Here is a 55,749-nt window from a genome sequence, read left to right as displayed (position 1 = left end):
CACCTCACCGGCCGGTCGGTCGAGCGCGTGGTGCCCGTGGCGGTGAGCGTGCTCAAGACGTACGATCCGCCGCTCGGCGCCCTGGAGGGGCGCACCGTCGCGGGGGTGCGGCGGTACGGCAAGTTCCTCGGTATCGCCACCGACGGCGGCCCCCACCTCGTGCTGCACCTCGCCCGCGCCGGGTGGCTGCGCTGGCACGAGCAGGTGCCGGCCGCGCCGCCGCGTCCGGGCCGGGGGCCGCTGGCCCTGAGGCTGTACCTCGCCGGGGGCGCCGGCCTGGACGCCACCGAGGCCGGCACCCAGAAGCGGCTGGCCGCCTACTGCGTGCACGATCCCCACGACGTGCCCGGCATCGCCCGCCTCGGCCCGGACCCGCTCACCGAGGACTTCACCGAGCAGACCTTCGCCGGGCTGCTGCGCGGCGAGCGCCGGCAGATCAAGGGCGTCCTGCGCGACCAGGAGGTGGTCGCCGGCATCGGCAACGCCTACTCCGACGAGATCCTGCACGCGGCCCGCATGTCCCCCTTCAAACCGGCCGCGAACCTGACCGAGGAGGAGATCCGGCAGCTGTACGAGGCGCTGCGGGCCACGCTCGGCGAGGCCGTCGAGCGCTCGCGGGGGCAGGCGGCCGGCGAGCTGAAGGCGGAGAAGAAGAGCGGCCTGCGGGTGCACGGCCGCACCGGCGAGCCCTGCCCGGTGTGCGGGGACACCGTCCGCGAGGTCTCCTTCAGCGACTCCTCGCTGCAGTACTGCCCCACCTGCCAGACCGGCGGCAGGCCGCTGGCCGACCGACGGCTCTCCCGCCTGCTGAAGTGACCGCCGGCCGCGAGGACCTGCCTCAGTCGCGCGGGATGCCGCGTTCGTCGGCCTTCGCCAGCTCCGAGTGGCGGTAGGAGTAGCAGAAGTACACCACCAGCCCGATCGCGAACCACACCGCGAACCGCACCCACGTCTGCCACGCCAGGTAGGTGATCAGCCAGATCGACGCGGCCACTCCGATGCCGGGGACGACGGGCACGCCGGGGCAGCGGAAGGAGCGCGGCAGGTCCGGCCGGCGGTGGCGCAGCACGATCACCGCGGAGCACACCACGGCGAAGGCCAGCAGGATGCCGATGTTGGTCAGTTCGGCCGCCTCGCCGATGGGCACCAGCCCGGCGATCGCCGCGGAGGCCACGCCCACGATCCACGTCACCCGCGTGGGCACGTGGCGCCGGGGATGGGTGTGGGCGAACCACTTCGGCAGCAGCCCGTCGCGCGACATGGCGAACCACACCCGGGTCACGCCCAGCATGAAGGTGAACATCACCGTCAGGATGCCGATGATGGCCCCGACCGCGATGACGTCCGCGATGCCGTGCAGGCCCACCGACTTGAAGGCCGTGGAGAAGCCGCTCGCCTTGTCGATGTCCTTGTAGTTCTGCATGCCTGTCAGCACCAGGCAGGCCAGGACGTACAGCACCATCGAGATCGCCAGCGAGAGCATGATCGCCTTGGGCATGTGCCGCTGTGCGTCCTTCGACTCCTCGGCGGCCGTGGACATCGCGTCGTAGCCGAAGACCGCGAAGAAGACCGTGGCCGCGCCCGTGAACGCGCCGCTGACGCCGAAGGGGAAGAAGGGGGAGTAGTTGGCGGTATTGATGTGGAAGAAGCCCACGCCGATCACCAGCAGCACCACCAGGACCTTCAAGCCCACCACGATCGTCTCGAAGCGGGCCGCGTTCTTCATGCCCATGGTCAGCAGATAGGCGATCAGCAGACACAGCACCGCGGCGAACAGATCCACCCGGTGCCCCGGCCCGGTGCCCGGCGCGCCCAGCATCCAGCGCGGCAGCTCCGCGCCCACCTCCCCGAGCAGGAAGTTGATGTAGCCGGAGATGCCGATGGCCACCACCGCCACGATCGCGGTGTACTCCAGCAGCAGGTCCCAGCCGATGAACCAGCCGCCCAGCTCGCCCAGCACCGCGTAGCCGTAGGTGTAGGCCGACCCCGCTCTCGGGATCAGCCCGGCGAACTCCGCGTACGAGAACGCCGCCGCGGCACTGGCGACGCCGGCGATCAGGAAGGACACCAGCACCGCCGGGCCCGCCACGCCGTTGGCGATGGTCCCCGCCAGGCTGAAGATGCCCGCGCCGATGATGCCGCCGACGCCGATCGCGGTGAGCTGCCACAGCCCCAGGGTGCGGGTCAGCCGCTCACCGTGCGCCTCGGTCTCCTCCGCCTCCTCGATCGTCTCGATCGGCTTGCGGCGCCAGACGCCCTGCCCCGTCCCGAGCCCGGCCATGGCGTGTCCTCTCGTGGGCCTGCGGGCAGCTCGCCCTTGGGTGGTTTACGGGTGGTTTGCCGGTGGATGACCCCATGATGGCGGAGCGGGCGCGGCGACGGAAGTCGCCGCGCCCCGCATGCGTGCCGGGCGTCAGCGGACAGCGGGCGGCCCGTCCTGCCCGCCCGTGCCCCAGGCCGAGGGCCGCGGGCCGACGGTGAAGTCCAGCCGGGCGCCGCGGCGCAGGTCCGCCGTGGTGAGGTAGGTACGGCCGTAGGGCCTGCCGTCCAGGCGCACCGAGCGCACGTACCGGTCGGTGCGCGAGGTGCCCGGCGCGCTCACCGCGATGCGGCCCCCGGGGTACCAGCGCTTGTCCAGGCGCAGGTCCACGCGGTCGAAGACGGGCGTGCTCAGCCCCCACACGTCCGCCCCCGGCTGCACCGGGTACACCCCGATGGACGACAGCACCATCCACGCCGACATCGTGCCCAGGTCGTCGTTGCCGGTCATGCCGTCGGGGGTGTCGGTGAACAGCGTCAGCGCCGCGTGCACCACGTCCGTGGTCTTCCACGGCCGGCCGGTGGACAGGTAGGTGTAGGGGGCGATGAGGTCCGGCTCGTTCTGCGGGTTGTACTTGTCGGCGTTGTAGTAGTCGTACGGGCCGTGGACCCATACCTCGCGCGCGGTGCGCGCCGGGTCGGCCAGCAGCCGGTCGTAGGCGAAGAAGGAGTCCAGCCGCCGGTCGGTGGCGTCCCGGCCGCCGATCAGGCGCACCAGCCCGGGCGGGTCCTGCGGCACCAGCCACTGGTACTGCCAGGCCGTGCCCTCGTGGAAGCCCGGGCTGCGGGCCGGGTCGGCGGGCCCCGTGAAGGCGCCGCGGTCGTCGCGCGGCCGGAAGAAGCCGGTCTGCGCGTCGTGGAGCCGGCGGTAGGCGCGCGAGCGGGCGGCGTAGCGGTCGGCGTCCGCCCGGTGCCCGAGCGCGCGGGCCATCGTCGCCAGGGCGCCGTCGGCCAGGGCGTACTCCAGCGTGGCCGAGGCGCCCTGGTGGAAGTCGGAGTCGCCCGGCTTGGCCCGGGGCCGCTCCGGCAGGTACGGCACGTAACCGTCGCGGAGGTACCTGCTGTTGCCCTCCCGGCCGACGGCCGGGGAGGCGTCCGGGGGCACCCCGTCGGCGTTCTTCTTCAGCACCCGGTACGCCTCCTCCTCGTGGCCGGTGAGCAGCCCGTGATGGAAGGCGTTGGTGAGGTAGGGGGTGACCGGGTCACCGGTCATGATGTTCGTCTCGACCGTGCCGTACCCCCACTTGGGCAGCCAGCCGCCCTCGGCGTCGACGCGCAGCACCGACAGCGCCATGTCCCGTGCCTCGCGGGGGGCGAGGAGGGCCAGCAGCTGGGCCTGGGTGCGGTAGGTGTCCCACAGGGACCAGTTCTGGTAGTAGGTGAAGCCCCGGGCGCGGTGGATGCGCTGGTCCCAGCCCCGGTACCGGCCGTCGGCGTCGCTGCCGACGTTGGGGGAGAGGAAGGAGCGGTACAACGAGGAGTAGAAGGTGCGGCGCAGTGCGGTGCTCCCGCCGGAGACCCGTACGTCGCCCAGCCGCCGTTCCCACGCGGCCCGGGCCGCGGCGGCCGTCCGGTCGAAGCCGTCCTGCTCGGCGCGCAGGTTGCGCTCGGCGCCGGCCGCGTCCACGTAGCTGACGGCGGTGGTCGCCTCCACGTCGCGGTCGCGGGTGGCATCGAAGCGCACCCAGGCGCCGTTGCGCGCCGCCGAGGACGAGGAGCGGGTGCCGGCGTCGATGCGATCGCCGTGCCACGTGCCGTACGCGGCGAAGGGCCGGTCGAAGCGGGTGAGGGTGTACAGGGTGTACGGGCGGGTGTCCTGGCAGAAGCCGCGTCCGGTGATGGTGGTGCGCACCGTGCGCTCGTCGACGACCTCGACCGTGCTGGAGACCGTGCGGTGCAGCGCCTGACCGGCGTTGAAGAGCACGTTGGCCTTGTCGGTCGCGGGGAAGGTGTAGCGCTGTCGCCCGGTGCGCGCGGTCGCGGTCAGCTCGGCGGTGATGCCGCCGTAGGAGCCCAGGCGGACCCGGTAGTAGCCGGGGCGGGCGCTCTCGTCGCGGTGGCTGAAGGAGGCGGCGTAGCGCGCGTTGTCGGTGCTGGTGACCTCGCCCGTGGTGGGCAGCACCGGCAGGTCCCCGCCGATGCGGCAGCCCACCCCGGACAGGTGCACGGTGCTGAAGCCGCGGATGCGCTCGTGCCGGTAGTCGTACCCGGTGCCGTGCCCGGTGTCCGGGGACAGCTGCACCATGCCGAAGGGCACGGCGGCGCCGGGGAAGGTGTTCCCCTCGTTCTGCGTGCCGATGAAGGGGTTGACGAGGCCGGTGAGCGACGCGGCCGGCCGGGCCGGGGGCGGCGCGAGGCCGGCGGTGCCGAGGACCGCGACGAGGGCGAGCACGGCCGCGCCGGTGCGGCGCGGCAGTGGACGAACGGCCGGTCTCATGCGACCACGACCCTCCAGCCGACTTCGGTGACAGCGCAGAGGCTGGCCGGGGCCGCAAGGGGAGTCAAGGATGCGCCGGTTGGTGGGCGTGGTGTTCCGGTCAGGGATCGGGACGCGCGGGGGCGCCGCGGGATGACCATATGCGGCGCCCGCCGTGTCCTCGTCAGGCCGCCGAGCCCCCGTCAGGCCGCCGCGGACCCGCCGAGGCCGGCGTGCGCGCCGGGCACCGGGGCGAGCGGCCGCGGACTGCCGCCGACCGTGTGCAGCCGGGCCTTGGCCTCGGCGGCGTAGACGTCCACGTACTCCTGCTCCGACAGCTTCCAGATGGCGTACATGATCTCGTCGGTGACAGCCCGCAGGACCGCCCGTTCGTCCTGCAGCCCGGCGTAGCGGGAGAAGTCCAGCGGCCGGCCGAAGCGGATGGTGATGGGCACCCGGCGCGGCAGCAGACGCCCCGCCGGCTGCGCCTCGAACGTGCCGATCATCGCGCAGGGGACGACCGGGACACCGGCCTGCAGCGCCATGGCGGCGACCCCCACCTTGCCCTTGTACAGGCGCCCGTCGTGCGAGCGCGTGCCCTCCGGGTAGATGCCCAGCAGGCCGCCGCCCTGAAGCACCCCGAGCGCGGTGTCGACCGCGGCCTGGGCCGCCTCCTTGCCCGAGCGGTCCACGGGAATGCCGCCGACCCCGCGGAAGAACGCCGCGATCAGCCGGCCCTTGAGGCCGCTGCCGGTGAAGTACTCCTGCTTCGCCAGGAAGGTGATCCGGCGCCTGACCATCACCGGCATCATGAAGTGGTCCGAGAAGGACAGGTGGTTGCCGGCGATGATGGCCGCGCCCTCCTCCGGCAGGTGCTCCAGCCCCTCGACCCTGGGCCGGAACACCCACCGCAGCAGCGGTATCAGAACGAGCGTCTTGAACAGGTGGTAGAACACGTCATGGCCCCTTTCCCCGGGCTTCCCGAGCGACCTAGCCCCCGCGCCGAGGCACGGTAGTGGGCAGGCGGGATCATGGGGAGAGTGACTATTCGGCCACGCTCAGTGAAGGCCCGGTAAAGGACGGCAAGGGACGGCAAAAACGCCCCCGTTCACCGGGCCGCAACCTCGGCCGTACGAGCTCGGCCGCGCCACCTCAGCCGCGCGGCGTCACCGACGCGAGCACCTGCGGCAGCGGGTACCAGTCGGCCGTGGCGAAGCTCGCGTGCGCGCGGGCCAGCAGCGCCACGCGCTCGCGGGCCCGGGCCTCCGTGGGACGGGTGCCGTCGATGGCGGGGGCGACCTTGTGGGCGTCGGTCATGACCAGCAGGTAGTGGTTGCGGTCGTACCAGGCGGTGTCGATGCCGCCCCCCGTGTACGCGCCGGCGTCGCCGTCGAACAGCACGAACCACGGGCGCAGCGAGGCGTCGGCGTACCGCGTGCGCGGGTCGCCCGCGGCGGCGCCGTGGACGGCCGGGAACGCGGCGGCCTGCCCCAGGCGGCCAGTGGCCGCCAGGTCGCGCAGGTGCGTGGCGTACTCGCGGTCGGTCCACAGCCGGTCGGCCGGGTTCTTCTCCTCGACCGTGCCGGGGATCAGCTCGACGACGAACTTGCCCTGCAGCGCCGCCCGCGAGGGCCAGCCGGCGGCGCGCACGGCCGTATCGAGGTCCGCGTGCCCGCCGGCGAGGTCCGCGGGCCGGTACAGGGCGTCCCCCAGGGCCGACGTCAGCAGGGCGTCGAGTTCGGCGGGCCCGCGGCCGCTGTCGGCATTGAACCCGTCCTTCATCTCGACCTTCAGCAGCACGGGCCGGTGCCCGGAGTGGGCGTCGTGCCAGGCGCGAATGTCGGCGAGGCAGCCGGCGAGCGGCTGGTTGCGGCTCTTGGTGCGCAGCTCGGCGGGAGAGTGGGCGTTCTCGCAGTTGTTGTCGTTGCCCACGGGGTTGGCGTGCGAGACGCGGAAGGCGCGGCCCCCGAAGCCGTTGCTCCACACGTCGAGTTCGAGCAGCCCCGCCCCGGAGTCCAGGGCGTCGGCGAAGTAGGGGTACTTGGCCCGGTCGTAGGCGTTGTGCACGCCGACCGCGGTCGTCGTGTCGTACGCCGCCTCCGCCGCCCTGGACGCCGCCGCCCTGCCCGCCGCCCCCGCCGGCGCCGCGGCCGTACCGGCCAGCACGGCCGCCGCCGCGGCCGCCGTGATCGCCGTGCGTATGCGCATGGTGGTTCGCATGTCCCCCGCCGTTGTCGAAGATTTCCGCTGTGTTGAATGCGTCAGCAGCGTACGGGAGAGGGTGATGTGACGGTGCGCCAGGTTCGTGCGCCCAGGCTCAGCGCCCGCGCCCCTGCAGCACGCAGTCGCCGCACAGGCCGCCGCCCGGTACGCGGTAGTACAGGCAGCAGGTGGTGCGGGCGAAGGCCGGGGTGGCGCCGGGCAGGTGCAGGGTGCCGGTGTCGTGCAGGAGGGGGTCGGCCAGGAGGGTGCGGGTCAGGGCGATGGCGCGTTCGGCGTCGGCCGGGCGGCCCTGCCGCAGGCACCAGGGGTGCAGGACGCGCAGGGCGCCGGCGAGGGCGGATGCGGCGTTGCCCCACAGCAGCCGTGCGGAGACCCCGGTCAGGGAGCGGGTGGCGGCGTGCAGGGGCAGGAGGACCTCGTGCAGGACGGCCGCGGCGTCGTGCGCCGGGGGTGGCGCGGACGGTGCGGCCCACCACAGGTCGTCGGGGGCGCCGAGGGCGGGGTGCCAGCGCAGGGGGCCGGCGGCGAGGTCCGGGGCCTGCCCGGTCAGGACGGCCGAGCCGAGGGTGAGGGACAGCAGGCGCCCGGCGATGCCCTGGAAGGCCAGGGAGGCCGCGACCCGCTCCTCGCGGGTGCCCAACCGGTCGGTGACGACGGCGATGCGGCGCCGCAGCGCCTTGGGCCCGGGCGGAAGGTAGGCCGCCGCGTCGTCCGCGGGCGGTGCCGGGCCGGTGGGCAGTGCGAAGAAGGGGCCCACGTCCGCGAGTTCGCTCAGGGACATGGGGCGTGTCTTCCTTCGCTCGCGGGCCGGCCGCCCCACTGTACCCGCGTGCCCCGCCCGCGGGGCGGGCGGGGCACGCGGGCGGGGTCAGGCCTTGCGGGCGAGCAGGGCGCCGTTGGCCAGCGGGGCGTCGATGACGAAGCCCGCCCGCCGGATGTCGGTGAAGCCCGCCGCGGTGAGCATCGCGGTGTACTCGGCGCGGCTGCGGTTGGCGCCGTCGGCCGTCTCCACCAGCATGTTCAGGCCGGCCACGGCGCCGGCCACCGGGCCGGTGCCCTCGTCGTCGAGGAACGCCTCGCCCACGATGACGGTGCCGCCGCTGTCGAGCGCCGCGTGGCACTTGGCCAGCAGTGTCGCGCAGCGGTCGGCGTCCCAGTCGTGCAGGACGTTGGTCAGCAGGATGGCGTCGTAGCCGCGGGGGAGGTCCTCGGCGAAGAAGTCGCCGCCGATCGTGTCGATCCGGTCGGCCACCGGTGTCTGCGCCAGGTGCTTCTCGGCCATGCCGACGACGAACGGCAGGTCGTAGACCGTGGCGCTCAGGTGCGGGTAGTGGCGGCACAGCTCGCCGCAGAACGAGCCCAGGCCGCCGCCGACGTCCAGCAGCTTGCGGTAGGAGTGGAAGTCCAGGGACAGGGCCATGGCGCGGGCGGTGAAGACCGCCCCGGCGTGCAGGGCCTTGGGGAACAGGTCGGCCATCTGCTCGTCCGCCGGGTCGAACAGCGTCTCGGCGGTGCTGGGGTCCCAGGTGACGGGCCGGTTGCCGCGCACGGCGTCGGCCAACTTGCCCCAGGCGTCGTACTCGCGCCGGTCGGTGAAGGTCACCAGGTCGCCGAAGAAGTAGCGCTTGCCGCGGACCAGGAACTCCTCCGCCAGCTCGGAGTTCACATACCGTCCCTCGCGCTTGTCCAGCAGCCCGAGCGAGGCGCAGGCGGTCAGCAGCAGCCGTGCGGGGCGCTCGTCCAGGCCCTCGCGGCCGGCCAGCTCGGCGGGGGTGATGCCGTCGGTGCCGCTCACGTGCGTGAACAGGTCGAATTCCAGGGCCACCGCGAGGACTTTCGCGACACGGAAGCCGTCGGCGATCGCCATCAGCGGCGCGGGGGTCAGCGGGCGGACGCCGGTGTAGGAGGTGCTGTTCATACGACTCCTCGGGCGGCCGGCACCCGCGGGTGCCGGCCGCCTGCAGTAGGACGACGGATGGGTGCGGAGCGGTCAGTTCGCCGGGGGCGTCCACGCGCCCGCGGCGGCGGCCGCGCGCACGTACGCGTCGAAGCTGCGCGGCTCACGGCCCAGCGCGTCGCGCACCCCGGTGCTCAGGTGCGCGTCGTAGCCGTTGCGGATCGCGGTCTGCAGGCCGAGCAGGATGCCGGCGTGCTCCGCCGGCACCCCGGCCTCGGTGGCGCTCTTGAGGAACGCCTCGTCGTCCAGGTCGACGAACCGGATCTCGCGGCCGATGGCCGACCCGATGCGCGCCGCGGCCTCGCCGAAGGTCAGCGCCTCGGGCCCGGACAGCTCGTAGGTGCGCCCGTGGTGGCCCTCGCCGGTGAGCGCGGCCACGGCCACGTCGGCGATGTCGTCGGCATCCACGAAGGGCTCCTTGCCCTCCCCGGTCGGCGCGGCGAGGACGCCTTCGAGGATCTGCGGCAGGAAGGCCGCCTCGCTGAAGTTCTGGGCGAACCAGGTGGGCCGCACGATCGTCCACGTCAGCCCCGACTCGCGCACCGAGCGCTCGGGGATCAGCAGCTTCTCGTCGCCCGCCGCGTCGATGCCGCGCGCGGAGAGCAGCACCAGGCGCCGCACGCCGGCCGCGCCGGCCCGCTCGACGAAGCGCGGGACGAGCTGCTGCGCCTGGCTCGGCAGCGTCGGCTGCACCAGGTAGACGGCGTGCACGCCCTGAAGGGCCGGCGCCCACGTCGACTCGTCCTGCCAGTCGAAGCGGACCTCGGCGCTGCGGGAGGCGGTCCGCACCTGCCGGCCCCCCTCGCGCAGGGCGGCGGCCACCCGGCGGCCCGTCTTGCCGGTGGCGCCCACTACCAGAAACGTCTCACTCATCGGTGTCCTTTCCTTGGAAAGTCCCACAGGAGTTCCTACGGGGTGTGTCCGGTCAACGCGGCCGGGGCGAGCGCCCCGGCCGTGCTCAGGACGAGGTCGTCGGCCTCGCGCGAACCGACGGTCAGCCGCATCCCCTCGCCGGGGTAGAAGCGCACCAGGACGTTGGCCGCGGCGAGCGCCGCGGCCAGCGCCTCGGTGCGCGGGCCCGCGTCCAGCCACAGGAAGTTGCCGTGGCTCGCCGGGCCGGTGAAGCCCAGGCGGGCGAGGCCGGCCCGCAGCCGCTCGCGTTCGGCCACGACGGCGTCGACCCGCTCGGCCAGCTGCTTGCCGGCCCGCAGCGAGGCGGCGACCGCCACCTGGGCGAGGGGGCTGATGCCGAACGGCAGCGACGCCGCCCGCAGCCGCCCGGCCTGCCCGGGGGCGGCCACGCAGTAGCCCACCCGCAGCGCGGCCAGGCCGTACGCCTTGGAGAACGTGCGCAGCACCACCACGTTGGGGTGGTCCGCGAGCAGGCGCAGCCCGTCGGGCGTGCGCGGGTCGCGGGCGAACTCGTGGTACGCCTCGTCCAGTACGAGGGTGATGCGCCGGGGGAGGGCGGCCAGGAAGTCCTCCAGCTGCGCCCGGCCGACCAGGGTGCCGGTCGGGTTGTGCGGGTTGCACAGCACGACGACCCTGGTGCGCTCGGTGACGGCGGCGAGCATGCCGGGCAGGTCCTGCTCGCCCGCGGCCGTCAGCGGCACCTCGACGGGCACGGCGCCGGCCATCCTGGTGATCAGCGGGTAGGCGTCGAAGGACCGCCAGCCGTAGACCACCTCGTCGCCCGGCCCGGTGCACAGGTCGATCAGCTGGCGGGCGATGCCCACCGAGCCGCTGCCGACCGCCACGTGCGCGCGGTCGGTGCCCAGCCAGTCGGCGATCAGGCCGGTGAGGGTGTCCGGGGTGAACTCCGGATAGCGGTTGACCGCCGTCAGCTCCGCCGCCAGGGCGCCGGCCACCTCGGGCAGCGGCGGGAAGGGGTTCTCGTTGAGGTGCAGCCTCAGCCAGTGTTCCTCGCGAGGACGTAAGTCACCGGTCATGCGGCGTGCCTCACTTCACCGGAAGCGACTGGGCGTGGTGGAAGACGTTGTGCGGGTCGAAGGTGCCCTTGGCCTCGACCAGGGCCTCGTAGTTGTCCCCGTAGTACAGCCGGTGGGCGAGGGTCCCGGAGGTGTTGTACGCCGGGTCGTCCAGGTCGGTGTCCGGGTAGTTGACGTAGCAGCCGTCGGTGATGCCGTTGGACAGCGGCACCCCGCCGGTCTCCTTGTAGACGTCCGCGTAGAAGTCGCGCAGCCACTTCAGGTGGACGGCCTCGCCGGCCTCGTCGACCCAGGTGGTCACGTAGTGCATCTCCATCACCGAGTTACGGTGCGCGAAGGCGGTGGCGTCGCGCCGCACGGTGTTGGTCCGGCCGCCGAAGGAGATCATCAGCAGCCGGGCGGCGGGGTTGGCGTAGTCGACCTCCGCGAAGTGCCGGTACATCGCCTCGATCTGGTCCTCGGGCAGGCAGCCGTGCTGGTAGGCCGACTTGGCCTTGAAGCGGAAGGTGGGCGTGTTGGGGCCGGTCAGGCCCGGCCAGGCGGTGGCGTGCAGCCAGGGCAGGCGCAGCCGGTCCACCTTGGGCGCGACGGACACGTGCGCGCCCACGGCGGCGAAGAAGTCCGTCAGCAGCCGCTCGGAGTCCGGCCGCGTCGCGTCGAACTGCGCGATCATCGAGATCGCGCCGCCGGCCGCCCGCGGGGTGGGCATGAACTGGCTGTAGAGGCCGGCGTACGGCGAGCCGGCCGCGGCGTGCCGCTCGAAGAAGGAGCTGTAGTTGCGCACCAGGTGGCAGAAGTCCTCGCGGGTGACCTTCTCCCACGGCCAGGACAGGGTGCTGACGAAGACCTCGGCCGGCGGCCGGGGCAGCAGCCGGGTGGGGTCGACGCCCTTGGCGGCCGGGTCACGGAACCAGTACCGGGTCACCACGCCGAAGTTGCCGCCGCCCCCGCCGGTGTGCGCCCACCACAGGGCACCGTGGGAGCGGCCCCGCTCGAAGTCCTCGCGCGTGGCGGTGATCGTCCGCACCTCGCCCGCCTCGTCGACGGTGACGACCTCCACGGCGTGCAGGTAGTCGACGGTCACCCCGTACAGACGGGAGAGCGGACCGTGCCCGCCGCCGGCGACGTGCCCGCCGATGCCCACCGAGGGGCAGGCGCCACCGGGCAGGGTGACGCCCCACGTCTTGTACAGCGCCTTGTAGACCTCGCCCAGCGTCGCGCCGGGCTCGATGGCGAAGGCGCGGTGCGCCGCGTCGTAGTACACGGCGTTCATGGCCGACAGGTCGATGAGGATCCTCGTGTCGGTGTTGAAGCCCTCGTAGCAGTGGCCGCCGCTGCGGGCCGCCACCTTCTTGCCGGCCGCGAACGCCTCGCGCACCACGTCCTCCACCTGGCGCCGGGTGTGCACCACGCGCACCGACTCCGGGCTGAAGACCCAGCGCTGGTTGTAGCCGCGGATCAGGTCGGCGTACCGCGCGTCGCCGGGCGTGACGGTGACCGCCCCGGCCCGCACGGCGTCCTCCAGGGCCGCGGAGGGCGGCGCCCCCGCGACGGCCGGGGCGCCGGCGGCGTCCTCCTCGACGAGGGCACGGCGGGTGTCCTGTTCCATGTGCGTGTTCTCCCCCTGTGTGATGGTGCAGGTCAGCCGGTCAGAACCCGGCTGTCCGCCCGGCGGCCGGCGACGTACGTCGGCTCGTCCGCGGGCAGGAACGCGGCGAACGGCGGCACTTCCTCGACGGGCAGCCGCAGTTCGAGAACGCCCGGCAGGTGCGCGTGGTGGTCGTGGTAGTCGGCGAGCAGCCCCCGCAGCTCGTCGGCCGTACCGGCCGAGCCGACCCACAACCGGTCCGGACCCCCCAGTCCGTACGCCACCGTGGCCACGTCCAGCGCCGGGTACTCCACGCACTCCAGGCGGGAGTCGAAGAACGTCTGCTGGCGGGTGACGCACATGCCGTGCATGTTGTTGTTGAAGACGACGTAGAGCACCGGCAGCCGCTCGGCCACCGCCGTGTGCACCTCGAAGCCGTTCATCAGGAAGGCCCCGTCGCCGCACAGCACGACCGTGCGCGTCCCGTCGGCCGAGCCGAGCTGGGCGCCGATCGCGGCCGCGATGCTGTAGCCCATGCCGCCCATGCCGAGCGCGATGGTCGACGAGGCGGCCTCGGGCACGTGCGAGAGGTGGATGGCGGCGGAGGCGCAGTTGCCGGCGTCGAGCACGATGTGACCGCCGCGCGGCAGATACTCCTCCAACTGCCCGATCGCCTCGCTCTGGAGCAGCGTGTCCCCCGCGGTGCGCACCTCCTGCTCGCGGTGCTCCCGGTCGGTGGGCGGCGCCGGTCGCGGCCGGTAGCGGCGCAGCTCGTAGCCGGCGGGCGCGGGCGCGGTGAACGGCTCGGCGTCCAGCAGGGACAGCAGGGCCACGAAGGCCGCCCGGGCGTCCGCCTCGACGACGATGGCCGGGTCCGTGGCCCGTACCGCCTCGCCGGGGTCGATGTTGACCACGGCGAGGCGGGCGGAGGCGAGCTCCAGCGGGCCGCGCGTCATCACGCCCAGACCGGTGCCGACCGCCACGACGAGGTCGCACTCCTTGAGATAGGCGTGCGCCGAGGGGTGCCCGGTGACGCCGGCGACGCCCAAAAACAGCGGGTCGTCGTTGGGGAACTCCCCGCGGGCCCCCATGGTCGCGACCACCGGGATGCCGGCGCGCCGGGCGAAGGCGGTCACCTCGCCGGCGGCGCCGCTGCGGCGCACACCGTGCCCGACGAGCAGGGCCGGGCGCCGGGCCGTGCGCAGCGCCCGGAACAGCGGGCGCACGGCCTCGCGGGCGACGGGTGCGGGCGCCGCGAGCCGCTCCAGGTCCACCGGCCAGTCCGCCGGCCGGGGGCCGACGGGCAGGTCGTAGAGGTCGCGGGGCAGCAGCAGCGCGACCGGGCCGGGACGGCCGGTGAGGGCCGTGACCACGGCCGCGTGCAGCTCGGGCCAGAAGTCGGCCGGATCCTCGATCTTGGCCACCCGCTTGGTGGCCGCCCGCAGCAGGCCGAGCGCGTCGACCGTGCGGCCGATGCCGGAGGAGTCCTGGAAGGCCCCGCGGCCCTCCAGCTCGCGGGGCGGCTGCCCGATCAGGGCGAGGACCGGCACCGACTCCGCGTACGACTCGGCGAGCCCGGTCAGCAGGTTGACCATGCCGCCGCCGGAGGTGGCGCAGCACACGCCGAGCGTGCGGTGGACGCGGGCCCGGCCGTCGGCCATGAACGCGGCGCCGTCCTCGCGCCGCGCCATGACCGACCGCAGGCGATCGCCGCCGAGGCGGTGGATCGCGTCGTGCAGGTGCTCGATGTTGGCCCCGCTGACCCCGAAGACGTATCCGAGGTCCCAGTCGCGCAGGGTGGTGACGAGAGCGTCAGCCAGTCGCATCGGACGGTCCTGTCACTCGGGAGGTGGCGGCAGGGAACGGCCCGACGGCGCCGGTGGCGAAGCGGTGCTCCAGGATGCGCTTGAGGTTGGCCATCTCCACCTTGTGGATGGCGTCGAACTGGGGCCAGATGTCCCCGACCCAGTAGCGGTCGGTGCGGGCCCGGCCGGCGGCGATGTACTCGGGCACGTCGGTGACCTCGCGGTCGTAGTACGGGTGCCGGCAGTTGGTCCACAGCACCACGGTGCCCGGGCGGCGCAGGGTGCGGGTGGCGTCGATGACGGTGAAGTAGTAGCGCATCCACAGCTCGTGGCCCTGGTCCCAGGCACAGGGCCACAGGACCGTGCCGTGCTCGGGGCCCTTCATGGTGTCCACCCGGATGAAGATCTCGGTGTCCGGCTGGATGGCCTCCTGGCCCCGGTACAGCCCGCCGCCCACGTGCTGCAGGTCGCGCATGCTGTACGACCACTCCTCCAGGGAATGGATGTCGGCAAGGTAGTCGAACACCACGTCGTAGGGGACGTCGATGTGCTCGCCGAGCGAGGAGAACGAGCCGAATATCTCCTCGTGCGAATACGTCTCCTTGGTCATGCCGACCATGAGCTTGTAGATCTCGTCCGCGTCGGTGTTCTCGCAGCGAATGAGGTCGAGCCCGGCGAGGTCGGAACGGTCCGGCCCGCCGGCGAAATTCTGTCCAGGCGCCATGACGCCTCCTCCAGTGCAGTCAGGAATGGTTGCTCGAATTCAAGCAGAGGGATTGCCCGGGAATTCCCCGGAAAATGGGTGGCAGGCCGCCTCACACGCGGGCGGCGGACCAGCGCAGCGTCATCGCGCTGACCATGTCCCCACCGTTGGAGAAGGTGCCGAGGGCCAGGACGTCGCCGGGTTTGACCAGGGAGTTGTCCAGGGCGTCGGCCAGGGTCACCGGGATCGAACCGGCGAACAGGTTGCCGTACTTGGCGAGCGTGTCGTGGACGCGGGGCGCTTCGATGCCGCAGCGCCGGCGCCATTCGGCGAGGTACTCCTCGTTGGGCTGATGGGTGATCAGCATCGAGACGTCCTCGGCGGCGAGGCCGGCCTTTTCGAGACTGATCGCAACCGCCTGGGGCACCAGGCTCATGGCGTTCTGGCGCAGCGCCTCGATGCGCTCGCGCGTGAAGTTGACCGTGATCGGTCCGCAGCCGCGCTCCCAGTAATCCCGGAACACCCCGTCCACCAGGTCGGGCTCGAAGCGCAGCAGTCCGTAGTTCTCCCCGTGGGAACGTTCGTACGCGGAGAGAATGGTGCGCTCACCCGGTGCGAGCAGGGTGGCGGTGGCGCCGTCGCCGAGCACCCGGGAACGCGGTGACTTCTGGAACTCCGGAAGCCGGGAGACGAAGTTGGTGACCGTGAGCACCACGACGTTGCGGTACTGCCCGGACTCGATGAAGGCGCTGGCCGTGCGCAGCCCGGACAGCCACGAGCAGCAGCTGGTGTCCACCTGCATGATCGCGGCGTTCGTGGCACCCACGCGGGCCTGCACGGCGGGGCCGATCCCCGGCCAGAAGGTGTCGTTGAAAACGCAGTTGTACAAAATGAGATCGATGTCGGCGGCGTCGGTCCCGGTGCGGCCGAGGAGCTTGTCGACGGCCCTGGCCCCGAGCTCCGCCGAGGTGTAGTCGGGCGACGCGAACCGCCGCTCCGCCACCCCGCGAAAGAACGGATCGTCCCCGAGCTCGTCACCGTCGGCCTGTGAGCCGTTGGTGACCACCCGCTCGGGAAGAAAGTTGACTACATCAATGATCTGGGCAGACATCGCCCGGTCGTTGCGCACCCGCTCGGTTCCCCCCTTGTGGCACTTCAGCTGTCGCGGACGGATGTATTCCGTATCACCCGGACCGCAACGCATTCGAGTATGAGGACGCCGTGGCCGCCCGGCCACGATGCCCCGCTGTCCTATTGTGACCTGGCAACAAGCGGAAAGCAGTGTCCTATAGTTGCCTGGCAACAACCGGAAAGGCGTGGGAGCAAACGCGACATCCTCAAAATCGGGGGCAATGTTGACAGAACTGGATTCAACCTGCGTTTCCGTCTACACCCAGGCCCTGCGGCACGGTTCCTTTCACGAGCTCACGATCATGGACGCGCTCGGGATATCCCCGGCCGAACTGGCGCGTTGCCGCGAGGAGTTGCGCGCCCTGGGACTGCTCAGCCCGGCCGCCGACGGTGCCCCGCTGGTCGCCGTGCACCCCGAGGTGGCGGAGGCGGTCGTCTGCGGTCCGATCGAGCGCGACATCCACGAGCGCAAGGAACACATGGCCCGCGTCCGCGGGCAGTTGCACGCACTGGTGCCGGTCTACCGGGGCAGCACCGACACCTCCCGCCCCGCGCAGGACACCCGTACCATCGCCGACCCCGGCGAGGTCCGGCGCGAACTGGCCGCCGCAGCCCGGCGCTGCCTGCACGAAGCCGTCGTCATCCAGCCCGGCACCGGACGCGACACGGACGCAGCCCTGCACCTGCGCGACTGGAGCCTGCCGCTGCTGCGCCGCGGGGTGCGGCTGCGCGTGCTCTACCAGCACGCCGAGCGGGCCAACCTCGCCACCCGCGCCTACGTCGTGCGGGCCGCCGAGGCCGGCGCCGAGGTGCGCACCAGCGCCGAGATCTGCGAGTACGTGGTGGTCTTCGACCGCTCGGTCGTCTTCCTGCCCCAGGCGACGACGGAAGGCGCGGCCGGCGGCGCGGCCATGGTGACCAACGCCACCGTGGCCGGATTCGTCCAACGCCGCTTCGAGGACGTCTGGATGGTCGGCCAGCCCTTCGAGGCCCGCGAGACGCAGTACGAGAAGGTCGCCGGCGATGTGAACCGGACCATGCTGCAGCTGATGGGCGCCGGCCTGAAGGACGAGGTGATAGCCCGCCGCCTGGCCATCTCCACCAGAACGTGCCGCCGTTACATGAAGGCCGCCATGGCGCAGCTCGGCGCGGTCAGCCGGTTCCAGGCCGGCGCCCGCGCCGCCCAGCTCGGCCTGCTGCGCGGTCCGGCGGTCGTCGGCGCCGAGGCGGCGGTGCCGGCGGCGGCCGGGGCGGCGGAGCAGCGGGATGCGGGGCCGTAGGTCAGTCGGCCTCCTCCAACCGGAAGCCCACCTTCATGCCGACCTGGTAGTGCGCGATCGCGCCGTTCTCGAGGTGGCCGCGGATCTCGGTCACCTCGAACCAGTCGAGGCCCCGGAGCGTCTGCGAGGCCCGTGCGATGCCGCTGCGGATGGCGTCGTCCAGGCCCTGCGGCGAGGAGCCGACGATCTCGGTCACCCGGTAGGTGTGGTTGGACATGCTCCCACCGTGCCCCAGGTGCCGCGCCCGCGCGAGGCGGGGCGTCCGTCGGGGAGAGGCGAGGCACCCCCGGGAGGGACCGGGACTAGGGGACGACCGTCACCGGCCAGCGGCCGGCCTTCACCAGCCGCACGGCCACCGAGCCCACGATGCGGTGGCCGGCGCGCTCGGAGGCGCCCACCACGACGGCGTCCGCCTTCAGCTCGTCGGCCAGCCGCACCAGGCCCGTATAGGGGTCCCCGCGGAAGGTGTGGAACTCCCAGCGGACCTCGTGCACCCCGCGCAGGCGCTCGGCCGTGGCGCGGATCTCGCCGAGCACCTCCTCGGCGACCTCCTCGGTGGTGTCCGCCACCGGTATGCCCAGGGCCGCCGTCCCGGCCAGCAGGGGCTGGACGTAGACGACGGCCAGCAGGGCGTGCTGGCGGCGGGCCAGGCCGGCCGCGTAGGCGGCGGCCCGCCAGGACGTGTCGGAGCCGTCGACACCGGCCAGGATCACCTTCGGCCCGTCCGTGCCGCGCTCGAAGCCGCCCCACGGCCCTGATCGCACCTCGTGTTCTTCTTCCCGGCTCACACGGGCAGGCTAACCCCCGCTCCGCGGCACCGACAGGGACAGGGCGAACCGGCCGGCGCGGTCGGTCCACCAATGGGTCAGTTCCAGCCCCGCGGCCGCCAGCTCCGCCCGCACGCCCTCCTGCCGGAACTTCGCGGAGACCTCCGTGCGCAGCTCCTCCCCGGCCGCGAAGTGCACCGCGAGGTCCAGCGCGGGAATCTTGGCCACGACGGCACGGCGGGCGCGCAGCCGCATCTCGATCCACTCCTGCCCGGCGTCCCACAGGGCCACGTGGTCGAAGTCGCCGAGGTCGAAGTCGGCGCCCAGCTCACGGTTGATGACGGTCAGGACGTTCTTGTTGAAGGCGGCGGTCACCCCCCGCGCGTCGTCGTAGGCGGGCACCAGCACGCCCGCGTCCTTGACCAGGTCGGTGCCCAGCAGCAGGGCGTCGCCCGGTGCCAGCCGGGCGCGCAGCCCGGCCAGGAACGCGGCCCGCTCGGGCGGCAGCAGGTTGCCGATCGTGCCGCCCAGGAAGGCCAGCAGCCGCGGCCCGGGCAGGCCGGGCGGCAGGACGAGGCCGTACTGGAAGTCGGCCACGAGCGCGTGCACCGTCAGGTCCGGGTGCTCGGCCAGCAGCGTCCGGGCGGCGCCGGTCAGCGCGCTCTCGCTGACATCGACCGGGACATAGGTCTGCAGGCCGGTCAGGGCATCGATCAGATGGCGGGTCTTGTCGGAGGAGCCCGAGCCCAGTTCCACCAGGGTGCGCGCGCCACTGGCCGCGGCGATCGCGGGGGCCCGGGTGAGCAGGATCTCGCGCTCGGCACGGGTGGGGTAGTACTCGGGCAGCAGGGTGATCTCGTCGAAGAGCTCACTGCCACGGGCGTCGTAGAACCACTTCGGGGGCAGCTCCTTCGGTGAGCGGGTGAGCCCCTGGGAGACGTCGGCGCGCAGCGCGGCCGCCGTCGCGTCCGGGGGAAGGGAGCGGGTGAGGACGAACGGACTCACGAAGCGGGCTCCTTGCACGGGACGGCCGGCGCGTCGGCGGCCTCCGGGAAACGCGGGGTCAGCGGGGTCAGGACGACCGCCGAGCGGTCGGCGGTCAGCAGGGTGCGGTCGGGCACCTCGGTCCAGCCCGGGTCGTCGTCGTACGGCTCGGAGGCCACCGCCGTGCGGTGGCCGCGGCTGACGTACCACAGCGAGTCGCCCCAGGCCGTGGCCGCGATGGCGGCGCCGTCGGTCAGCAGCAGGTTCAGCCGGGCGTCCGGCACGGCGCGCGCCAGCGTCGCCACCGCCCCGGCCAGCGCCCGGGCCATGGGCGCACCGCCCAGCAGCCGCTGTTCGACCAGCGCCCAGACGAACGCGGAGTCGTTGCGGGCCGCCAGTCGCAGCAGCGCCTCCGCCGGCATCTGACCGGCCAGCGGCGCGGCGCACTCCGGCCAGCCGGGCAGCGCGCCGTTGTGGCTGAACAGCCACGGGCCGCCGGCGAACGGCGCCGCCGCGGCCTCCGGGTCGGCGCCCGCCGCCGTGGCGTCGCGCACCGCGGCCAGCAGCGCCCGCGTGCGCACCACCCGGGCGATGTCGGCGAAGGACTCGTCGGCCCAGACCGGCCCGGCCCGTCGGTAGCGGGCCGGCAGCGGGTCGCCGGGGGCGTACCAGCCGACGCCGAAGCCGTCGGCGTTGACCACCCCGTGGCGCTGCCGGCGCGGCTCCCAGGACTGGCGCACCAGCGAGTACGGCGGATCCACCAGGCTCTCGGCCAGCGGGGCGTGGGGGCCGAGAACCGCGATGTGGCGGCACATCAGGCGCTGTCCGCGTCGCGTGCCGTACGGAATCCGCTGAAGATCTGCCGGCGTTCGGGCAGGTCCCAGTTGCGGAAGGTGCCCCGGCAGGCCACCGGGTCCACGGCGAAGGAGCCCCCGCGCAGGACCTTGTACCGGCCGCCGAAGAAGACTTCCGAGTACTCGCGGTAGGGGAAGGCCCGAAAGCCCGGGTACGGCAGGAAGTCGCTCGCCGTCCACTCCCACACGTCCCCGATCAGCTGCCGCACGCCCAGTGGCGAGGCACCGCGCGGGTAGGCCCCCACCTCGGCCGGGCGCAGATGGCGCTGGCCCAGGTTGGCCAGTTGCGGGGTGGGGTCGGCGTCCCCCCACGGGTAGCGCCGCGAGCGCCCGGAGGCCGCATCGTGCCGGGCGGCCTTCTCCCACTCCGCCTCGGTCGGCAGCCGCCGCCCCGCCCACGCGGCGTAGGCCGCGGCCTCGTACCAGCTCACGTGCAGCACCGGCTCGCCCGGCGGCACCTCCTCGGTGACGCCGAACCGCCGCCGCACCCAGGTGCCCGCCTCGCACCGCCAGAACAGCGGCGCGCCCAGCTCCTCGCGGCGCACCTGCTCCCAGCCGGCCGGGTGCCACCAGCGGCGCTCGCGGTAGCCGCCGTCCTCGACGAAGCGCAGGTAGGCGGCGTTGCTCACCGGCAGCGTGTCGATGAGGAAGGCGGGCACCAGACGCGGATGGGCCGGCCGCTCGTTGTCCAGCGCCCACGGCTCGGTGGAGGTGCCCATCGTGAAGGGCCCGCCCGGCACCAGCACCTCGGCCGGCAGCGCCGCCGCGTCCGGGCCGGCCGGCGGCGGCTCGGCGGCGGTGAGCACCGCCGGACCCCGGCGCAGCTGATGGGTGATCAGCATTGTTTCGTCGTGCTGCTGCTCGTGCTGGGCGATCATGCCGAAGGCGAAGGCCGCCCGGGCCAGCGGCCCGGCGCCCTCCAGCGGCGTCCGCTCCAGCACGTCCAGCACCCGCTCCCGCACGTCGGCGACGTACGTACGGGCCTGGGGCGCCGTCAGCAGGGGCAGCGCCGGCCGGTCGGCGCGGGCGTGCCGGAAGGCGTCGTAGAGCGCGTCGATCTCCGGGCGCAGCGGCTGCTGCCCGCCCACGGCGCGCAGCAGCCACAGCTCCTCCTGGTTGCCGATGTGGGCGAGGTCCCACACCAGCGGGGACATCAGCGGCGAGTGCTGGGCGTGCAGCTCGCCGTCGTCCACGCAGGACGTCAGCACGCGGGTGCGTGCGCGAGCGGCCAGCAGGGCGCCCGCGGCACGCTCGCGCAGCTCGGCCCCGTCCGGGGCGGGCGCGGCCGTCATCACCGGCCGCCCCGGCCGGCCACCGCGTCCAGCAGGTCGTCCGCCGGGCAGCGGCCCCGCTCGACGTACCGGGCGGTGAACTCCTCGACCGCGGCCAGGACGCGGTCGTCGGCCCCGAGCCGGGGCAGGGCCTCACGGGCCGCGGCGAAGCAGGCCACGGCGGCCGTGTGCAGCTCCGGGTCGGCGAGCCCGTGCCGCGCCGCCCGGCGCCACAGGGGATTGCGCGGCGGCGGCTGCCCGCCCTGGACGTCCGCCAGCCCCTTGACCGCCCGGTAGGCCGTCTCCGCGGCCGACGGGTCGTCGAACAACGCCGCCGTCACGGCCAGCGGCACCAGCCAGCCGTCCTGCCCGCTCTGCGCGTCGATCATCCGCAACTCGAGGTGGCCGCGCGGCCTGATCGGCGGGAACAGGGTGGTCAGGTGGTAGGCGACGTCGTCGAGGGTGGTCCGCCGCGGCCGTCCGGTGCGCATCCACTGGCGCAGCGGCAGGCCCAGCTGCACCGGCCAGGGGCCCTCCCCGGAGCGGACGAACATCACCGGTGCGTCCAGGGCGTACGCCGCCCAGGCCGCCCGGGGGTCCGCCTCGCCCAGCGGGGCCAGGGTGCGGGCCGGGTCCATCCGCGCGTAGCAGGCCTGCCGGCTGGAGCGCCAGCCGCTCGGCCGGCCCCGCAGCAGAGGGGAGTTGGCGAACGCGGCCGAGAGCACCGCGCCCAGCAGATGGGCCAGCCGCCACCGGCGCAGATACCCCAGCGGCCCCGGGCCCTCGTACCCGGCGTCGATGCAGACCTGCACCGATGCCGTACGGCACATCACATTGCGCCCGGCGCCGTTGATGCGGTCGTAGTAGACCTCCATGGCGTCGTAGCGCCGGGTGCTGCGCACGCACGGAGGATCGTGCCACGGCTCCTTGCCGTATCCGACCAGTGCCAGGCCCAGCCCGTCGAGGGCCTCGCGGGTCAGGGCGAGGTCGGCGCTCAGATCCGCCACGCAGGCGCCCAGCGAGGGGGCCGGCCGGGAGCTGAGCTCCAGCTGGCCGCCCGGCTCGATGGTGAACACCGAGGTGAGCGGCAGGGCGCCCACCCGCTCGGCGGCCGCCGCCAGCCGGTGGGCCGCCACGGGCTGCCGCGGCTCGGCCACATCGTGCACGAGCCACTCCAGCTCGGCCCCGATCAGGCGCGGTGGTCCGGTCTTGAAGGAGATCCCCCGCACATAGGCGTCGGCCTCCCGCTCGCCGACCGGCCGGGCGAGGTCTTCGTCGGAAGCACAGCACTCGGTCATGCTCGCCACCTCCCGTCCGTTGCTGAGTACCCCCAAACGCGCGAAGCCAGTCGGAGTACCGGTGGCCGAGACCTGGAACCGGTCATTCCAGCGGTGGGGCGGGGCGAAAACGCCGACCAGGGCTTGACGGGCCCGCCGCAGCCGGCCGTACCGTCCGCGCGTGAGCACACCCCAGAGCCCCCCGCAAGCGCTGGATCCGACACCCGTGTTCGACCCCGCCACCTACGCGCGGGGCGTGCCCTACGCGCTCTTCCGCCGGCTGCGCGCACACGCGCCCGTCTGCCGGGTGCCGGAACCGGCCGTCGGCGCCTGGCCCGCCGGCCCCGGCTACTGGGCCGTCTTCCGGCACGCCGACGTCCGGCATGTGCTCGCCACCCCCGAGGTGTACTCCTCGCACCTGGGCGCCACCCAGATCCGGGACCCCGACACCCCCGCCGACCTGGACTTCGTCCGCGCGATGATGCTCAACCAGGACCCGCCCGACCACGCCCGGCTGCGCCGCATCGTGGCCGCCGCCCTCACCCCGCGGGCCGTGCGGGAGCTGGAGGGCGCCATCGAGGGCCGGGCGCGCCGGCTGATCGAGGCCGTCGCCGACCGGGGCCGGGCGGACTTCGTGGAGCTCACCGCCGACCTGCCCGTGTGGACCCTCGCTCACGTCCTGGGCGTCCCCGCCCGGGACCGGCTGCTGCTGTACGACTGGTCCAACCGGGTGATCGGCTACCAGGACGCCGACCACGCCGGCTCCCGCACCGCCGACCCGGCGGGCCTGACCCCCATGGGCCGCGCCGCCCTCGCCCGCCGGCCCGCGCTCGTCCGGTCCGACGGCTCACCGGTCAACCCGCGCTCCCGCGGGGCGCTCGCGGACATGTTCGCCTACGCCCACGCCCTGGCCGACCGGCCCCGGCCCGGCAGCGTGCTGGCCCGCATGCGCGAGGGCGGCCTGACCCGCGACGAGTTCGAGAACATGTTCTTCCTCATCGTCGTCGCCGGGAACGAGACGCTGCGCAACGCCATCCCCGGCGGCCTGCTCACCCTCCTCGACCACCCCGAGCAGTACGCGGCCCTGCGCCGCCACCCCGGGCTCACGGCCGGCGCGGTCGAGGAGATCCTGCGCTACTGGCCGCCGGTCGTGCAGATCCGCCGCACCGCCACGCGCGAGACCGAACTCGCCGGCCGGCGCATCCGGCGCGGCGAGAAGGTCGTCGTCTATCACGCCTCGGCCAACCGCGACGAGCGCGTCTTCACCGACCCCGACCGCTTCGACATCACCCGCAGCCCCAACGACCACGTCGGTTTCGGCCACGGCCCCCACTTCTGCCTGGGCGCCCACCTCGCACGCGTCCAGATGCGGGCCATGCTGCGCCTCGCCCTGGACCGGCTGCCCGGCCTGGAGCGCGCGGGCGAGGCGGTCCGGCTGACCTCCAACTTCCAAAACGGGCTCAAGCACCTGCCCGTCAGATGGCGAACAGATCGGTGAACGGGGTGACGAAGTCGTCCACGTCGTGGCCGAAGGGCGAGTTGAAGTCCCAGATGAGGAAGAGCAGGAAGGCGATCAGCGCACTGTAGAGCCCGGCCAGCAGCAACTCGCGCCCCGACCGCCGGATCTGCAGCGTGTAGATCAGGCCGACCGCCACCAGCGCCCCGCCGATCAGCCCGAACCACACCACGCCCGGCATCGTCGGCTCGGCGTTCTGCGCCCGGGCGTTGCGCGCCGCGTCGGCCGCACCCACCTGGTCCAGCAGCGGCTGGTACGACTGCGCCTCCTGGTCGTTGCGCGGCTCGTAGGCCGTGACATCGGTGCGCACCTTCTCCAGCAGGGTCCGCCCCTTGTCGGTGAGTTCGCCCTCCTTCAGCATCTCCGGCCATTCGTCCTTGACCACATAGGTCACATAGGACTGCACGTCGGCCCGGATGCGCTCGCGCGCCTCGGGGGAGTACGCCTGGACCCGCTCGCTCACCTCGTGCAGCGCCTGCGCCTCGGCCCGTACGGAGTCCTGCGCCCCGGTGCGCGCCTCCCACACCCCGGCGATGGCCAGACCCAGCACGATGGCATAGACCACGCCGACCATCATCGTCATGTACTCGATGACGTCGGGGGTCTCGGACGGATCGTCGTCGTCCCCGATCCTGCGCTGCCGCAGCACGGTGATCGACAGGACGACCGCGCAGGCGGCGGCCATGGCGATGGCCAGAACCAGCCACTCGGACAAGGAAACCTCCGGTCTGGGGGTGGTGCGGTGGGGGAGGGAGCGGGAGCGGTGCGCTAACGCCCGCGGCGGCTGTTGCTGCCGCGCGGCCGCAGCAGTGCGGCGGAGAGCACGGCCGGGGCGGTGAGGATCAGGGTGAACGTCACCGGGGACGTGCCGTGGTGCTGCTGCCCGCCGGCCGACACCACGGCGTGGTGGTGGAGGGGAAAGCGGTGCCGGCCCGGGAGGGTGGGCCGCGAGGGCGGGGACGACGGCGGGGACGAGGGCGACGACGGGGCGGTGCCCGGCACCTGGTTCTGCGCGGGCACCGTGCCGGTGCGCGAGCCGGGCGGCGCGGGAGCGGCGGGGCCGGGCGCACCGGGGGTGCCAGGGGCTCCCGGAGAGCCGGGCGCGTCGGGAGCCCCGGGGGCGCCCGGGGCGGGCGGCGCGGGAGGTACGGGCGCGGGGGCACCGGGCGCGCCGGGAGCCCCCGGGACACCGGGTGCCGGGGCGCCGGGGGCCCCGGGCGCCCCGGGTGCTCCGGGAGCGCCGCCTGCAGGGGGTGCGCCCGGGGCAGGAGCGCCCGGGGCCCCTGGTGCTCCCGGGGCGCCCGGCGCAGGAGCTCCCGGCGCGGGTGCTCCCGGAGCGGGTGCCCCCGGCGCCGGGGGCGCGGGAGCCGGCGCACCCGGAGCGGGAGCGCCCGGAGCCGGCGCGGGCGCACCGGGAGCCGGCGCGCCGGGCGCCGGGGGAGCGGGCGCGGGCGGTGCCGGTGCGGGAGGTGCCGGTGCCGGGGGCGCCGCCGCGGGGCAACGGGTGAGCCACACCCTTGCCCTGATGCCGAGGGCCGTGGCGCGTGCCTGGATGCAGTCCCTGCCGTCGTCGTCGACCTGCGCCGTGACCGCGCCGCCGAGCGGAGCGGCCCGCACATGGGAAGGAGGGCGTCTGGGCAGCAGATCGGGAACGTGGGGCACGACGGCGGTCACCCGTGAACGGGCGCCCCTGACGTCCGCGCCCACCTCACCCGCCGCGGCCCCGGTCGCCGGAGCCAGCACGAACCCCGATGTGACCAACGCGACCGTGCACCCGGCCCTGAACCATCCCCTCACCCGGAACAGCCTGCACAACAAACGGTTCTTCACGCCGTTCGCCCAGCGAGATTCCCTCGATGGACGGAAATCGCCGGGAGCGAAGGTGACTTCAGGTTTCCCTTTGCGTGTCCCCGAATTGCGCGTCCCCGAAGGTCCCGTGCCGGCCCGCGCCCGCCGCGAACCGGGCCGCCCCCTCGGCCGCGGTGGGCAACGAGTGCAGCCCGTGGGCGAGTTCGGCGGCCAGGGCTTCCTGCGTGCCCAGGCCCTCCTGGTCGAGCAGGGAGGCCCGGTCGCCGCGCAGGCAGTCCTGCGGGAACCGGGCGAGGCGCGCGGCGAGTTCCTCGGCCGCCGCGCGGGCGGTGCCGGTGGGCACGAGCCGGTTGGCGAGCCCCACCGCGTACGCCTCGGCGGCAGGCACCGGGCGGCCGGTGAGGACCATGTCCATCGCGCGCGAGGCGCCGACGAGCCTAGGCAGCCGCACCGTCCCGCCGTCGATCAGCGGCACGCCCCAGCGCCGGCAGAAGACGCCGAAGACGGCGTCCTCCTCGGCCACGCGCAGGTCGCACCACAGCGCGAGCTCCAGGCCGCCGGCCACGGCATGGCCGCTGATCGCGGCGACGACCGGTTTCGTCAGCCGCAGCCGGGTGGGGCCCATGGGGCCGTCGCCGTCGGCGGCGACGCGGTTGCCCCGGTCCGTCCCGACGGCCTTGAGGTCCGCCCCGGCGCAGAACGTGCCGCCCTCGCCCCACAGCACCGCCACCGACGCGCCCGGGTCCGCCTCGAAGGCCCGGAAGGCGTCGGCGAGCGCCGCCGCCGTGGGCCCGTCGACCGCGTTGCGCGCCTCGGGCCGGGCGAGGACGACCGTGGTGACCGGGCCGCGGCGCTCGACGCGGACGCTCACCGGGCGTCCTCGGGCACCGCCCGTTGCAGGATCCGCGCCAGGTCGGTGCCCGGCGGCAGGGTGCCGAAAGCCTGGCCCCAGTCGCCCTCCAGGCGCGAGGCGCAGAAGGCGTCCGCCACGGCGGGCGCGCCGTGCCGCACCAGCAGGGCGGCCTGCAGGACGAGCGTGAGCCGTTCGGCCAGGCGGCGGGCCAGCAGCTGCGCGCGGCCGGGGTCGGAGAGCTCGCCCAGCAGGGTGTGCAGCCGGGCGACGGCGGCGGCCAGGCGCGGTTCGGCCGCCGCCGCGGGCGCCACTTCGGCGAAGTAGGCATCCAGCGCCTGCGGTTCGCGCTGCAGGGCGCGCAGCACGTCGAGGGCGGCCACGTTGCCCGAGCCCTCCCAGATCGACAGCAGGGGCGCCTCCCGGTACAGGCGCGGCATGCCGGACTCCTCGACGTAGCCGTTGCCGCCCAGGCACTCCAGCGCCTCCGCGGCGTGCGCGCTGCCGCGCTTGCACACCCAGTACTTGCCGGCGGCCAGGGCCAGCCGCCGCAGCGCCGCCTCCTGCTCGTCGCCCGCCTGCGCGCGGTCCACCGCCGCCGCCAGCCGCATGGCCAGCACGGTCGCCGCCTCCGACTCCACGGCGAGGTCTGCCAGGACGTTGCGCATCAGCGGCTGGTCGATCAGCTCGGCGCCGAACGCCCGCCGGTATGCGGCGTGGTGCAGGGCCTGCCGCAGCCCCGCCCGCATGCCGGCCGCCGACCCGACGACGCAGTCCAGCCGGGTCATGTTGACCATCTCGACGATCGTGCGCACCCCGCGCCCCGGCTCGCTCACCGGCCAGGCCACCGCCTGCTCGTACTCGATCTCCGCGGAGGCGTTGGAGCGGTTGCCGAGCTTGTCCTTCAGCCGCTGCAGCCGCATTTCGTTGCGGGTGCCGTCCGGCAGGACCCGCGGCATCAGGAAGCACGTCGGCCCCTGCTCCGCCTGGGCCAGGACGAGGAAGACATCGCTCATCGGCGCGGAGGTGAACCACTTGTGGCCGGTCAGCACGTACGTGCCGTCCCCTGCCGGCACCGCCCGGGTGGTGTTCGTCCGCACGTCCGAGCCGCCCTGCTTCTCGGTCATCGACATGCCCGCGATCAGCCCCTGCTTCTCCAGCGGCGGGCGCAGACCGTAGTCGTACGTCCGCGACGCGAGCAACGGCTCGTAGGCGGCGGCCAGCTCGGGCCGGGCGCGCAGGGCGGGCACAGCGGCGTACGTCATGGAAATGGGGCAGCCGTGGCCCGGCTCCGCCTGCGCCCAGACGTAGAACTTCGCGGCCCGCACCAGGTGGGCGCCCGGGCGCGGCTCCGCCCAGGGAGCCGCGTGCTGGCCGCTCGCCACCGCCGCCGCCATCAGCTGGTGCCAGGCGGGGTGGAACTCCACCTCGTCCACGCGGTGCCCGAAGCGGTCGTGGGTGCGCAGCACCGGCGGGTACGCCTCGGCCAGCCGGGCCTGCTCCTGCACCTCGGGCGAGCCCGCCCGGGCCCCCAGCTCGCGCACCTCCTCCTCGCCCCAGGCGCCGTCCCTGCGCAGGGCCTCCAGCAGGGCGGGGTCGTCGGCGGTGGAGAAGCCGGTCAGGGGCGGGGGCTGGTTGAACACGTCGTGCGTGGTGCTCACGGCGACCTCCGGGCGGGCGGCGGCAGGGCAGGGCGGCATTACACTTTCATGATGCGTGACGCGAGAGCGTAATGGATAGGGTGGCGTCAGCCATGGACGACGATTCGCTTTCCCTGCGGCCGCTGACCGCGCGCTCGGTCGTGCTCTCCACGCTCCTGGGCCACCACCCGCCCGCCCTGCCCGCCCGTGCCCTCGTCCGGGTCGGCGCCCTCTTCGGCACCGCGGAGGGCACCGTCCGCACCGCCCTGACCCGCATGGTCGCCGCCGGCGACCTGGAACAGCGCGACGGCGCCTACCGCCTCACCGAGCGCCTGCTGGCCCGCCAGGCCCGCCAGGACGACAGCCGGGCCCCGCGCACCCGCCCCTGGGACGGCACCTGGGAGATCGCCGTCGTCACCGGCGAGCGCCGCGCCGCCCCGGAGCGGGCCGCGCTGCGCCAGGCCATGGCCGGCCTGCGGCTGGCCGAGCTGCGGGAGGGGTGCTGGCTGCGGCCGGCCAACCTCGCCCGCGACGGGTGGCCGGCCGTGGTCCGCGACCAGTGCACCCTGCTGACCGGCGCCACTCCCGAGGGCGACCCCGCCGCCCTCGCCGCGACCCTGTGGGACCCGGCGGGCTGGGCCCGCCGAGCCCGCGCCCTGGCGGCGGCCCTTTCGGCCCTGCCCGGCGGCCCGGAGCGCCTGGCCGAACGCTTCACGGTGTCGGCGGCCGTCCTGCGGCACCTGCTGGCCGACCCCGTCCTGCCGCCGGCCCTCCTGCCGCCCGACTGGCCGGGCGAGGACCTGCGCCGGCGCTACGACGCGTTCGACGGGGAGTTCCGGGAGATCCTGCTGCGCCACATCGGCGGATAGACCTGCCCCGTCAGGGGCGCGGGTCACTTGGGCGCGGTCACTTCGGCGCGGGTCACTTCAGGTGGTCGCGGGCGACGTCGAGGAAGGTCTTCCGGCTCGCGCGGATGTACTCCCAGATCTTCTCCTCCTCCGTCGCCCCGGGGGTCTCGCCGGGGCCGTCGCGCATCACGTCCCGCACCTTGAACGCCAGCGCCCGCGCCGCCTCGTTGACCTTCGGCGAGCACAGCATGTGAAGAGTCTTCTGGGCCACCCAGACCCTGTCGACGACCTGTTTGGACCGCGTCAGCCACTGCTCGTCGGCCACGTGGTAGTGGTAGTGCTCGACGGCGACCCGTTCGGCCTCCTGGACCGCGGACAGGAAGTCGATCAGATGCTGGATGCGCTGGGTGCGGCGCAGGTCCCGTTCTGTCACGCGGCCCTGCCAGAACTGGCCCGTGAACGAGATCAGCCCGCCGAGTACGACGCCGAGGATGGTCCACATGCCCCCACTGTGGGAGTGGCCGGAACCCGACGCAGCGTGATGACGGATGTTGTCGGCACCGGACCGCCTCGATGCGTACAAGGCTTCAATATGAGAAGTCCGTGACAGTTTCGGCCCGCGCCCGCCCCGCCGCGCATTCGCGCGTGCGTACGACCGATACTGGGCTGCATGTCACGCGTGCTGCTGATCGAGGACGACCGCGCCGTCAGGGAAGGGGTCACCCTCACCCTGCGCCGCCGCGGCCACCAGGTGGAGGGCGCGCCCACCGGCGAGGCCGGCCTGGCCGCGCTGGAGACCTTCCGGCCCGACCTGGTCCTCTTGGACCTGATGCTGCCGGACCGCAGCGGCTTCGAGGTCTGCCGCCGCATCCGCGCCACCCAGCAGATCCCGATCATCATGCTCACCGCGCGCGGCGACGACATCGATGTCGTCCTCGGCCTGGAGGCCGGCGCCGACGACTACATCGTCAAGCCCGCCCGCGGCGAGGTCCTGGAGGCCCGCATCCGGGCCGTGCTGCGCCGCGCCGCCCCCGTCGACGGCGCCGAGCCGGCCGCCGCGCCGCAGGCCGGCGCCGAGGTGCACGGCGACCTGACGATCGACCGCGCCGGGCTGCTGGTCTCCAAGCACGGCAAGGACCTGCCGCTGGCCCCCTCCGAGATGAAGCTGCTGCTGTACCTGTCGGCCACACCGGGCCGCGTCTTCAGCCGCCAGCAGCTGCTGGAGCACGTCTGGGAGCACAGCTACCACGGGGACGCCCGGCTGGTGGACGCCTGCGTCATGCGGCTGCGCACCAAGGTCGAGGACTCCTCGCGGTCGCCGAAGTACATCCAGACCGTGCGCGGCTTCGGCTACCGCTTCGGCCCGGTGTGAGCGCCGCCTTGGTGAAACGTCCCCGCATCAGGAGCCTGCGCGCCCTCGCCCGGGGCCTGCGGGCGCGGCTCGTGGTCGCCTTCCTCCTGGTCGCCTCGCTCAGCGCGCTGGCCACCGCGGCCCTGACCTTCCGCGAGGCCCGTACGGCGATCCTCAAGCGCACCCAGGACACGGCGGTCGCCGCGCTGCGCGGCCAGATCAACTCGCAGGTGCCCGAGCTGCGCTTCCCGCCGGCGCACTCCGACCTCACCGGCTTCGCCACCAACCTGGCCCGGGCCGGACAGGCCCAGCACTGGAACATCCACGTCCGCTACCAGCGCGGCCCGCTGGTGCCCGCCGTCCGCCCGGGCGGCCACGGCATCCCCGAGGGCGTGCAGAGCAAGGTGCGCGCCGGCATCGCCGCCTTCCAGCGCATCGACATCGGAGGCGAGCCCTGGCTGGTGGTCGGCCTGCCGGTGGCCTTCAGCGGCGAGCACGCCGAGATGTCGGGCCTGGAGGTCTACGCCCAGGTGCCGCTGCGCGAGGACGAGGCCAACGTGCACGCCCTGGTGGACGCGGCCCAGAGCGGCGCCCTGCCGGCGGTGGCGCTGGCCGTCGTGCCGGCACTGCTGGCCGCGCGCGGCGTGCTGCGACCGGTGCGCGAGCTGCGCCGCGCCACCCAGCAGATCACCCAGGGCGAGCTCGACACCCGGCTCGCGGTCAGCGGCAGCGACGAGCTCGCCGACCTCTCGCGCACCTTCAACGACATGGCCGCGGCTTTGGAGAAGAACGTCGCCGAGCTGCGGCGCATGGAGGCCAACTCGCGCCGCTTCGCCGCCGACGTCTCCCACGAACTGCGCACCCCGCTGGCCGCCATGACCGCCGTCGTCGACGTCCTGGACGAGGACGCCGGCACGCTGGACGCGGACACCGCCCACGCGGTCCGGCTCATCAGCGAGGAGACCGGCAAGCTCGCCCGCATGGTCGAGGACCTGATGGAGATCTCCCGCTTCGACGCCGGCGCCGCCGCCCTGCACCTGGACGAGGTCGACGTCGCCGAGACCGTCCGCAAGACCCTGCAGGCGCGCGGCTGGCAGGAGAAGGTGAGCGCCGACCTGCCGGGCGGCATCCGCGCCCGGCTGGACCCGCGCCGCATCGACGTGGTGGTGGCCAACCTCGTCGGCAACGCCCTGCGGCACGGCGGCGAACCGGTGAGCGTGGCGGTGCGCGTCGCGCCCGGCCCGCACGGCCCGGACGGCCCGGATGGCGACGAGCGGCTGCTGATCGAGATCACCGACCGGGGCGAGGGCATCGACCCCGAGGTCCTGCCCCACGTCTTCGAGCGGTTCTTCAAGGCGGACGCGGCCCGTGCCCGCTCCGAGGGCAGCGGCCTGGGCCTGGCCATCACGCTGGAGAACGTGCGGCTGCACGACGGAACCGTGCGGGCCGCCAACGGGTCGCACGGGGGCGCGGTGTTCACCGTGGACCTGCCCCTGCGGCGAGGAGGCGAGGAGAGATGACGACCACGCGCACCACGGGCACGTGGCGCCGGGTGGCGGCGGCGCTCGCCCTGTCGGCCGCGGCCGCCGGCCCGCTGGCCGGCTGCGGCATCGAGCCGACCGACGTCGTGGAGGTGGGCCAGCCCGCGCAGGGCGCCAAGCGGCCGGGCGCGCCCGTGGAGGAGGCCCGGCTCTACTTCGGCTTCCCCGGCGGGCTCGAACCCCGTTCCCGGCCGGCGAGCGGCCAGGTCAGCGCGGAGATGGCGATCCCGCTGCTGCTGCAGGGGCCCAACGAGCCGGAGATGGCGCAGGGCCTCTACACCGAGCTGCCCAAGATGCGCCAGGAGGCCGTGGAGGTCGTCAGCGGCGAGGGCACCGTCACCATCAGGCTGCCCCTGGACCCCACCCGCTTCACCGTCCTCGCCCGCAACCAGCTGGTGTGCACCGCCTCCCACAACGGCGTGCCCGGCAGCCCGCGCCCGGAGGAGGTCAAGGTCACGCTGCTGGGGGCGGGCAGGGCCATGAAGGACCTGGTCTGCGGCACGGGCGTGACGGTGGGCCGGGCCGTCCCCTCGGCCGTGCCCACCACCCCGTAGGGCGCGCGCACACGCCGGGAGGCGGCCGCCTGCGCGACCGCCTCCCGATGCCGGAACCCGCTCCCGGGCCGGGGGCTCAGCCGACCGCCTGCTTCACCAGGGCGGCGATGCGGGCCTCGACCTCGGGGGTCACCGCCGTCAGGGCGAAGGCGGCCGGCCACATCACGCCGTCGTCCAGGTGCGCCTGGTCGCTGAAGCCGAGGGTGGCGTAGCGGGACTTGAACTTCGCCGCGCTCTGGAAGAAGCAGACGATCTTGCCGTCCCGGGCGTAGGCCGGCATGCCGTACCAGAGCTTCGGCGCCAGGTCCGGGGCGCTGGCCATGACGACGGCGTGCACGCGCTCGGCCATGATCCGGTCCGCCTCGTCCATCTCGGCGATCTTGGCGAGCACGTCCCGCGCCGCCTCCGCCGCCTTCTCCTCGCGCGACGCCCGGCGCGCGGCCTTCTTCCTCTCCTGCGCGTACTCCTTCATCGCGGCCCGCTCCTCGGCCGTGAACCCCTCGTACGCGCTGTCGTCCGAGCTGCTCATCATCGCTCCTGTCCGTCGATCGCTGTGACCAAAGTTTCTCCCGAGCCGGCCGCCGTCCGCCTCCGTGCTCACCACGGAAAGCTTTACGGCCCCCCCGGAACCCTGCCGGAGCGCCGCGGGCGCGACCGGTTCGCCGCGCGCACCGGCTGCGACCCCCGCGCCCTGGCCTACGCGCCCGCGCGCATCAGCAGGTGGCCCCGGCGGTACCGCTCGCCCTCGACCGGCTCCCGCAGCATCCGGCCGACCTCGGCGAACCCCGCGCCGCGGGCCAGCCGGGCCAGCTCGCCGACCGGCCACCGGTAGGCCGTCGTCACCTTGTGGTCGAACGCCGTGACCGGGCCGTCCTCCGACTCGAAGAAGGCGAGCAGGAGATGGCCGCCGGGCGCGAGGACGCGCCGGAACTCGTCGAGGTACGCGGGCAGGTCGTGCGGCGGGGTGTGGATGACCGAATACCAGGAGGCGATGCCGCTCAGCGTGCCGTCGGCCAGGTCCAGGGCGTCCATGGAACCGACCTCGAAGCGCAGGTCCGGGTAGGCCGCACGGGCCAGGTCGATCATCACCGGCGACAGGTCGACGCCGAAGACGTCCAGCCCCAGATCCCGCAGGTGCGCGGTCGTCTGCCCCGGGCCGCAGCCCAGTTCGGCGACGGGCCCGCCGCCGGCGGCCCGCACGAGATCGGCGAACGCGGCGAGTATCGCGCGGTCCAGCGGCAGCGGGCCGAGCGCGTCGCGGACGAACGCGGCGTAGCGGACGGCGACGGCGTCGTAGGCGTCGGCCGTCGTGCGCAGATGGGCGGAGGGCCGGGAGGAGGGTTCGCTCATGATCGAGGACCCTAGGGCCTGTCCGGCGGATCATGCAGCGCTCCGTCTGCGGGTGCGTCGTGGCTTGTCGCGCAGTTCCCCGCGCCCCTACGGGGCACTGCACCAGCCCATGGCGCCCCGAAGGGGCGCGGGGAACTGCGCGATCGGCCACCGACGGCCCGCAGTCGACATGCCACCTCGAGGTCGGGGCGACCCTGGGCCCCTACGGCTGCAGGCCCCCCAGGCGGCCCTCGAGGTGGACGAGCAGCCGGGCGAGGGTGGCGGCCAGTTCCTCCTGGTGCTCGCGGCCCAGGCCCGCCAGCAGGTCCTGCTCGTACGCCAGTTGCTGCGGCACGAGCCGGTCGATGAGCTCGCGGCCCGCGTCCGTGAGCGAGAGGTGGGCCACGCGCCGGTCGCGTTCGTCGGGACGCCGGGCGAGCAGCCCGCGCTCCTCCAGGACCCGTACGCGCTTGGTGACGGCGGCGCCCGAGGCGAAGGTCTCCCGGGCGATCTGGCCCGGGGTCAGCTCGCCGCCCGTGCGCCGCAGGGTGCCCAGGATGTCGAACTCCGCGCGGGCCAGCCCCTCGCGGGCCAGCGGCGCGTCGGCCGCCTGCTGCAGCAGGGCGGCGCAGCGGTTGAGCCGGCCGATCACGGCCATCGGTGCGGTGTCGAGGCCCGGGCTGACCCGCTGCCACTGGCGCAGCACGCGCGCGACGACGTCCTCCGCGGCGGCCCCGGTGGCCTCGCCGGCTCCTTCGTTCCTGGCCGCCTCGGCGTCCCGGTCCACGTTCTCGATCCTCTCCGGTGGGTGCTCCGGGTCCGATTCTGCCGTGGCCCGGCCCGTGGCGCGGCGCCGGGCCGGGGCCTGTGCGGCGGATCCCGCGTCCCGCGCCTGCTTACGGGGCTGCACGAACGAGCAGGGCGGCCAGCGCGCGGTGGCCCTCGTGCTCCTCCCGGGCGGCCCGGGATGCGGCCGGTACCGGCTGCCACCACTCGCCCGCGGCGACGTCCGCCGCGGTGCGCAGGTCCACGAGCGCGGCGGCGAGCCGGTCGCGCGCCTGCTCCCGGTCGCCGGCGGCGTGCAGCCGGGCCGCGGCGGCGTGGCGTGCGGCACGGGCGCGCACCAGGGCCGACTCGGCGCGGCGGGTGGCCCGCCGGTTGGTGACCGCGGCGCACGCCAGCAGGCCCACGGCGCAGCCGACGAGGGTGTCGGTCCACCGGTCGGCGACCAGGCCGCCCGCGGGGTGCGGCGCGGCGAACTCGCCGAGCAGCAGGGCCATCGGGGTGACGCAGACGCTGCCGAGCCAGTAGTTGCGCGACATGAACGCCTCGGCGCCGAACTGCAGGGCGAGCGAGAGGCCGACCAGGGCGGCCGCGCCCGTGCGGGCCACCGGCAGCAGGGCGGTGAACAGGGCCAGCCCGAGGAGGTTGCCGAGCACGCGCTGCACGGCGCGCTGCCACGACAGCGTGGTGTTGGGCTGGACGACGGAGGCGGCGCCGACCACGGCCCAGTACGGGTGCGCGCTGCCCAGCGCGAACGAGGCCCACCCGGCGAGGGTGGCGCCGAGCGCGACGCGGGCGGCGACGGGCAGCGGGGCCGTGCCGCGCAGGGCCGGCCGGGCGGCGCGGACGGCGGCGGGGGTCAGGGCCGTCCGGTCACGGCGTACGGCACGGGCCGCGGCCCGCAGCCGGGCGGCCGCGGCCGGATCGGCCGTACCGGCGGCCAGTGCCGCCTCGGCCGAGGCCAGCGGCTGCGTCAGCGGTGGCCGGCCGGCGACCGCGCGCCGGGCCGCGCCGAGGGCCGTCACCGCGGTGTGCCGGGCCGCCGCCCGTTCGGCGGGGGTGGCCGCCTCCAGGAGCCGGGCCGCCGCGGCGAGCGCGCGGGCGACGGCGACGCGCTCGGGGCCGTGCGGCCGCAGGACCGCGGGGGCCATGCACACCAGCCAGGCCAGGGCCCCGGTGGCCGCCACCAGGGCGAGGTGGCCGGGGACGTCGCCCGGCCGCTGGGGGACGAAGAAGGCGCTGGAGGTGACGAAGGTCAGCACGACGTTGCCGGGCGGCCCGATTCCGCTCGCGTCGCACGCGGCCCGGTGCGCCGCCGCGACGAGGGCGGCGCCGAGCACGAGCAGGGGCGCCGAGCCGGTCAGTGCGGAGCAGGTCAGCGCGGCGCCCACACCGGCGAGGGTGCCCAGGACGACGCCGGCCAGCGCGCGGGCCCGCCGGGCGTAGGGCAGGTCGTGCCCGTAGAGCGCGCACAGGGCTCCGGCCGCGGTGTAGGGCGCGAGGTCCAGGCGGCCGGCGGCCAGCAGGACGGCGTCGGGCACGGCCATCGCGACGACGGCGCTCAGGGCCGGCTTGTACCAGATGTCCGCGGCCGGGCGCAGCCGGACCAGGCCGCGCAGGGGCAGGGGGAGCGGACGGGCGGAAAAGTGCTTCGCCATGACGAAAAGATTAGCAGGTGTTTTACTCGTGAAATGAATCATGGAAGGAGTTGAGGGGCTCATGGAGGGGCTCGTCGAAGAACTCCGCGAGAGCGATCTTTCTGCAGTGCTCCGGAGAGCCCCAGGCCGTCCGCAGCGCCCGCGCCTTGCCCAACCACAGCGACAGCTCGTACTCGGCGGTGTAGCCCATCGCCCCGTGCACCTGCAGCGCGCTGCGCGCCGCCGCGTACGCCGCCTCGCCCGCGGCCGCCTTGGCCGCCGCCACCTCGCCCGCGGCCGTCGCCGCACCCGAGGCCAGCGCCACGCCGGCCCCGTGCAGCAGGGGACGGGCGAACTCCAGGCCCACCAGCGTGTCGGCCAGCCGGTGCTTGACCGCCTGGAAGGACCCCACGGGCCGGCCGAACTGCGTACGCCGGCGGGCGTGCGCCACCGCCTTGTCCAGCAGCGCCAGCCCCACGCCGAGTGCCTGCGCGGCGGTCGCGTACGCCGCCCACAGGGCGGCCTCGGCCGCGGCCTCGCGCACCGCGCGGCCCGTCGCGAGGATCTCGCCGCCGCCGTCCGGGGCGGCCAGGCGCCGGGCGGGGTCCACCGACGCCCGCACCGGGCCGTGGCCCGCGGCGAGCCGCAGCACGTCGCCCTCCACCACCAGCAGCGCGTCCGCGGCGTCCGCGTCCAGCGCCGACGGCCCCGCCCCGGGCGCCGCCAGCGTCAGCACCGCGTCACCCGCACCCAGCCGGCCCAGCCACCGGCGCGCCGGGCCCGCCTCGCCCGCCTCCGCCAGACGGGTCAGCAGCACCGCGGCCGCCACCGTCTCCACCAGCGGCCCGGGCGCGCAGGACCGGCCGAGCGCGGTGAAGGCCACGCCCGCCTCGACGGGCAGCAGGCCCGCACCCCCGTGTTCCTGCGGCACCGCGAGCGTGAACACCCCCGCGTCGGCGGCCCGCCGCCACACCCCGCGGCCCGGCCCGTGCTCGCCGCGCGCCCACGCCCGTACGGCGGCGGGCACCTCCGCCCCGGCCAGGACCTCCTCCAGCAGCTGCGCGAAGGCCCGCTGCTCGGCGTCCAGGGCGAATCTCATCCGCGCCGTCCCTTCGGCAGTCCCAGCAGCCGTTCGGCGATCACATCGCGCTGGATCTCGTTCGTACCGGCGTAGATCGGCCCGGCGAGGGCGAAGAGCCAGCCCTCCGTCCACGGTTGCCCCGCCACCTCGCCCTCGGGGCCCAGCAGGTCCAGCGCCGTCTCGTGCAGCGCGAGATCCAGCTCGGACCAGAAGACCTTCGTCAGGCTGGCCTGCGCACCGGGCGCCGACGGTGGGCGGGACGCCTGCGCGTACCCGTGCAACTGGTAGGCGCGGGCCCGGATCAGTGCGTCGGCGACCCGCTCGCGCAGGGCCGGATCGCTGCCGCGGGCGCGCCACAGGGCGGCAAGGCGCCGGGCCGCCGCGCCGAAGCGGCCGGGGCTGCGCAGCATGATCCCGCGCTCGCTGCCCGCCGTGCTCATGGCCACCCGCCAGCCCTGACCGGGCTCGCCCACCACGTCCTCGTCGGGCACGAAGACGTCGTCCAGGAAGATCTCGGCGAAGGCCGGCCTGCCGTCCAGGCGGCCGACGGGCCGCACCGTCACGCCCGGCGCGCGCAGCGGGAACAGCAGGTACGTCAGGCCCTCGTGCGGCCGCCCCGCGCGCGGATGGCTGCGGAAGAGCCCGAAGGCGCGGTCGGCGAACGCGGCCCGCGACGACCAGGTCTTGTGGCCGCGCAGCAGCCACCCGCCGTCGGTGCGGACGGCGGCCGAGCGCAGCGAGGCGAGGTCGGAACCGGCCTCCGGTTCCGACCACGCCTGCGCCCACACCACGTCGCCGCTCGCCATCGCCGGCAGGATCCGCGCCCGCTGCGCGGGCGTGCCGTGCGCGAAGAGGGTCGGTGCGAGCAGCTGGGTGCCGTTCTGCGAGACCCGGGCGGGCGCGCCGGCCGCCCAGTACTCCTCCTCGACGAGCAGCCACTGCAGCAGGGAGCAGCCCCGCCCGCCGTACTCCTGCGGCCAGGACACCACCGACCAGCCGGCCTCGTGCAGCGTCCGCTCCCAGGCGCGGTGCGCGGCGAAGCCCGCTTCGGTCTCCGGCGACGGCAGGGGCTCCGGTGGCACATGGGCCGTGAGCCAGGCGCGGGCCCCGGCGCGCAGCGCGGCGTCCTCGGGGGCGAGGTCGAGGTCCATCCAGGGTCCTTCCGGCTGTTGTTCCAGGGGGCCTTCCAGGGCCTGTCCGGCGGACCAGGCAGTGCCCCGTAGGGGCGCCGCGGTGGCGCCCGACGAAGATCCGCCGGACACGGCCTAGGTGTCCTTCGCGGCCCGGGCCATGGCCTTGGCGTCCAGGCCGGCCAGCGGGTCCGCGCAGGTCTCGGCGTTGTGGGCGTGGGCGAGGTGGTGCAGCGCGAACGCCGCGTCCAGGCCGGAGTGCAGGCCCTGGAGGTCCTCGGCCTGGTTCACGGCGCGCTTGGCGAGCGCGAGCCCCAGGCGGGGCATGGCGGCCACGCGCTCGGCCAATCGGAGGGTCTCGGCGGCGAGTTCGGCGCGCGGCACCACGCGGTTGACCATGCCCAGCTCGTGCGCCCGCCGGGCGTCCATCCGGTCGCCGGTGTACAGCAGCTCCTTGGCGACGCGCGGCGGCAGCACCCACGGGTGCGCGAAGTACTCGACGCCGGGGATGCCCATGCGCACCACCGGGTCGGCGAAGAAGGCGTCGTCGGAGGCGACGATCAGGTCGCACACCCAGGCCAGCATCAACCCGCCGGCCACGCAGGCCCCTTGCACGCTCGCGATCAGCGGCTTGGGCAGCTCGCGCCAGCGCCGGCACATGCCCAGGTAGACCTCCGCCTCGCGGGCGAAGCGCTGCTCGGCGCCCGCCTTGTCCGCGTGGTCCCACCACAGCCCGGCCACGCGCGCGTGCGGCAGGTGGGCGTCGCGCTGGGGGGTGCCGATGTCGTGACCGGCCGAGAAGTGCTTCCCGGCGCCCGCCAGGACGACCACCTTGACGGTGTCGTCGGCGGCCGCCGCGTACAGCGCCCGGTCCAGGGCGTAGGTCATCGCGGAGTTCTGGGCGTTGCGGTAGGCGGGCCGGTTCATGGTGACCGTGGCCACGGGGCCCCGCCGCTCGTAGCGCACCACGGGCTCGTCCGACGTCACGTCAGGGGCCTTGGACTCTAAGGATGTTGGGTCAGCGGACATGAACCGTCCTTCCCTAACAAGTGTTTGGTAGGTTACCGTACGGCCATGAGCAGCGTCGAGGTGCCGTCCTACGTACCCGGCCACGGCTTGCTCGCCGGCCGCGCCGCCGTCGTCACCGCCGCCGCGGGCACCGGCATCGGCGGGGCCACCGCCCGCCGCTTCCTGGAGGAGGGCGCCCACGTCGTCCTCGGCGACGTCCACGAACGCCGCCTCGCACAGACTGTGGACACGCTCGCCGGCGAGTTCGGCGCCGACCACGTCACCGGCACCCCCTGCGACGTCACCGACGAGCACCAGGTGGCCGGCCTGCTCGACCTCGCCGAGGCCCGCCACGGGCCCCTCGACGTCCTCGTCAACAACGCCGGGCTCGGCGGCACCGCCGAGCTGGCCGACATGACCGACGAGCAGTGGCACCGCGTCCTGGAGACCACCTTGACCGGCACCTTCCGCTGCACCCGCGCCGCCCTGCGCCGGATGCGGGCCCACGGGCGCGGCGGCGTCGTCGTCAACAACGCCTCCGTCGCCGGCTGGCGCGCCCAGCGCGGCCAGGCCCACTACGCGGCCGCCAAGGCCGGCGTCATGGCCCTGACCCGCTGCGCGGCCCTGGAGGCGGCCGACTTCCACGTGCGCGTCAACGCCGTCGCCCCCAGCCTCGCCGCCCACCCCCACCTGGCCAAGGTCACCACGCCCGCCCTGCTCCAGGAGCTCACCGCACGCGAGGCCTTCGGCCGGGCCGCCGAGCCGTGGGAGGTCGCCAACGTCGTCGTCTTCCTCGCCAGCGACTACTCCTCGTACATGACCGGCGAGACCGTCTCCGTCAGCAGCCGTCACCCGTGACGGACAATGGCCGCGTGCCCACCACCACCCCCAGGCCCCACCCCGGGCGCCGCACCGAACTGCTGGCGACAGCGGCGTCCGTCTTCGCCGAGCACGGCTACAGCGCCACCACCGTCCGCCGCATCGCCGACGAGGCGGGGATCCTCGCCGGCAGCCTCTACTACCACTTCGACTCCAAGGAGTCGATGCTCGACGAGATCCTCTCCGCCTTCCTCGACGAGCTGTGGGCCGGCTACGACGCCGTCCTCGCCGCCGGCCTGGCGCCCCGCGAGACCCTGCGGGCCCTGGTCACCGAGTCCTTCCGGGAGATCGACCGGCACCGCGCCGCCGTCGCCATCTACCAGCGCGAGGCCCGCCACCTGGCCGGCCACCCGCGCTTCGGCTACCTCGCCGCCTCCCAGGAACGCTTCGAGCACATGTGGCTGACGGTGCTGCGGCGCGGCGTCGCCGAGCACGCCTTCCGCGCCGACCTCGACGTCCGGCTCGCCTACCGCTTCCTGCGCGACACCGTGTGGGTCGCCGCCTCCTGGTACCGGCCGGACGGCACCCACGGCCCCGAGGAGATCGCCGAGCAGTACCTGTCCATCGTCCTGGAGGGCATCGCCCTGCGCGAGTGAGCCTGCGCGAGTGAGGAAGACGCCCTGCGCGAGTGAGGAGAGACGGTCATGGCCGAGGCCTACATCGCAGGAGCCGTACGCACCCCCGTCGGACGGCGGGGCGGGGCCCTCGCCGGCGCCCATCCCGCCGACCTGGCGGCCCACGTCATCACCGAACTCCTGCGGCGCACCGGGGCCGACCCGGCCGCCGTCGACGACGTGGTCCTCGGCTGCCTGGACACCGTCGGCCCGCAGGCCGGCGACATCGCCCGCACCGCCTGGCTCGCCGCCGGCCTGCCCGAGCACGTCCCCGGCGTCACCGTCGACCGACAGTGCGGCTCCGGCCAGCAGGCCGTCCACTTCGCCGCCCAGGCCGTGCTCTCCGGCACCCAGGACCTCGTCGTCGCCGGCGGCACCCAGAGCATGTCGCAGGTCCCCATCGGCTACGCCTTCCACCGCGCCGCCGAACCCCTGGGCCTCGTCGAGGGCCCCTTCGCCGGCTCCCGCGGCTGGCGCGCCCGCTACGGCGAGGCGCCCGTCAACCAGTTCCACGGTGCGGAGCTGATCGCCGACCAGTGGGGCATCACCCGCGAGCAGATGGAGGAGTACGCCCTGCGCTCCCACCGGCGCGCCGTGCGGGCCGCCGACGAGGGGCGCTTCGCCCGCGAGACCACCGCGTACGAGGGCGTCGGCGCCGACGAGGGGCCGCGCCGGGACACCACGGCGGCGGCCATGGCCGCCCTGCGCACCGTGGTGCCCGGCGGCCGGCTGACCGCGGCCGTCTCCTCGCAGGTCTCCGACGGCGCGGCGGCCCTGCTCCTGGCGAGCGAACGGGCCGTGCGCGACCACGGCCTCACCCCGCGCGCCCGCGTCCACCACCTCTGCGCCCTGGGCGAGGACCCCCTGCGCATGCTCACCGCCCCCATCCCCGCCACGGCCCGCGCCCTGCAGCGGGCGGGCCTCGGCATCGACGACATCGACCTCTTCGAGGTCAACGAGGCGTTCGCGCCGGTGGTCCTGGCGTGGCTGAAGGAGACGGGCGCCGACCCCGGGCGCGTCAACGTCAACGGCGGCGCCATCGCCCTGGGCCACCCGCTGGGTGCCACCGGGGCGCGCCTGATGACGACGCTCCTGCACGAACTGGAGCGCACCGGCGGCCGCTACGGCCTGCAGACGATGTGCGAGGGCGGCGGGCAGGCGAACGTGACGATCATCGAGCGGCTGTAGGCGCCTCAGCCGGGCGCCTCAACCGGTCATGACCTGCAGTCGTCCGTCCGGCGCGACGCGCACGGCGATTCCGGTGAGATCGTTCACCGTCGCGTCCGCTTCGAGGTCCTCAGCGGCGTGAGTGGTGGTCAGGGCGATGGTCGCCATGCCCGCCGCCCGCCCGGAGGCCAGCCCGGCGGGGGAGTCCTCGACGACGGCGCAGCGGGCCGGATCGAGGCCGAGCCGCTCGGCCGCCAGGAGGAAGGGCTCCGGGTGCGGCTTGTGGTGGGTGATGTCGTCGACGGTGACGAGCACCCCGGGCAGCAGCCCCAGGTGCGCCAGGCGCGCCTCGGCGACGCGGCGGGCGCCGGAGGTGACCACGGCCCAGCGGTCCGCGGGCAGCGAGGCGATGAGCTCGGCGGCCCCGGCCACCGCGGTGACGTTGCCGGCCACCGCGTCCGCCACCTCCGCCTCCTCCAGGCGCCGGACGGCGCCGGCCACCTCGGGGCCGGGCAGGAGCTCAGCGATGATCGCCCGGGCGGGCCGGCCGTGGACGGGGACCCGGGCCTTCACCTCGTCGAGGCTCATGCCGTACGAGCGCGCCCACTGCCGCCATACGCGGGAGACCAGACGCGTCGAGACCACCGTGTCGTCACTGTCGAATAAAAGGGCGTCAACCGAAAAGTGCACGATGGGGGAGCGTACCCGCAGGCGTATCCGCAGGTCAGTCCGTTGCGGGCAGGCGCGGCAGGCCGATCGGGTTCGGGAATCGCAGGGCCGCCGTGCAGGCGCGCGCCAGCGGCGTGAGGACCGCCGCCAGTTCGGCGTCCGGCGCCCCCTCCAGCGCTCGGCCCGCCGCCCGGTCCGTCGCGTCCTCCACGCCGGCCAGCAGCGCCCGTCCCGCCTGCGTCACCCGTGCGTCCGCGTCGAGCAGGCCGCGCGCCGCCAGCCGGCGTGCGGCCGCCTGCCACTCCTCGTCCGTCCAGCCGCGGTAGGGCTGCAGTTCGGAGCGGGGCACGTCGCTGCCCGCCCGGAGCACCAGACACTCGCAGCCGTCGAGGCCGGCGGCGACGAGAGCCGCGACGTGGCCGTCGCCCCGGTGCTCGCGCAGCACCGTCGCCGCGTGCCACAGGCGCTCCAGCGGCTCGTCCGGCACGGCGAGGGCGGCGTTGGCGGCGGCCAGGACGCGTCCGGCGCAGTCCAGTCCGTCCACCACCGCGCTCAGCAGCCCGGCCGCCCGTACCACCGCGTCCTCCTGCCCGGCCAGCAGGCGGGCCAGCGCGGCGCGGGCGCCCGTGCGCCGCAGCTCCAGCGCGGTGTGCGGGGGCACCGTCTCCCAGACGGCGGGCAGGGCGCGGGCCACCGTGGCGGGGGCGAAGCCGAAGAAGGAGGCGGTCACCTGGGCCGGCCCGACGGCGCCCAGCGGGGCGGCGCGGCCGGCGAAGTAGGCGCGCCACCAGCCGCGCAGCCCAGCCTCGTGGAAGGCCGCCGGCACCTCGGGCGCGAAGTAGGCCACCGCGTGCACCGGTTCGAGGAGCTGCCACAGCGAGCGGGCGTCCGGCACGGGGCCTCCTTCGGGGTGCGGTCACGGTCGGGGCAAGCCTCGCAGAGTCGCACACGCCTGCGCCATCACCCGCTCCACGAGCTCCGCCACACTCGGCAGGTCGTCGATGACGCCCGCGACCTGCCCCGCCGCCATCACCCCGGCCTCCACCCGGCCCTCCACCATGGCCGCCCGCAGCAGCATCGGCGCGTTCGCCGCCAGCAGCACCTGGCTCCACATCAGGTCCCGGGAGCGCTTCATGGCCCACCCGTCGCGCAGCAGCTCCCTGCGCCGCATGCCGGTCAGCCGCCGGAAGGCGGCCGCGTGCCGCAGGGCCCGTACGAACGTCCCCGCGCGCCCGGCCCGTTCGAGGCCGGTGACGAAGGGCGTGCGCAGCATCCGGTGCGGCAGCCCGTCGACCTTGGTGGTGACGGTGACGTCCCGTACCCCGGCCGCCAGGTAGGCGGCCTTGACGGCCGCCGGCACGGTGCTGTCCGCCGTGAGCAGGAAGCGGGTGCCCATGGCGATGCCGCAGGCGCCGTAGGCGAGGGCGGCAGCCAGCCCGCGTCCGTCGTGGAAGCCGCCGGCGGCGATCACGGGGATGTCCACGGCGTCGACGACCTGCGGCAGGAGCACGCCGGTGGCCACCGGCCCGGTGTGCCCGCCGCCCTCCGTGCCCTGCACCACGACGGCGTCCGCGCCCCAGGCGGCGACCTTCTCCGCGTGCCGCCGGCTGCCCACGGTGGGCACGACCACCACCCCGGCGTCCTTGAGGCGGGCGATCAGCTGCGGGGCGGGGGCCAGCGCGAAGGAGGCGACCTTCACCCCCTCCTGCACCAGGATCGCGCAGCGTTCGGCCGCGTCCGCCGCGTCCGCGCGCAGGTTGACGCCGAAGGGCCGGCCGGTGCGCGCGGCGACCTCGCGCACCGCGGCGCGCAGGGCGGCCGGGGACATGGTGGCGCCGCCGAGGATGCCCAGGGCGCCGGCCTCGGCGGTGGCCGCCACGAGGCGGGGACCGGCCACCCAGCCCATGCCCGTCTGCACCAGGGGATGGGCGACACCGGTCAGCCGGGTCAGCGCGGTGGGCAGGACGGGTGCGATGGGCAGGACGGGCGCGCTCACCGGGGCACCTCCTTCTCCCGCAGCCCCTGCGGGTCCAGCACCTCGCGGATCAGGTGCAGTTCGGCCGGGGTGGGCTCGCGGGTGCGCGGTGCGCCGGCGGGGACGTCGAGGGGGAATCCGGTGGCCTGCCGTACCTCCTCGGGCGTGACGTCCGGGTGCAGCGAGCGGACGCGCAGGCGGCCGTCGGGCGTGGCGAAGTCCAGCACGGCCAGGTCGGTGACCACCCGGCGCAGGCAGTGGTGGCGCGTGGCGGACGGGCCGGCCGCGGCCGCGCGGTCGTTGCCGACGCCGCAGACCATGTCGACGCGCTCGACCATCACGCGCGGGGAGTGCCGGGGGATCCAGTAACTGGTGGGGTGGTTGAGCGTGTTGACCGGTGCCCCGCGCACGCCCAGCAGCTGCCGGGCCGGCCGCTGCCAGTCGCCGATGCAGCTGATGTTCTGGTTGCCGTAGCGGTCGAGCTGGCTCGCGCCCATCATCACGTGCCGCCGGCCGCCCATCGCCAGGGTCAGGTGGCGCCGGTACGGCAACCACCCCTCGGCCACCCGCGCCCGGGCGCCGACGGCGGGCACGTCGGCGACCAGCAGCGCCTCCCCGTCCGTCAGCAGCAGGTCGGGGGCGAAGGTCAGCCGGGCCAGCCGGGCCGCGATCGTGGGGATCAGGCCCATGGGCGCGGCCAGGACTTCTCCGTCGCCGCGCCAGACCTCCGCGCACGCCACCACGCAGATCTCCGCCCGGCTCGCCGGTCCGGTGCCGCTCATGCCGCCTCCCGTGCGCAGGCGGCGACCGCGGCCCGGTACTCCTCCTCGTCCCCCGACAGGAAGCGCGCCGTGAACGCGCGCCATGCCGCGGGGTCGGCGGCCGCCCGGGCGTACGCGGCCTGGAAGTGCTCGTCCCGCCCGTAGTCGGGCACGCAGGAGGTGAAGTGGGCGCCCTGCGGCGCCTCGATCACCCCGGTGACGCAGTGCCGCTGGACCAGCAGGCTCTGCGGGCCCGCGGCCGTCGCGAACTCCGCCGGTTCCACGACGCGTTCGCAGCTGACGTACGCCTCGCGCGCGGCCTCGCAGAACAGGTCGTCGAAGTACGGGTCGGGGCCCAGGTACTGGGCGTTGCCGCGGGCGTCGGCGCGGTTGAGGTGGACCAGGGCCGCGTCCAGGGCCAGGGCGGGCACCGCCACCAGCTCCTCGCCGTCCTCGTACGGGGAGACGACCGTGCGCAGCTGCGGGTTGACCCGCAGCACGTCCGAGCCCAGGCCCGCCCGCACCGGCAGGAACGGCAGACGGTGCGCGGCCGCGGTCAGCCCCCACATCACCATCGCCTCGTCCAGCTCGGTCATCTCCAGCTCGCCGCGCTGCCGGGCCGCGCGGAAGTGCGGTTCGAGGGGGATGGAGTCGAGGGTGACGAAGGCCGTGACCAGCCGGCGGATGCGGCCGGCGGCCGCCAGCAGCCCGACGTCCGGGCCGCCGAAGGAGACCACCGTCAGGTCCGTCACGGACGACCGCAGCAGCGCCCGCACCAGCGCCATCGGCTTGCGGCGCGAGCCCCAGCCGCCGATGCCGATCGTCATGCCGTCCGCCAGGCGGGCCACGGCCTCGTCGGCGGTCATCGTCTTGTCGGCGGTCACGACGGCTCCTTTCCACGGTGCCGGCTGACGAAGGCGTCGCGGTGCCGGTCGCCGGCGCCCGCGAGCGTGGCCTCGAAGGTGAAGCCCTGTTCGTAGCGGTAGCTGCGGCGCACGTCCACGGGGTCGATGCCGTTGAGCGCGGCCTTGGCCAGGCGCAGCAGCACGCCGTCCTTGGCCGCGATCTCCCGGGCCAGGGCCAGGGCCGCGCCGGCCAGTTCCGGGCGCGGCACCACCCGCCAGATCGCGCCGTGGCCGTGCAGCTCGCGGGCGGTGAGGGTGCGCGAGGTGAAGAAAAGGGTGCGCATCAGGTGCTGAGGGACGAGCCGCGCCAGGTGGGTGGCGGCCCCCAGCGCGCCGCGGTCCAGCTCGGGCAGGCCGAAGACGGCGTCGTCGGAGGCGACCAGGGCGTCCGCGGTGCCGGCCAGGCCGATGCCGCCGCCCAGGCAGTGGCCGTGCACCGCGGCGACGACCGGGACGGGACAGTCGTAGACGGCGGAGAACGCCTCCGCGCAGGCGCGGTTGACCGCCACCAGCGCGGCGTGGCCGGCGGGGCGCTGCAGTTCCTTGAGGTCGACGCCGGCGTTGAAGCCGCGCCCGGCGGCGGCCAGGACGACGCAGTTGACGGCCGGTTCGGCGCCCGCGGCGCGCACCGCGTCCGCCAGGGCGTGCCAGCCGCCGACGGGCAGGGCGTTGACGGGCGGGAAGTCGACGGTCACGACGGCGATGCCGTGCTCCGGGCGTGCGGTGGAGATGCCCATGGGCTACCTTTTCACCAAACATTTGTTAGGTGTACCGGTCGCTGTCGACGGTAGCAGCCGCCCGGTCGCCCGGGGAGGCGCGTGAATGAGCACAACTCCCTTGCTCCACGGCCGGGTCGCCCTCGTCACCGGCGGCACCCGCGGCGTCGGCGCCGGCATCGCCCGCGCCTTCCTGCGCGCCGGAGCCCACGTCGTCGTCTGCGCCCGCCGGCCACCCGCCGCACCCGTCGAGGCCGCCGGCCGCACCGCCCGCTACCTGCCCGCCGACCTGCGCCGCCCCGGGGCCGCCGACGACCTCATCGACGGCGTCGCCGCCCTCGCGGGCAGGCTCGACGTCCTGGTCAACAACGCCGGCGGCACGCCCCACCGGCCCCTCGACGCCGCCCCCGCCGAACGCCACGCCCGCATCGTCGAACTCAACCTCCTCGCCCCGCTCGCCGCTTCCCTCGCCGCCCGGCGCATCATGACCGGCCAGCCGGAAGGCGGCAGCGTGGTGATGATCGGCAGCGTCAGCGGCACCCGCCCCTCGCCCGGCACCGCCGCCTACGGCGCCGCCAAGGCGGGCCTGGAGAACCTCGCCCGTACCATGGCCGTCGAATGGGCCCCCGCCGTTCGCGTCAACACCATCGTCGCCGGCCTCGTGCGCACCGAATCCGCCCACCTGCACTACGGCGACGCCGCCCGCCTCGCCGCCGTCGCCGCCACCGTCCCCGCCGGCCGCCTCGCCGAACCCGACGAGATCGGCGAGGCGGCCGTCTTCCTCGCCTCCGACCGCGCCGCCTACATCACCGGGGCCAGCCTGCTCGTCCACGGCGGCGGGGAACGCCCCGCCTTCCTCGCCGCCGCCGGCGAGGCCCCCACGACCGAAGGAGCGGAGCAGTGAACGGAATCTGCGACGGCCGCGTCGTCGCCGTCACCGGCGCCGGCCGGGGCCTGGGCCGCGCCCACGCCCTCGCCCTGGCCGCCGAGGGCGCCCGCGTCGTCGTCGGCGACCTCGGCACCGACCCCGCCGGCACCGGAGCCAGTACGGACCCGGCACGGCGCACCGCCGAGGAGATACGGCAGCGCGGCGGCGAGGCCGTCGCCCACACCGGCGACATCGCCACCGAGGCCGGCGCGGCCTCCCTCGTTGCCGCCGCCCTGGAGACGTACGGGCGCCTGGACGCCCTGGTCAACAACGCCGGCTTCGTACGCGACCGGATGCTCGTCAACCTCGGCGAGGACGACTGGGACGCCGTCGTCCGCGTCCACCTCAAAGGCCACTTCCTGCCTCTGCGCCACGCCGCGGCGCACTGGCGCGCCGAGGCCAAGGCCGGCCGTACCCCGCAGGCGCGCGTGGTCAACACCACCTCCGGCGCCGGCCTGCTCGGCAGCGTCGGCCAGGCCAACTACGCCGCCGCCAAGGCCGGCGTCGTCGCCCTGACCCTGGTGGCCGCCGCCGAACTCGCCCGCTACGGCGTCCAGGTCAACGCCCTGGCCCCCGCCGCCCGCACCCGCATGACCGAGGGCCCCTTCGCCGGGACGATGGCCCCGCCCGCGGACGGCGGCTTCGACGCCATGGCCCCCGCCAACGTCTCACCGCTGGTGGTCTGGCTGGCCTCGGCGGACTCCGACGGCGTCACCGGCCAGGTCTTCGAGGCCGAGGCGGGCCGCATCACCGTCATGGAGGGCTGGCACCCCGGCCCCACCACCGACAAGGGAGAACGCTGGACCCCCGCCGAAGCGGGCCGCGCGGTGCGCCGCCTGCTGCCCCGCATGCGACTGCCCGGACCCGTCTACGGCACGCCGTGAGGCGTGATGGCAGGATGGGACGATGGCGACGAACGAGCCGTGGGCCGGTCTGCACGAGGACCTGCTGGCGGCGAAGACACTGGTGTACGACCCGAGTGGCTTCGCCTGCTCACGACCCGTGCCCGAACCGGAGAGCGCCGAGTACGCCGCCCACGAGCTGACGATCGACGGGCTGCCGGTCAGGTTCCGCGTGGCCAGGACCACCCCGACCAAGGTGGGCCAGTTCGTCACCGTCTGGCAGCGCTCCGCGGAGGGCCCGATCCGGCCCTTCGACGCCGAGGACGGCATCGACCTCTTCGTGATCAGCAGCCGTGACAGCGGCCGCTTCGGGCAGTTCGTCCTCCCGCGCGAGGTGCTGTGCGAGCGCGGCATCGTCTCCCGCAACGGCTCCGGCGGGAAACGGGGCTTTCGCGTCTACCCGCCGTGGGTGACGACCACCAACCGCCAGGCCCACGCCACGCAGGCGTGGCAGGTGCGGTACTTCCTGCCGCTCGACGAGCCCGTCGACACGGCGCGCGCCCGCGCCCTCTACCACCCGTAGGGCGTGCGCGCCCGACACTCTTCCCTCTGCGGGTGCGTCGTGGCTTGTCGCGCAGTTCCCCGCGCCCCTATGGGGCGCCGTGGGCTGGGGCAGGGCCCCGTCAGGGGCGCGGGGAACTGCGCGATCGGCCACCGACGGCCCGCAGTCGACGTGCTACCCCGAGGCCCGGCAAAGCACGGCGGCAAGCCGCGGCCGTATTGACGCAACTCCCGTCGCGGGTGCAGGTTTTGTGCTGCTCGAATTCTTGTGCAGTCTCCGCCCGGCCCACCGGCACCATCCGGCCCGACCGAAGGAGCTCGCCGGCCATGCCCGCTCCGCACAGAACCACCGCGGCCACCGCCCTTCTGCTCGCCGCGGCCCTCGCCCTCACCGGCTGCGGCACCGGCGGCGACGAGGCCGCGGACACCCCGGCGGACGGAAAGCCCGAAGGCCGCATCACCTTCCAGACCTGGAACTTGCGGGCCAAGTACAAGGATTATTTCGAGGGTCTCGTCCGCGACTTCGAGAAGCAGTACCCGGACGTGAAGGTGACGTGGCTCGACCAGCCGGCCGAGCACTATGCCGACAAGCTCGGTGCCGACGCCGCGGCCGGCACCCTGCCCGATGTCGTCAACGTCTCGCCCGATCTCTCCTATCCCCTGGCCAAGGCCGGGCTGCTGGTCGACCTGGACAAGGAGAAGGCCGCCGCCCGTTACAAGGACGAGTACACGCCCGAGGCATGGCAGGGCAACACCCTGCCCGGGCTGGGAGGTTCCTACTCCTTCCCCTGGTATCTCAACACCGGGCCCCTCTTCTACAACAAGAAACTCTTCAAGGACGCCGGACTCGACCCGGAGAAACCGCCGAAGACCTACGACGACCTCTTCGCCGCCGCCGAGACCATGGCCCGCGCCTCCGGCGGCCGTACCGCCACTCTCGCCGGCACCCCGTCCGTCGAGGACTTCGGCCGCTACGGCGTGCACCTGATGAACGCCGACGCCACGAAGTTCACCTACAACGAACCCAAGGGCGTCGAACTGCTCACCCGCTACAAACAGCTCTACGACCACGGCGGACTCGACCCGCAGGCGCTGACCAACACCCCCGAGAAATCGGGCCAGAAATTCCTGGAACGCAAAGTCGCCATGAATCCCGGCAGCGCCCACGACCTCGAGACCTTCAAGAAGGACGCGCCCACCCTCTACCGCGACCTCGGCATCACCGACGCACCCAACAACACCGGCCGGCCCAACATGTACGTGATGGGCCTGGCCGTCGCCCGGCGCAGCCCGCACAAGGCCGCCGCCATCGCCTTCGCCCACTTCGTCACCGACCGCAGGAACCAGGAGTCCTTCGCGCACCGCGTCGCCGTCTTCCCCAGCACCAAGGGCTCCCTCGACGGCCCCTACTGGACCCGCGACGACGGCACCGACGAAGGACGCGTCCGCGTCGCCTCCGCCCGCATGCTCAAGGGCGCCGTCAACTACACGCCCGTGGTGATGAGCGACGAGATGAAGACCGTCCTGAAGAACGAGGTCGCCAAGGCCCTCCAGGGCGGCAAGTCCCCCCGGCAGGCCCTCGACGACGCCGTCGCCCGCAGCAACCAGCTCCTGCGCCGGGACTGACCGCGCCCATGCCGCGCCGCCGACCCGCCCGCGTCCGCACGCACCGCGCCTCGAGTCCGTGGCTGTTCCTGCTGCCCGGCCTCGCCGTCGTCACCGCCTTCGGTCTCCACCCCTTCCTGGCCACCGTCCGCAGCGCCTTCACCGACGCCCGCACCCTGAGCCCCGGCCACTGGGTGGGCCTCGCGAACTTCCGTGCCATGGCGGACGACGAACAGTTCTGGACGGCCCTGCGCAACAGCACCCTCTACGTCGTCCTCGTCGTCCCGTTCACCGTCGTCCTGCCGCTGCTGCTCGCCCTGCTGGTCCACAAGCAGCTGCCCGGCGTCACCTTCTTCCGCTCCGCCTTCTACACCCCCGTCGTCGCCTCCGTGGTCGCCGCCGCCCTCATCTGGGCCTGGATCCTCGACGACCGCGGCCTGGTCAACGGCATCCTGCACACCCTCGGCGCCGGGCCCGTGTCCTTCCTCGGCGACGCCTGGCTGCTGCTGGCCAGCGCCATGGCCCTGACCGTGTGGAAGGGCCTGGGCTACTACATGGTCGTCTACCTCGCCGCTCTGGCCAACGTCCCCCGCGAACTCCACGAGGCCGCCGCCGTCGACGGCGCCGGCGCCCTGCGCCGCTTCGTCAGCGTCACCGTCCCGGCCGTACGCCCCACCATGGTGCTGGTCGCCGCCCTGTCCTCGGTGTCCGCCTTCAAGGTCTTCTCCGAGGTCTTCCTCCTGGCCGGCCCCACCGGCGGCCCGGCCGGCCAGGACACCACCCTCGTGATGCTCGTCCAGCGCGCCGGCACCGGCCTGGGCGGCCGCCTGGGCTACGCCTCCGCCCTCTCCCTCGTCGTCTTCGCCGTCGCCCTGCTGCTCATGCTGCTCGTCCTGCGCGCCGACCGGAAGGAGGACACCTGACGATGCGCACCCCCGCCTGGGAGAAAGCCCTGCGCTACACCCTGATGCTGGCCGTCCTGGCCCTGACCGTCGGCCCCTTCCTGTGGCAGCTGTCCACCTCCTTCAAGGGCACCACCGAGGACATCTACACCACCCCGCCGCGGCTCCTGCCCGACCACCCCACCGCGCACAACTACGCCGAGGTCGCGGACATCATCCCCGTGTGGGACTACGCCCTGAACTCCCTCAAGGTCGCCCTCGCCTCCGTCGTCACCAACGTCACCGGCGCCTCCCTCGCCGGCTACGCCCTGGCCCGGCTGCGCTTCCCCGGACGCCGGGCCGCCACGCTGGTGTTCGTCGCCGCCCTGCTGGTGCCCGTGGAGTCCGTCGTCGTCGCCCAGTTCACCCTGATGCGGCAACTGCACCTGAACAACACCCTCACCGCCGTCGTCCTGCCCGGCTCCATCGGCGCCCTCAACGTCCTGCTCATGCGCGGCGCCTTCGCCGCCGTCCCCCGTGAACTGGAGGAAGCCGCCGTCATCGACGGCGCCACCGTCTGGCAGCGCTTCACCCGCATCGGCCTGCCCGCCGTGCGCGGCACGCTCGCCGTCGTCGCCATCTTCTCCTTCATGGGCGCCTGGGACGACTTCCTGTGGCCACTGATCGTCCTGTCCGACCCCCGGCACTTCACCCTCACCGTCGGCCTGAACTTCCTGCACGGCACCTTCACGCAGAACCCGCGCCTGGTCGCCGCCGGAACCGTCATCGCCGTCGCCCCGCTCGTCGTGATGTTCGCCTGCCTGCAGCGGTACTTCTTCCGGGGCGTCGGGGAGGGCGCCGTCAAGGGCTAGCCGAAGGGACGGCACGCACCATGCGATTCGGCGTCAACTACACCCCCACCCGCGGATGGTTCCACCACTGGCTCGACTTCGACCTCGACGAGATCCGCGCCGACCTCGACTCCCTCGCCTTCCTGGAACTCGACCACATCCGCGTCTTCCCCCTGTGGCCCCTCTTCCAGCCCAACCGCACCCTCATCCGCCCGCGCGCCCTCGACCAGCTCGCCCGGCTCGTCGACGCCGCCGGCGAACGCGGCCTCGACGTCGCCGTCGACGGCCTCCAAGGACACCTCTCCAGCTTCGACTTCGTCCCGGCCTGGACCACCACCTGGCACCGCCGCAACCTCTTCACCGACCCCGACGTGATCGACGCCCAGGCCGCCTACCTCCACGCCCTCGCCACCACCCTCGCCGACCGGCCCCACTTCCTGGGCCTGACCGTCGGCAACGAGACCAACCAGTTCTCCGCACCTCCCCACCCCGACCCCGACCCCCTCGCACCGCCCGACGCCGAACGCTGGCTTCGCCGCATGCTCGCCGCCTGCGAGGCCGGCGCCCCCGGCCGCACCCACCTCCACGCCTCCTACGACATCGCCTGGTACGACGGCACGCACCCCTTCACCCCCGCCCACTCCGCCCGCCTCGGTGCCCTGACGGCCGTCCACTCCTGGGTCTTCAACGGCACCGCCCAGCGCTACGGGCCCACCGGCGCCGCCACCGCACTCCACGCCGCCTACCTCGTCGAACTCTCCAAGGCGTGGGCCGAGGACCCCACCCGCCCCGTCTGGCTCCAGGAAGTCGGCGCCCCCGCCCCCCACGTACCGCCCGAGCAGGCACCGGCCTTCACGACGGCGACCGTCGCGGCCGTCCTCGACTGTCCGGATGTGCACGGCATCACCTGGTGGTGCTCCCACGACGTCGACCGGCGACTCGCGGACTTCCCCGCACTCGAATACGACCTCGGCCTCCTGACGAACGACCGCCGCCCCAAACCGGCGGGCCGGGCCTTCGCCCGCTGCATCCGCGAAGCCCGCGGGACCCCGCCCCCGCGCCCCCACCACCTGGCCCTCGCCCTCGACGCGGGCGACCCGACAACGGCCCCGGGCCGGGCGACGTGCGCACCGGGGGGTGCGTTCTTCGAGGCGTGGATGCGTCTCGCTGCGCGGGGCGGGCGCCCGGCGGTGGTCCTGGCCCAACGGGCCGCTGACGCAGCGCACTTGGCCGCCCGCGACATCGAGGAGGTGGTGCACCCGTGATCGCTGTGCGGGGGCCGGTTGCTGCCCGGTGGGCCGGTTTGTGCCCACCCGTTCCGCCCTGCGGAACGCCTGCCCACAAACCGGGAGCCGATCCAGCCCGTCCGGCGTTTGAGGACCGGGGGTCCGGGGGCGGAGCCCCCGGGAAACGGGGAAAGGGCGGGGCCGGGGATCCGCCCGCCGCAGGCGCCCACCCGCACCACAAAGGAGCCGCATGAGACCCACCCGCCGCACCGTCCTCACCGCAGCCGTGGCCGCCGCCACAACCCTCACCGGATTCCGCCCCGCCCCGGCCGCCGCCCCCGACCTCCAGCCCCACGCCTCCTACTGGTTCCCCGACGCCCTCCTCTCCTGGGATCCCCGCACGGACCCCGACCTCCCTTTCAACCGCGCCACCGTCCCTCTGGCCCCCCGCTTCACCCCACCCCCGCCCACCCCCACGGCTCACGCCGACCGCGCCCGCATCAGCGCCCTGGTCTCCTTCGCGCCGACGTCCGGCAATCCCTCCCAGGGCTCGCCCACCGCCGATCATTACGCGCTGACCCACTGGGCGTACCTGGACGAGCTGGTCTTCTGGGGCGGTTCGGCCGGCGAGGGGTTGATCCTCGCCCCGACCGCGCCCGTGATCGATGCCGCCCACCGCAACGGCGTACCCGTGCTCGGCACCGTCTTCCTGCCGCCCACCGCCTACGGGGGCCGGTTGCGCTGGACGCGCGACCTCCTCCGGCGCGGCTCGGACGGCGGTTTCCCCGTCGCCGACAAGCTCGTCACCGTCGCCCGGGAGTACGGCTTCGACGGCTGGTTCCTCAACGCCGAGACCGGCGGCGGCGACGCCGCCCTCGCCGCGGACATGCGCGACTTCGTCGCCTTCCTCCATGATCGCGGCCGCCCCCTGCGGGTGACCTGGTACGACGCGATGGCGGTCTCCGGCGACATCGCCTGGCAGAACGAGCTCAACGAGCACAACGCCCCCTTCTTCCGCGCCGCCGACGGCATGTTCCTCAACTTCGGCTGGAACCGCCCCGGCCTGGTCTCCTCCGCCGGCCTCGCCCGCGGCCTGGGCCGCGACCCGTACGAGCTGTGGGCCGGCGTCGACGTGGAGGCGCGCGGCTGGGACACCCGCGTGGACTGGGAGGCGCTGCTGCCGCCGGACGGCCCGCCCCTGACCTCCGTGGGGTTCTACCGCCCCGAGTGGACGTGGAAGGCGGCGCCCGCCGGCGAGCGCGCCCCGGCGGCCTTCCACCGGCGCGACGACCGCTTCTGGTCCGGTGCGGCCCTCGACCCGGCGCGGCCCGCGCCCGGACCGGGGACGTGGCGGCCGCCGGCGGCCTTCGTCGCCGACCGCTCCACCCTCACGGCCCTCCCCTTCGCCACGACCTTCAACACCGGTCACGGCACGGCCTGGTACGAGCGCGGCCGCGTCACGTCCACCGCGGCCTGGAACCACCTCGGCCTGCAGGACCGCCTCCCCGGTCGCCGCTGGGTGATCCGCGCCGACGGCGCCCGCCCGGACGTCGGCTTCGACTTCGCCG

The 55,749-nt window shown here is 74.4% G+C and carries 54 protein-coding genes (2 of these 54 running past the window's edge); 18 read left to right on the top strand and 36 right to left on the bottom strand.

The window, feature by feature from the left end:
* Positions 1-816, top strand: the 3' portion of a protein-coding gene (locus tag AC27L3_RS03185) for an Fpg/Nei family DNA glycosylase (protein WP_487232448.1). Its footprint begins 48 nt before the window's first position; 816 of the gene's 864 nt are visible here — the last part of the coding sequence; the start codon falls outside the window, past its left edge; it ends in the stop codon at positions 814-816.
* 22 nt (positions 817-838) lie between these two features.
* Here AC27L3_RS03185 and AC27L3_RS03180 read toward each other — a convergent pair whose 3' ends face one another.
* The 12 genes from AC27L3_RS03180 to AC27L3_RS03125 form a co-directional block, all read right to left on the bottom strand.
* Positions 839-2,281, bottom strand: a complete 1,443-nt coding sequence (locus AC27L3_RS03180; RefSeq protein ID WP_487232447.1) for an amino acid permease — start codon at positions 2,279-2,281, stop codon at positions 839-841.
* A 132-nt stretch (positions 2,282-2,413) separates the two neighbouring features.
* A complete protein-coding gene (locus AC27L3_RS03175; RefSeq protein ID WP_487232446.1) occupies positions 2,414-4,756 on the bottom strand; it encodes a GH92 family glycosyl hydrolase in 2,343 nt (780 codons plus the stop codon).
* Positions 4,757-4,938: 182 nt separating this feature from the next.
* Complete coding sequence (locus AC27L3_RS03170) at positions 4,939-5,691, bottom strand: lysophospholipid acyltransferase family protein (protein WP_487232445.1); 753 nt, start codon at positions 5,689-5,691, stop codon at positions 4,939-4,941.
* Positions 5,692-5,887: 196 nt separating this feature from the next.
* The gene (locus AC27L3_RS03165) at positions 5,888-6,955 is read right to left on the bottom strand and encodes a phosphatidylinositol-specific phospholipase C domain-containing protein (protein WP_487232444.1); all 1,068 of its coding nucleotides are present in this window, start codon (positions 6,953-6,955) and stop codon (positions 5,888-5,890) included.
* 97 nt (positions 6,956-7,052) lie between these two features.
* The gene (locus tag AC27L3_RS03160) at positions 7,053-7,739 is read right to left on the bottom strand and encodes a (2Fe-2S)-binding protein (RefSeq protein ID WP_487232443.1); all 687 of its coding nucleotides are present in this window, start codon (positions 7,737-7,739) and stop codon (positions 7,053-7,055) included.
* Positions 7,740-7,826: 87 nt separating this feature from the next.
* Positions 7,827-8,876 (bottom strand): methyltransferase, encoded by a 1,050-nt coding sequence (locus AC27L3_RS03155; protein WP_487232442.1) that lies wholly within the window; start codon positions 8,874-8,876, stop codon positions 7,827-7,829.
* A gap of 72 nt (positions 8,877-8,948) precedes the next feature.
* Complete coding sequence (locus AC27L3_RS03150) at positions 8,949-9,788, bottom strand: NAD(P)H-binding protein (RefSeq protein ID WP_487232441.1); 840 nt, start codon at positions 9,786-9,788, stop codon at positions 8,949-8,951.
* A gap of 35 nt (positions 9,789-9,823) precedes the next feature.
* Positions 9,824-10,864, bottom strand: a complete 1,041-nt coding sequence (locus AC27L3_RS03145) for a histidinol-phosphate transaminase (protein WP_487232440.1) — start codon at positions 10,862-10,864, stop codon at positions 9,824-9,826.
* A gap of 10 nt (positions 10,865-10,874) precedes the next feature.
* Positions 10,875-12,473 carry an FAD-binding oxidoreductase gene (locus AC27L3_RS03140; protein WP_487232439.1) on the bottom strand — a complete coding sequence of 533 codons (1,599 nt, stop codon included), beginning with the start codon at positions 12,471-12,473 and terminating at the stop codon, positions 10,875-10,877.
* Between the two features lie 32 nt (positions 12,474-12,505).
* A complete protein-coding gene (locus AC27L3_RS03135) occupies positions 12,506-14,278 on the bottom strand; it encodes a thiamine pyrophosphate-binding protein (protein ID WP_487232438.1) in 1,773 nt (590 codons plus the stop codon).
* Complete coding sequence (locus tag AC27L3_RS03130) at positions 14,265-14,981, bottom strand: hypothetical protein (protein ID WP_487232437.1); 717 nt, start codon at positions 14,979-14,981, stop codon at positions 14,265-14,267. The genes AC27L3_RS03135 and AC27L3_RS03130 overlap by 14 nt, the downstream gene beginning before the upstream one ends.
* A 91-nt stretch (positions 14,982-15,072) precedes the next feature.
* Positions 15,073-16,071 carry a 3-oxoacyl-ACP synthase III family protein gene (locus AC27L3_RS03125; RefSeq protein ID WP_487232436.1) on the bottom strand — a complete coding sequence of 333 codons (999 nt, stop codon included), beginning with the start codon at positions 16,069-16,071 and terminating at the stop codon, positions 15,073-15,075.
* A gap of 322 nt (positions 16,072-16,393) precedes the next feature.
* Here AC27L3_RS03125 and AC27L3_RS03120 point away from each other — a divergent pair, with 322 nt between their 5' ends.
* Positions 16,394-17,371, top strand: coding sequence for a helix-turn-helix transcriptional regulator (locus AC27L3_RS03120; RefSeq protein ID WP_487232435.1), 978 nt, complete (start codon positions 16,394-16,396; stop codon positions 17,369-17,371).
* Position 17,372: 1 nt separating this feature from the next.
* On the opposite strand, the gene AC27L3_RS03115 is transcribed toward AC27L3_RS03120, so the two are convergent.
* From AC27L3_RS03115 to egtA, 6 genes are all read right to left on the bottom strand, one after another.
* Entirely contained in the window at positions 17,373-17,588 is a 216-nt protein-coding gene (locus AC27L3_RS03115) for a dodecin (RefSeq protein WP_487232434.1), read from the bottom strand.
* Positions 17,589-17,673: 85 nt separating this feature from the next.
* A complete protein-coding gene (locus AC27L3_RS03110; RefSeq protein ID WP_487232433.1) occupies positions 17,674-18,159 on the bottom strand; it encodes a universal stress protein in 486 nt (161 codons plus the stop codon).
* Positions 18,160-18,168: 9 nt separating this feature from the next.
* Positions 18,169-19,143 (bottom strand): L-histidine N(alpha)-methyltransferase, encoded by a 975-nt coding sequence (gene egtD / locus AC27L3_RS03105; protein WP_487232432.1) that lies wholly within the window; start codon positions 19,141-19,143, stop codon positions 18,169-18,171.
* Positions 19,140-19,937 (bottom strand): ergothioneine biosynthesis protein EgtC, encoded by a 798-nt coding sequence (egtC, locus tag AC27L3_RS03100; protein ID WP_487232431.1) that lies wholly within the window; start codon positions 19,935-19,937, stop codon positions 19,140-19,142. Before egtC ends, egtD begins: the two co-directional genes overlap by 4 nt.
* Complete coding sequence (gene egtB / locus AC27L3_RS03095) at positions 19,937-21,268, bottom strand: ergothioneine biosynthesis protein EgtB (RefSeq protein ID WP_487232430.1); 1,332 nt, start codon at positions 21,266-21,268, stop codon at positions 19,937-19,939. Before egtB ends, egtC begins: the two co-directional genes overlap by 1 nt.
* Complete coding sequence (gene egtA, locus AC27L3_RS03090) at positions 21,268-22,545, bottom strand: ergothioneine biosynthesis glutamate--cysteine ligase EgtA (protein WP_487232429.1); 1,278 nt, start codon at positions 22,543-22,545, stop codon at positions 21,268-21,270. The genes egtB and egtA overlap by 1 nt, the downstream gene beginning before the upstream one ends.
* A 160-nt stretch (positions 22,546-22,705) precedes the next feature.
* Here egtA and AC27L3_RS03085 point away from each other — a divergent pair, with 160 nt between their 5' ends.
* The gene (locus AC27L3_RS03085; RefSeq protein WP_487232428.1) at positions 22,706-24,022 is read left to right on the top strand and encodes a cytochrome P450; all 1,317 of its coding nucleotides are present in this window, start codon (positions 22,706-22,708) and stop codon (positions 24,020-24,022) included.
* On the opposite strand, the gene AC27L3_RS03080 is transcribed toward AC27L3_RS03085, so the two are convergent.
* The 4 genes from AC27L3_RS03080 to AC27L3_RS03065 form a co-directional block, all read right to left on the bottom strand.
* Positions 24,000-24,755, bottom strand: a complete 756-nt coding sequence (locus tag AC27L3_RS03080; protein ID WP_487232427.1) for a bestrophin-like domain — start codon at positions 24,753-24,755, stop codon at positions 24,000-24,002. The two genes, AC27L3_RS03085 and AC27L3_RS03080, sit on opposite strands and share 23 nt — an antisense overlap.
* A gap of 53 nt (positions 24,756-24,808) precedes the next feature.
* Positions 24,809-25,060 (bottom strand): hypothetical protein, encoded by a 252-nt coding sequence (locus AC27L3_RS03075; RefSeq protein ID WP_487232426.1) that lies wholly within the window; start codon positions 25,058-25,060, stop codon positions 24,809-24,811.
* Positions 25,061-25,928: 868 nt separating this feature from the next.
* Positions 25,929-26,720 (bottom strand): crotonase/enoyl-CoA hydratase family protein, encoded by a 792-nt coding sequence (locus AC27L3_RS03070; RefSeq protein WP_487232425.1) that lies wholly within the window; start codon positions 26,718-26,720, stop codon positions 25,929-25,931.
* Complete coding sequence (locus AC27L3_RS03065) at positions 26,717-28,360, bottom strand: acyl-CoA dehydrogenase family protein (RefSeq protein WP_487232424.1); 1,644 nt, start codon at positions 28,358-28,360, stop codon at positions 26,717-26,719. The genes AC27L3_RS03070 and AC27L3_RS03065 overlap by 4 nt, the downstream gene beginning before the upstream one ends.
* 92 nt (positions 28,361-28,452) lie before the next feature.
* Between AC27L3_RS03065 and AC27L3_RS03060 the strand changes: the two genes are divergently transcribed.
* The gene (locus tag AC27L3_RS03060; RefSeq protein ID WP_487232423.1) at positions 28,453-29,208 is read left to right on the top strand and encodes a PaaX family transcriptional regulator C-terminal domain-containing protein; all 756 of its coding nucleotides are present in this window, start codon (positions 28,453-28,455) and stop codon (positions 29,206-29,208) included.
* Positions 29,209-29,260: 52 nt separating this feature from the next.
* Here the strand turns inward: AC27L3_RS03060 and AC27L3_RS03055 are convergent, their stop codons facing one another.
* The gene (locus tag AC27L3_RS03055) at positions 29,261-29,689 is read right to left on the bottom strand and encodes a hypothetical protein (RefSeq protein WP_487232422.1); all 429 of its coding nucleotides are present in this window, start codon (positions 29,687-29,689) and stop codon (positions 29,261-29,263) included.
* 168 nt (positions 29,690-29,857) lie between these two features.
* Between AC27L3_RS03055 and AC27L3_RS03050 the strand changes: the two genes are divergently transcribed.
* Genes AC27L3_RS03050 through AC27L3_RS03040 form a run of 3 tightly spaced genes read left to right on the top strand, consistent with a single transcriptional unit; the run spans position 29,858 to position 32,633 of the window.
* On the top strand, positions 29,858-30,559 hold the full coding sequence (locus AC27L3_RS03050) for a response regulator (protein ID WP_487232421.1): 702 nt from the start codon (positions 29,858-29,860) through the stop codon (positions 30,557-30,559).
* A gap of 11 nt (positions 30,560-30,570) precedes the next feature.
* Positions 30,571-32,058, top strand: a complete 1,488-nt coding sequence (locus AC27L3_RS03045) for an ATP-binding protein (RefSeq protein ID WP_487232420.1) — start codon at positions 30,571-30,573, stop codon at positions 32,056-32,058.
* The gene (locus AC27L3_RS03040) at positions 32,055-32,633 is read left to right on the top strand and encodes a hypothetical protein (RefSeq protein WP_487232419.1); all 579 of its coding nucleotides are present in this window, start codon (positions 32,055-32,057) and stop codon (positions 32,631-32,633) included. The genes AC27L3_RS03045 and AC27L3_RS03040 overlap by 4 nt, the downstream gene beginning before the upstream one ends.
* Before the next feature lie 76 nt (positions 32,634-32,709).
* On the opposite strand, the gene AC27L3_RS03035 is transcribed toward AC27L3_RS03040, so the two are convergent.
* The 7 genes from AC27L3_RS03035 to AC27L3_RS03005 form a co-directional block, all read right to left on the bottom strand.
* A complete protein-coding gene (locus tag AC27L3_RS03035; protein WP_487232418.1) occupies positions 32,710-33,162 on the bottom strand; it encodes an iron chaperone in 453 nt (150 codons plus the stop codon).
* Positions 33,163-33,329: 167 nt separating this feature from the next.
* Positions 33,330-33,983: a class I SAM-dependent methyltransferase gene (locus AC27L3_RS03030; RefSeq protein ID WP_487232417.1), complete on the bottom strand. Its 654-nt coding sequence runs from the start codon at positions 33,981-33,983 to the stop codon at positions 33,330-33,332.
* A gap of 202 nt (positions 33,984-34,185) precedes the next feature.
* Positions 34,186-34,668, bottom strand: coding sequence for a MarR family winged helix-turn-helix transcriptional regulator (locus AC27L3_RS03025; RefSeq protein WP_487232797.1), 483 nt, complete (start codon positions 34,666-34,668; stop codon positions 34,186-34,188).
* 190 nt (positions 34,669-34,858) lie between these two features.
* Positions 34,859-36,403 (bottom strand): FUSC family protein, encoded by a 1,545-nt coding sequence (locus AC27L3_RS03020; RefSeq protein ID WP_487232416.1) that lies wholly within the window; start codon positions 36,401-36,403, stop codon positions 34,859-34,861.
* 22 nt (positions 36,404-36,425) lie between these two features.
* Entirely contained in the window at positions 36,426-37,481 is a 1,056-nt protein-coding gene (locus AC27L3_RS03015; protein ID WP_487232415.1) for an acyl-CoA dehydrogenase family protein, read from the bottom strand.
* The gene (locus AC27L3_RS03010) at positions 37,478-38,614 is read right to left on the bottom strand and encodes an acyl-CoA dehydrogenase family protein (RefSeq protein WP_487232414.1); all 1,137 of its coding nucleotides are present in this window, start codon (positions 38,612-38,614) and stop codon (positions 37,478-37,480) included. Before AC27L3_RS03010 ends, AC27L3_RS03015 begins: the two co-directional genes overlap by 4 nt.
* A gap of 114 nt (positions 38,615-38,728) precedes the next feature.
* Positions 38,729-39,580 carry an enoyl-CoA hydratase gene (locus AC27L3_RS03005; RefSeq protein ID WP_487232413.1) on the bottom strand — a complete coding sequence of 284 codons (852 nt, stop codon included), beginning with the start codon at positions 39,578-39,580 and terminating at the stop codon, positions 38,729-38,731.
* Positions 39,581-39,667: 87 nt separating this feature from the next.
* Here AC27L3_RS03005 and AC27L3_RS03000 point away from each other — a divergent pair, with 87 nt between their 5' ends.
* From AC27L3_RS03000 to AC27L3_RS02990, 3 genes are read left to right on the top strand one after another with little or no spacing between them, the layout of a single operon-like run.
* The gene (locus AC27L3_RS03000) at positions 39,668-40,459 is read left to right on the top strand and encodes an SDR family oxidoreductase (RefSeq protein WP_487232412.1); all 792 of its coding nucleotides are present in this window, start codon (positions 39,668-39,670) and stop codon (positions 40,457-40,459) included.
* A 14-nt stretch (positions 40,460-40,473) separates the two neighbouring features.
* Complete coding sequence (locus tag AC27L3_RS02995; protein WP_487232411.1) at positions 40,474-41,076, top strand: TetR/AcrR family transcriptional regulator; 603 nt, start codon at positions 40,474-40,476, stop codon at positions 41,074-41,076.
* 48 nt (positions 41,077-41,124) lie between these two features.
* On the top strand, positions 41,125-42,282 hold the full coding sequence (locus AC27L3_RS02990; protein ID WP_487232410.1) for an acetyl-CoA C-acetyltransferase: 1,158 nt from the start codon (positions 41,125-41,127) through the stop codon (positions 42,280-42,282).
* 18 nt (positions 42,283-42,300) lie between these two features.
* Here AC27L3_RS02990 and AC27L3_RS02985 read toward each other — a convergent pair whose 3' ends face one another.
* From AC27L3_RS02985 to AC27L3_RS02960, 6 genes are read right to left on the bottom strand one after another with little or no spacing between them, the layout of a single operon-like run.
* A complete protein-coding gene (locus AC27L3_RS02985; RefSeq protein ID WP_487232409.1) occupies positions 42,301-42,951 on the bottom strand; it encodes an HAD-IA family hydrolase in 651 nt (216 codons plus the stop codon).
* A 34-nt stretch (positions 42,952-42,985) separates the two neighbouring features.
* Complete coding sequence (locus AC27L3_RS02980; protein ID WP_487232408.1) at positions 42,986-43,825, bottom strand: SCO6745 family protein; 840 nt, start codon at positions 43,823-43,825, stop codon at positions 42,986-42,988.
* A gap of 21 nt (positions 43,826-43,846) precedes the next feature.
* The gene (locus AC27L3_RS02975; protein WP_487232796.1) at positions 43,847-44,893 is read right to left on the bottom strand and encodes an NAD(P)H-dependent flavin oxidoreductase; all 1,047 of its coding nucleotides are present in this window, start codon (positions 44,891-44,893) and stop codon (positions 43,847-43,849) included.
* Between the two features lie 29 nt (positions 44,894-44,922).
* The gene (locus tag AC27L3_RS02970; protein ID WP_487232407.1) at positions 44,923-45,687 is read right to left on the bottom strand and encodes a CoA-transferase subunit beta; all 765 of its coding nucleotides are present in this window, start codon (positions 45,685-45,687) and stop codon (positions 44,923-44,925) included.
* On the bottom strand, positions 45,684-46,532 hold the full coding sequence (locus AC27L3_RS02965; protein WP_487232795.1) for a CoA transferase subunit A: 849 nt from the start codon (positions 46,530-46,532) through the stop codon (positions 45,684-45,686). Before AC27L3_RS02965 ends, AC27L3_RS02970 begins: the two co-directional genes overlap by 4 nt.
* A 14-nt stretch (positions 46,533-46,546) precedes the next feature.
* Positions 46,547-47,308 (bottom strand): enoyl-CoA hydratase family protein, encoded by a 762-nt coding sequence (locus AC27L3_RS02960; protein WP_487232406.1) that lies wholly within the window; start codon positions 47,306-47,308, stop codon positions 46,547-46,549.
* 85 nt (positions 47,309-47,393) lie between these two features.
* Here AC27L3_RS02960 and AC27L3_RS02955 point away from each other — a divergent pair, with 85 nt between their 5' ends.
* The 8 genes from AC27L3_RS02955 to AC27L3_RS02920 form a co-directional block, all read left to right on the top strand.
* Positions 47,394-48,191, top strand: coding sequence for an SDR family oxidoreductase (locus tag AC27L3_RS02955; protein ID WP_487232405.1), 798 nt, complete (start codon positions 47,394-47,396; stop codon positions 48,189-48,191).
* The gene (locus AC27L3_RS02950; RefSeq protein ID WP_487232404.1) at positions 48,188-49,099 is read left to right on the top strand and encodes an SDR family oxidoreductase; all 912 of its coding nucleotides are present in this window, start codon (positions 48,188-48,190) and stop codon (positions 49,097-49,099) included. Before AC27L3_RS02955 ends, AC27L3_RS02950 begins: the two co-directional genes overlap by 4 nt.
* Positions 49,100-49,121: 22 nt before the next feature.
* Entirely contained in the window at positions 49,122-49,640 is a 519-nt protein-coding gene (locus AC27L3_RS02945) for a MepB family protein (RefSeq protein ID WP_487232403.1), read from the top strand.
* Positions 49,641-49,945: 305 nt separating this feature from the next.
* Positions 49,946-51,244: an ABC transporter substrate-binding protein gene (locus AC27L3_RS02940; RefSeq protein WP_487232402.1), complete on the top strand. Its 1,299-nt coding sequence runs from the start codon at positions 49,946-49,948 to the stop codon at positions 51,242-51,244.
* An 8-nt stretch (positions 51,245-51,252) separates the two neighbouring features.
* Positions 51,253-52,146 (top strand): carbohydrate ABC transporter permease, encoded by an 894-nt coding sequence (locus tag AC27L3_RS02935; protein ID WP_487232401.1) that lies wholly within the window; start codon positions 51,253-51,255, stop codon positions 52,144-52,146.
* A gap of 2 nt (positions 52,147-52,148) precedes the next feature.
* Positions 52,149-52,976, top strand: a complete 828-nt coding sequence (locus AC27L3_RS02930; protein WP_487232400.1) for a carbohydrate ABC transporter permease — start codon at positions 52,149-52,151, stop codon at positions 52,974-52,976.
* Positions 52,977-52,996: 20 nt separating this feature from the next.
* Entirely contained in the window at positions 52,997-54,220 is a 1,224-nt protein-coding gene (locus AC27L3_RS02925; RefSeq protein WP_487232399.1) for a glycoside hydrolase 5 family protein, read from the top strand.
* A gap of 211 nt (positions 54,221-54,431) precedes the next feature.
* On the top strand, positions 54,432-55,749 hold the 5' portion of the coding sequence (locus AC27L3_RS02920; protein ID WP_487232398.1) for an endo-beta-N-acetylglucosaminidase. Its footprint extends 692 nt past the window's final position; the window shows 1,318 of its 2,010 coding nt (coding positions 1-1,318); the start codon lies at positions 54,432-54,434; its stop codon lies beyond the right edge, outside the window.

This window comes from Streptomyces sp. PKA51 (genome assembly GCF_057552455.1).
This window is presented reverse-complemented; position numbering and strand designations above follow the sequence as displayed.

Excerpts from the sequence above, each read along its gene's own strand:
- AC27L3_RS03180 (WP_487232447.1), bottom strand. The coding sequence starts at position 2,281 with ATGGCCGGGCTCGGGACGGGGCAGGGCGTCTGGCGCCGCAAGCCGATC.
- AC27L3_RS03175 (WP_487232446.1), bottom strand. The coding sequence starts at position 4,756 with ATGAGACCGGCCGTTCGTCCACTGCCGCGCCGCACCGGCGCGGCCGTG.
- AC27L3_RS03165 (WP_487232444.1), bottom strand. The coding sequence starts at position 6,955 with ATGCGAACCACCATGCGCATACGCACGGCGATCACGGCGGCCGCGGCG.
- AC27L3_RS03160 (WP_487232443.1), bottom strand. The coding sequence starts at position 7,739 with ATGTCCCTGAGCGAACTCGCGGACGTGGGCCCCTTCTTCGCACTGCCC.
- AC27L3_RS03155 (WP_487232442.1), bottom strand. The coding sequence starts at position 8,876 with ATGAACAGCACCTCCTACACCGGCGTCCGCCCGCTGACCCCCGCGCCG.
- AC27L3_RS03150 (WP_487232441.1), bottom strand. The coding sequence starts at position 9,788 with ATGAGTGAGACGTTTCTGGTAGTGGGCGCCACCGGCAAGACGGGCCGC.
- AC27L3_RS03145 (WP_487232440.1), bottom strand. The coding sequence starts at position 10,864 with ATGACCGGTGACTTACGTCCTCGCGAGGAACACTGGCTGAGGCTGCAC.
- AC27L3_RS03140 (WP_487232439.1), bottom strand. The coding sequence starts at position 12,473 with ATGGAACAGGACACCCGCCGTGCCCTCGTCGAGGAGGACGCCGCCGGC.
- AC27L3_RS03135 (WP_487232438.1), bottom strand. The coding sequence starts at position 14,278 with ATGCGACTGGCTGACGCTCTCGTCACCACCCTGCGCGACTGGGACCTC.
- AC27L3_RS03130 (WP_487232437.1), bottom strand. The coding sequence starts at position 14,981 with ATGGCGCCTGGACAGAATTTCGCCGGCGGGCCGGACCGTTCCGACCTC.
- AC27L3_RS03125 (WP_487232436.1), bottom strand. The coding sequence starts at position 16,071 with ATGTCTGCCCAGATCATTGATGTAGTCAACTTTCTTCCCGAGCGGGTG.
- AC27L3_RS03120 (WP_487232435.1), top strand. The coding sequence starts at position 16,394 with ATGGACGCGCTCGGGATATCCCCGGCCGAACTGGCGCGTTGCCGCGAG.
- AC27L3_RS03115 (WP_487232434.1), bottom strand. The coding sequence starts at position 17,588 with ATGTCCAACCACACCTACCGGGTGACCGAGATCGTCGGCTCCTCGCCG.
- egtC (WP_487232431.1), bottom strand. The coding sequence starts at position 19,937 with ATGTGCCGCCACATCGCGGTTCTCGGCCCCCACGCCCCGCTGGCCGAG.
- egtB (WP_487232430.1), bottom strand. The coding sequence starts at position 21,268 with ATGACGGCCGCGCCCGCCCCGGACGGGGCCGAGCTGCGCGAGCGTGCC.
- egtA (WP_487232429.1), bottom strand. The coding sequence starts at position 22,545 with ATGACCGAGTGCTGTGCTTCCGACGAAGACCTCGCCCGGCCGGTCGGC.
- AC27L3_RS03060 (WP_487232423.1), top strand. The coding sequence starts at position 28,453 with ATGGACGACGATTCGCTTTCCCTGCGGCCGCTGACCGCGCGCTCGGTC.
- AC27L3_RS03055 (WP_487232422.1), bottom strand. The coding sequence starts at position 29,689 with ATGTGGACCATCCTCGGCGTCGTACTCGGCGGGCTGATCTCGTTCACG.
- AC27L3_RS03050 (WP_487232421.1), top strand. The coding sequence starts at position 29,858 with ATGTCACGCGTGCTGCTGATCGAGGACGACCGCGCCGTCAGGGAAGGG.
- AC27L3_RS03040 (WP_487232419.1), top strand. The coding sequence starts at position 32,055 with ATGACGACCACGCGCACCACGGGCACGTGGCGCCGGGTGGCGGCGGCG.
- AC27L3_RS03035 (WP_487232418.1), bottom strand. The coding sequence starts at position 33,162 with ATGAGCAGCTCGGACGACAGCGCGTACGAGGGGTTCACGGCCGAGGAG.
- AC27L3_RS03030 (WP_487232417.1), bottom strand. The coding sequence starts at position 33,983 with ATGAGCGAACCCTCCTCCCGGCCCTCCGCCCATCTGCGCACGACGGCC.
- AC27L3_RS03020 (WP_487232416.1), bottom strand. The coding sequence starts at position 36,403 with ATGGCGAAGCACTTTTCCGCCCGTCCGCTCCCCCTGCCCCTGCGCGGC.
- AC27L3_RS03015 (WP_487232415.1), bottom strand. The coding sequence starts at position 37,481 with ATGAGATTCGCCCTGGACGCCGAGCAGCGGGCCTTCGCGCAGCTGCTG.
- AC27L3_RS03010 (WP_487232414.1), bottom strand. The coding sequence starts at position 38,614 with ATGGACCTCGACCTCGCCCCCGAGGACGCCGCGCTGCGCGCCGGGGCC.
- AC27L3_RS03000 (WP_487232412.1), top strand. The coding sequence starts at position 39,668 with ATGAGCAGCGTCGAGGTGCCGTCCTACGTACCCGGCCACGGCTTGCTC.
- AC27L3_RS02990 (WP_487232410.1), top strand. The coding sequence starts at position 41,125 with ATGGCCGAGGCCTACATCGCAGGAGCCGTACGCACCCCCGTCGGACGG.
- AC27L3_RS02970 (WP_487232407.1), bottom strand. The coding sequence starts at position 45,687 with ATGAGCGGCACCGGACCGGCGAGCCGGGCGGAGATCTGCGTGGTGGCG.
- AC27L3_RS02965 (WP_487232795.1), bottom strand. The coding sequence starts at position 46,532 with ATGACCGCCGACGAGGCCGTGGCCCGCCTGGCGGACGGCATGACGATC.
- AC27L3_RS02960 (WP_487232406.1), bottom strand. The coding sequence starts at position 47,308 with ATGGGCATCTCCACCGCACGCCCGGAGCACGGCATCGCCGTCGTGACC.
- AC27L3_RS02955 (WP_487232405.1), top strand. The coding sequence starts at position 47,394 with ATGAGCACAACTCCCTTGCTCCACGGCCGGGTCGCCCTCGTCACCGGC.
- AC27L3_RS02945 (WP_487232403.1), top strand. The coding sequence starts at position 49,122 with ATGGCGACGAACGAGCCGTGGGCCGGTCTGCACGAGGACCTGCTGGCG.
- AC27L3_RS02940 (WP_487232402.1), top strand. The coding sequence starts at position 49,946 with ATGCCCGCTCCGCACAGAACCACCGCGGCCACCGCCCTTCTGCTCGCC.
- AC27L3_RS02935 (WP_487232401.1), top strand. The coding sequence starts at position 51,253 with ATGCCGCGCCGCCGACCCGCCCGCGTCCGCACGCACCGCGCCTCGAGT.
- AC27L3_RS02930 (WP_487232400.1), top strand. The coding sequence starts at position 52,149 with ATGCGCACCCCCGCCTGGGAGAAAGCCCTGCGCTACACCCTGATGCTG.
- AC27L3_RS02925 (WP_487232399.1), top strand. The coding sequence starts at position 52,997 with ATGCGATTCGGCGTCAACTACACCCCCACCCGCGGATGGTTCCACCAC.